Raw genomic sequence first — 54,119 nt, 5'->3', positions numbered from 1 at the left:
CCGTAGTCGCCATTGCCAGCATTGTTGTTGACGATGACCAGATCTTTGACACCCAATGCAATCAAGCCATCAATCAGTTCTGCGGGCTGTCCTGCTGTACCAAAACCACCGATCATGATGGTCATGCCATCTGTAATCTGGGACAATACCTCCTGCATGCTACGCTGGCTTTTGTCTATCATCTGTTGACCCTCTCTTAAAAAACGTTATTTTGATGTGCTTGATGTCTGTGCTGTGCTCAGCGTGTTGGGCTTTTGCAAGAGTAAATTGGCAATCATCCCGATGACGATGCCCCAAAATACAGAGCTGAGTCCGAGGAAGTGCATACCTGATGCGGTGGCTAAAAATGTGATGAGTGCAGCTTCACGCTGTGTATCTTCTCGCATCGCCATTGCCACATTGGTGCCAATGGCCCCGAGCAAGGCGAGTCCTGCGAGTGCCGCTACCATTTCTTTGGGAAGTAAACTAAACAGCATGACGATACTGCCAGCGAACAATCCGCCGAGGATATAAAATATGCCGTTGGCAATCCCTGCGATATAGCGCTTTTCTTTTAATTCGTGCGCATCTTTGCCTGTGCACAAAGCGGCTGTGATGGCAGCTAACACAATGGTAATCCCGCCGACACAAGCGACAGCCAGTGAAGCAATACTGGCAATCGAGACGATCGGCTTGGCTGGTGTGTCATAACCGCTCAGTTTTAAAATCGCCATCCCTGGTAAAAACTGCCCTGTTAAGCTGACCAGTATCAGTGGAATGGCAAGGTTAAATGCCGCATTCCACGTCCATTCAGGCATGATCAGTTGCGGTACTGCCAATTGAAAATTCATCTCGACAGGATTCATGCGACCCAAAATCAAACTGAGCGATACCCCGCAAAGTAGCACCCAAATCATGGTATAGCGTGGGGTAAGGCGCTTTGCGATGAGATAACACAACAACATAGCAAAGACGATCATCGGCATACGATCGGTCGCCACGAATAGCTCAATGCCAAACTGAAAAAGAATCCCTGCCATCATGCCAGCAGCAATACTCTGTGGAATCCATTTCAAAAACTTATCAAAGTAACCAGAGACACCCACGATTAAAATCACAATGGCGCTGATAATATAAGCCGCCACAGCTTCATTTAAACTGGTTTCGGGGAAAAGGGTCACCAAAAGTGCCGTGCCCGGTGCCGACCATGCGGTAATAATTGGCGTTTTGTAACGATAGGATAGATAAATGCCAGAGATGGCGGCACCGATGGACACGCCCCAAATCCAAGACGCCATCATGCTGTTCGAGACATTGGCTTGCTGAGCGGCTTGGAAAAAGATGATTAATGGACCAGCATAGGAAATTAAAACCGCCAAAAAGCCTGCAACGGTGGCAGAGATCGACCAGTCTTGTTTGAGTGTTTTGAGCACAGACATATTGCCTCCTTGCATGTCCAGCGGTGAGATCCTCGCAGTGAGATTACCAATGTGATCATCAATATCAGATCATCAATATGATCTAACCTTGGTCGCCACCTGCGACAGGTAAAATGCTACCGTTAATATATGAGGCTTCATCTGACGCCAAAAAGACGATGGCATTGACTTGTTCATCAATGGAACCATAGCGATGCATATGGGACCGATCTAAGGTTTGATCGACGACTTGCTGTACCCAAGTCTGCTCTTGTTCATTGAGCGAACGATTTGAGCCATCTCTCGGAATCTTTCGAGGCGGTGCTTCGGTGCCACCAGTCGCAACAGCATTGACACGAATGCCTTGTGTGGCATATTGAAAGGCGAGCGAGGCAGTCAATGCATTGACGCCACCTTTGGATGCAGAATACGGTGCACGATTGACACCACAAGTCGCAATGGACGAGACATTGACGATTGCACCTTGTTGCGCTTTGAGCATTTCTGGCAAGACTGCACGACAACACCATAGTGTTGGAAAAAGAGAACGGAATACTTCTTTTTCAATTTCTTCAGCAGAAAACGCTTCAAAGGGCTTCATCCAAATCGCACCGCCAACATTGTTAATTAATACATCGACTTTGCCAAAATGCTGTATTGCCTCAGCCACAACAGATTGTGCGCCTGCAAAGGTCTCAAGATCGGCATGTACAGCAATGGCGATTCCTGAAGATGCCTTGATCTCTGCCAAGACCTCATCCACGAGTGCTGATCGGTCGGCGAGAACGACAGTACCACCTTCGCTAGCGATTCGCAGCGCAACGCCACGACCGATACCTTGCGCTGCACCTGTGACGATAACGACTTTGTGATTAAATCTATTCTGAACATCCATTGCAAACTCCAAAAAACGGATTCATTTTGTTCATTGTTACTTTTGACAAAGTGTGAGCAAAAATTAATTGGCGGAGAACTTCTCAAATAAGAAACTGGATGGCTTAATGCCTTCTGCATCTAACCAGCCACGAACCGCCTCAACCATCGGCACTGGACCACAGAGGTAAATGTCGACATCGCCATCATTGAGCCATTCATTTTCAATATGTCCTGTGACATAGCCTTTGCGTTCATGTTGACTGTGTTCGCTGGCGACAACAGTGCGATAATCAAACCAAGGCAGTTTGTTCTTTAATTCATCGAGCTTCTCCAGCGCAACCAAATCAAAATCATTGGTCACACCAAAGACCAGACGCACAGGATGTTCAGCACCTTTTTCTTCCAAGACCTGTAGCATGGACATGAACGGCGCAATGCCTGTACCACCAGCCAGCATCAACACGGGACGCTTGACATCACGTAAATAAAAACTGCCATAAGGTCCTGTGAATGTCATCTTTTCGCCTGCTTGGGCGACTTTACTGAGGTAATCACTCATTTTGCCCTCGGGCACGTTGCGCACCACAAAGCCAGTCAAACGGTGACCAGGTTTTGAGCTAAATGAATAGGAGCGTGTTTCTTCGGTACCTGGAATACCGACATTGACATATTGACCAGCTAAGAAGTGAATATCGGGCTGATCTTGGTCGAGCTCAATGTCGAAGGTAATGGTTGAGTCAGAGAGATTTTCAACGCGTTTTAAGGTGCCTTGGAAGTTGTGAATTTCTGTTTTGCAGACATCAGAGGAGGCTTGGATTTGGAATACTGCATCAGAAGTAGGTCTGCATTGACAGGCGAGGATAAAACCTTCTTCTGCTTCTTCTGGTGTCAAAGCATCTTCGATATAGGTTTCTTCTGGCATGTCATATTGACCAGATTCACAAAATGCACGGCAAGTACCGCAGGCACCATCACGGCAATCCAAAGGAATATTAATTTTTTGACGATAGGCTGCGTCAGATAAAGTTTCGCCATCTGTAACACTGATAAAGCGTGTTACACCATCTTCAAACTGAAGGGCGACATTAAAATTTGACATGGCTATATCCTATATTGGGTTCAATCGTTGATGTGCTGAGCAAAACTCCTTTTGATCAGCAGGATATTTCATAGAAGTCAGGGGCTAATGGCAGACCAAAACTTATAGGTGATAAATATCAATCACTTGATTGATGTAATCGTTTTTCAGTACCACATATTTACTCAGTATCTTTGGCGACTCACCTGCGCAATCAATCACATAGCGAGACATGCCAAAGTAGCTATAGTTGGTCTTATAGCGAAAACTCAGGGTTTGCCAGTTGAAGCGTACCGTCACTTTGTCGCCGTCACGCTCGATGATTTCGACATTGGCAATATTGTGACAAGTCCGTGTATCAGGCATGGTTGCCGAGGAGCGCTCGGTTTTAATCCGAAATACTCGATCTTCTAAGCCTTGACGATCTGGGTAATAGATCAATGAAATTTCAGATTGTGGATCTTCGGTGAGTTTGTCGTCGTCATCCCACGCAGGCATCCAAAATGAGGCTTCAGGGGCATAGCAAGTCAGCCAGTCATCCCATTGTTCATCATCTAAAAAGCGGGCTTCTTGGTATAAAAACTGAGTGATGGCTTCTAATGAGCTACGTTCAGCAGTTGGATTTGAACTCATGCGCTTTCTCCCATATCTTCAACCTGTGCGGCAAGCACTTTTTCATCGGCAATGGCTTGTTTCATGCATTCCATCCAGTGCTGATGCTGAGCAAGATACAGCCCCTCATCTTCGGTTTTAATGCCGCTCAGTTTAGGTTTAAGACCAATCTCTTTGGCAGCATCATCTGGGCCATAGATCCAATGTTTCGAGCCACGGCACATATCGTTCCATTCCAGCTCGATACCTGCATAGCCCGCCTGACAGGCACGGAATTCTTCGAGATCATCAGGGGTTGCCATCCCAGAGGCATTAAAGAAATCTTCATATTGGCGGATACGACGGGTACGTCCAGCAGCAGATTCACCTTTTGGTGCGATGCAATAGATGGTGACTTCTGTTTTATTCACGCTGATCGGACGCAGTACACGGATTTGTGAGCCAAACTGATCCATGAGGTAGACATTCGGGTAGAGACAGAGGTTACGAGAGCGTTCGACGATCCACTTTGCCATCGCCTCACCGAACTGTTCGGTGTATTCTTCGTAGCGGTCATAGTTTGGACGGTCTTCAGGGTTTGCCCATTGTGTCCAGAGCAACATATGCCCATTTTCAAAACCATAACAACCACCACCTTGCTTGCCCCAACCGCCTGCACTCATGGCACGAATGTTGTCATTTGCTTGTTTCTCTTTGCGTTGCTGTGTGGTGGCGGCGTAGTTCCAGTGTACAGCGGAGACGTGATAGCCATCGGCACCATTTTCTGCGGTCAGCTTCCAGTTGCCTTCATAGGTATACGATGATGCACCACGGAGCACTTCCAAGCCTTCAGCAGATTGATCGACAATCATATCGATAATCTTTGCGGCTTCACCCAGATAGTCTTCAAGGGGTGGTACATCGGCATTTAAGCTACCAAACAAGAAACCTTTATAATTTTCAAAGCGAGCGACTTTCTTGAGATCATGCGAGCCATCTTTATTAAAACAATCAGAGTAGCCTGCATCCGCTGGATCTTTGACTTTGAGCAGTTTGCCTGAATTATTAAATGTCCAGCCGTGGAAAGGGCAGGTGTAGGTTGCTTTATTGCCACGCTTATAACGACAAAGCTGTGCGCCACGATGCGAACAGGCATTGATCATGGCATTGAGCTCACCTTGACGGTTACGTGCAATGATGATTGGCTGACGCCCCATATAGGTGGTGTAATAGTCGTTATTGTTTGGAATCTGGCTTTCATGTGCCAGATAGACCCAGTTGCCTTCAAAAATGTATTTCATTTCAAGGTCAAACAAGGTTTGATCGGTAAAGGCAGAGCGATGTAGTTTAAACTCTCCCGTTTCTACATTGTCCACAAGCAAATCATCGATATGATCTAGATGGCTAGTATTGATTACTGGAATACGTGGCATGTCTATTCTCCTACTTTCCTTAGTAAGGTATACAGCCTAAAGTGCGACGGACTTTAGTACTGAATGTGCGGCTGACGATCAACGGTCGTCGTCATAGATTGAAGATGGGTGGCGATTGAGTGGCATGATGTCGAGTGTCATATAAGGATACAAAGGCAAGCCTTGAAGCAAGTCATGTAAGGCTTGATTGCTCTCTACATCAAAAATACTGATGTTGGAATATTGACCTGTGATCCGCCAAATATGACGCCAGACTTTGTCTTGTTGCAATTTTTGAAAATATGCCTTTTCTTTGGCTTTGATCTCGTCGGCTTGCGCTGTAGGCATATCCTTCGGCAAGTGAACATTCATTCGTACATGAAATAACATCTGGCAAACTCCTTATCCTTTAGCGACGCAATTGGTCGATTTTGTTCTCATCAATGTCGATGCCTAATCCCGCCGTGAGCGGTAGGTGCAATTCAAAGTTTTCATAACGCAGTGGTGTCTTTAAGATCTCTTCGGTCAGCAGTAAAGGACCAAAAAGTTCGGTACCAAAGGCAAGATGATCAAAGGTGGCAAAGGCATGTGCAGATGCAATACTGCCCACAGGGCCTTCGAGCATGGTGCCACCATACAGATCAATTCCCGCCAAGCCTGCGATTTTGGCGACTTCACAGGCCTCAATCAGCCCGCCAGATTGCTCCACTTTGACCGCAAATACATCGGCGGCATGACTACATGCCAAACGAAATGCGCTACTTGGACCAGTCAAGGCTTCATCTGCCATGATCGCCACATCAAAGCGCTCGCTGAGACGTTTGAGGACGTCTGTTTGCTCAATGGCACAAGGCTGTTCGATCAAGTCAATGCCGCCATCTTGAAGCTGTTGAATGCCTCGCACGCACTGTAGTTCTGACCATGCACGATTGACATCGACACGAATACTGACTTCATCTCCAAGTGCTTTTTTGATGGCAATCACGTGTTCTACGTCGTGTTGTAGATCATTGGCACCGATTTTGAGTTTGAAGGTATTGTGACGTTTGAGCGCAATCATTTTTTGTGCTTCGGCGATATCTTTATCGGTGTCACCTGATGCCAACGTCCAAAGGACAGGCAAGCTATCACGTAAACGTCCGCCAAGTACCTCGCTCAGTGGCACACCAAGTTGTTTGGCTTGAATATCAAGTAGGGCGGTTTGAATGGCGCATTTGGCAAAACGGTTGCCGTTAATATTTTTGCCAATCAGCTTTAATGTTTGAGCAACATTGAGTCCTTTGACCGCAGTTAACAGTGGTGCAAAGTAGGTATCGATATTGGTTTTTACACTTTCAGGACTTTCATCCCCATAATTCAATCCACCAATCGTGGTCGCTTCGCCCCAACCAACGATGCCGTCAGTGGTGGTGATTTTGACCAAGACCAAGGTTTGAATCCGCATGGTGGTCACGGAGAGTTGGTGTGGACGAATGGTTGGAATATCCACAAGTATGGTTTCTAAAGATTGATACATGGTTATCCATAACTTCTTTGCTAAGTGCTTATGAATACCTTAAAAGAATGATTATCTTGTGTCTAAGACTATATTTGCATTTTTTTATACCTAAAAGGTATGTTGTTTTTATCCAGACAACATTTTCTCAAGCGTGTGTATTGGTCTGTCTGTTTGAATCCGTAGACTGCGGTGATGCTCATTCGATAGTTAAAATATTTAACGCATAACGAAGTGATATAGCATTGAAAATAAAAAATATTTTCTCATACATCGTGCATGATCTTTTTGCACGATTCGTGGCATGAAGAAAAAATATCAGCTGTGCAATCACGCCACTTTTGTCGCATGCGCAATCCGACGCAATAAAAAATGATTCGTCATCGATGTTGGGCTCGGCGAAATAAAGTGTGTTGACTACGGTCTGTAAAATCTCAACAGACCCTAGATGATGTGGAACGGTCAGTGAGTCTCATCTGCGTTGCAATCTGTGTTAATTGTTCGGTACAGGTCGAAATAGTGTGTTGTAAGGCAGTGGTTTGCAGCTGTAGATCGGTGAGTATTTTTTCACAGTTTAAGCGCAGATGATTCGCATGCTGTCGAAGGCTGGTCTCGATATGCTGTGAAAGTGCGGTAAACAGTCGATCATGTCCAATGCTGATGACGTCTTGATCATTTTCAGCATAGATCACGTCATAGTGAAGATATTCTGCAAGTTGTATTGAGGTGATCGGATCAGGTTGAAGTTGATAATCCGCAAGTTGTAGGTCAATCTGCGTAGATACCATGTGCTCCACCTGTGTGTTCAGTTCAGCACACAGTGCGTTTAGATTCTGCGTTTTGGCATGCTGTTCTAATTGTGCGGGTAGGTTCGGAATAATGGTTCGCCAAGATTGCTGGATAAGGTGTTCGATCTGTTGTGGCAAGGTCTCAGATTGTGCTTGGATGTGCTGTTGTAATCGCAGTAATTGCGACATGATGTCCGTTTGTAGTGGCAACACAATCTGTTCTTGTAAAGCGTGCAAATGCATTTCAGCAGGTTTGCGTTGCTTGTATTGCACAGCGGGTTGAATAAGGTGATCAAGCGCAGTAAAAAAATCATCAAAACCAGACTCGAGCAAGGCTTGCGCTGTAAAGCCCGTCGTTTTCAACATTTGTGCAGAAATGGACGTCGCCACTTGCAACTGGGTCGGTGATACGCCCATGTCGATGAGCTTTTCTGTAGCACGTGTGCCGACATCTTGCGCTTGGAGCGCTCGCTGCGCCGTAGTTTTATTGCATAGCACCTGACAAATTTCACCATCGACTTCATCTTCTTCAAAATAATCACTGCGGGTAATCACAGGAAGGAGTGGTTTGTGACGATGTAGCTCCTGTGCTAAGGCGTCCAACTCTTTGACTTGCCCTGGAGAAGATGAGCTGGTTAACCATAGCATGCCGTCGGCACTTTCAATAAAGCGTTGGGTCAGTTCGGCATTTTCAGCAGTTACAGAGTGCAAACCTGGGGTGTCGAGTAGCACCAATTTATTGCCCAAACAGACACCTTGCAATCGTGCAGTTGTTTCAGTTGCACCCTCTTTGAACGGTACATCATCAGTGCGAATCTGACCTGTATCGAGATAAAAATATTGTACGGGTTGCTTGATTTGGCGAAAACTATCTGCGATGACATTGCAGAGTGAGCTTTTTCCTGCATTAAATTTACCGAAAATGAGCAGGATGATTTTATCATCGAACTGATGTGCTAAATCCTGTGCAGGTTTTAACGCATCGCAATGGCTTTGCCAAGTTGCAATTTGATCATTGATGCTGTGATTAACTGTGTTGATTTGCTCGGCAAATTTGCTTTGTTGAGCAAAGGAATGATTTTGGATAAGTTGGTGCTGTAAAGCCTGTGTTAAATGGCGTTGCCAGTCTTGCATTTGCTCGAGATGGATTGTGACATCCTGTGGTATGCGATTAAAGGCTTCGAGTTGCTCTATCAGGCGTTGTAGTGCATAGGGTGTGCTCATGATATGACACCCTCCTTGTGCTGGGATAGATGTTCTAAGTCCTGTAATGCGATCTGAGCCTGTTGTATTGCCTCAAGTTGTTGTTCCAATTGTGCAATGTATGTCTTTAAATCTTGCCGATCTGAAGAAAGTTCAAAATAATGAGCAAAGGCTTGGCGCATACGGTTCAGACTGGATGCATCAAAAAACATTTGACGGAGTTCTTTGCGTAATTTCACCGAAACACCAAGTACTGCAATGATCACGCTATCAATGCTACGCACATTGGTTTTTTGTGCTTCAGGCAGTCCGACCACACCATAGCGAATGAGATGGCTATTGATGGCAATGCAGGCTTGGGAATATGCTACTTGGATGCGGTTGCGATCTCGCTTACCCGCAGTGATTTTGTACATATTGGCAAAAGAGTCTGGCTCTAGCGAGTGATCGACGTCACCGACTTCTAATACAGGCGCAAGATCTTCACAAACTTTGCGCAAAACTGTGTTGAGGTCTCGATCAAAATGTTCACGGTGCTGTTGTTGTAGGCTGGTTTGCTGTTCCAGTATGGTTTGAGCGGTGTGTTGTAGCGCATTGAGCTGTGCATTGAGTGACGAAAAAATCTGTTGCTTTTCATGTGTACGAATCTCAGGAACGTGTTTTAGTGTTTCATGGAGCGCTTGTTGTAACTCGGGGATACCACTGCGTTGTACCAGCAAGGGCTTTGATTTTTCCAATCCTTGTCGATGTCGTGTTGCAGAGACAGACAGCCCATTGCCATCAGGAATTTGTTCTTGAATGCAATGGACGATGCCCTGCAATACTTCTGGATCTGGTATTTGATCAACTTGTGTCAATACCAGTAGCGTTTGGCGCCCAGTTTGCTTTTTATCTTGTGAGAGCGACTGAAACAATGCGACCTCGTGCGGATCGAATTCGCCCTCTCGCAAAGAATGTACAAATAATCGAACATCTGCTTTGTGCCAAATGGCATCATCAGCATGCTGATCATCCCGTGTGGCGACAGCCGCATCCAGACCAGGTGCATCTAACCAGCGGATACCGTGCTGTATATGAGCCGTCTGTGCAGTGGTTTCACGCTTGTCAGCGACGGCAAAAAAATCTTCGCCCATTAATTCGTTGAGTAGCCGACTTTTACCATGGTTATATTTACCGATCACGGTGACAGTGGGATAATCGCCTGCGTCAATGATGGCGCGCAGACGTGCCAGTTGTGAGTGCGTCTGTGGTAGCAGTTCTAGAATCTGGTGTTGAGTAGCATCAAGCATTGTACGATCCATGGCATCCTCAGTCATTTCCATAAAAAAATCAGGCGAAACCTAAGGCTTGCCTGATTTTGAGTGTTCAAATGAGATGTTCCTAACGATTAGGCTTGTAAACGTGGACGATCAACCACTTGGTTATCGACGCCATCGACTAACGGGCTTAGGGTAATATCAAACACCATCTCAGCAAATGGGCCGTCGACGCCATGGGCTTTGATCGTTGCTTCATCGGTGTGTTCAATTGCATCGACCACGAGCCCTTCACGAGTTGCATACGCAAAATCATCATAAGTGTACGGGTCACCTGCGACATTAATTTGCGTGGTGAGTTTACGATGCCCATCGGCAGTGACGAAATAATGAATATGTGCAGGGCGATTACCATGACGACCCAGTTGATTTAATAATTGTTGGGTCGGTCCTTCAGGCGGGCAACCATAGCCTGATGGCAAAATAGTTTGTACACGGTATTGACCTTGATCATCAGTGAAAATCGTTCGACGCATGTTAAACGGTTGCTGTCTGCCTGTTGGATCAAAGTGCGAATAGAAGCCACGAGTATCTGCATGCCAAATTTCGACCTTCGCATTTGGCATCGGTTGCCCATCTGCACTATAAATTGTGCCATGTAGAATGAGTGTGTGACCATTTGGATCCGTGCCATCGTCCATACGAGCATAGCCTTTCGACTCAGGTGCACCTGCAACATAGAGCGGACCTTCGATGGTGCGTGGGGTTGGGTTGTCGATGCCAAGTGCTTCATCGGCTGCATCCATACGCATATCGAGGAAGTGGTCAAAACCGAGTCCAGGTGATAGCAGACCTGCTTCATGGTTGCTGCCAAGTTCGTTGAGATAAGCGACCGCCGCCCAGTATTCATCAGAAGTGATGTCTAAATCATCAATGGTTTTAAATAGATCAGAGACAATACGATGGATAATTTGTTTGGTACGTGGATTACCACCTTCTTGCTCGAGTCCACTGAGCAGGGTTAAAAAATTTTGCACGGCTTCCGTATCGAAAATTTTTAAGTTTTTGGCTAACATGGCTATCTCCTTAAAATTGCCAAAATTCTGATCGACGTTATGCTCCTAAGTCGTTTTACGCCGAATAGCATCATTCCTGATGTGCTTCAATATTAATCGCTTGTATATACCTTAAAAGAATGATTACACTGTGTCTAAGACTGAATTTGTATGTATTTATACCTTCAAGGTATTTTGTTGTGCCAACATAACCAAGTAGAGTAGTCTGTCTTGGCTAGATCATCAGGATAAATTTGTCATGGAACTCAGACATCTCAAGTATTTTGTCGCCGTGGTTGAGGAGCAAAGTTTTACCAAGGCTGCGGAAAAACTGTTCATTGCACAGCCTCCACTGAGTCGGCAGATTCAAAATCTCGAAAATGAGTTGGAAATTCAACTTTTTGAGCGAGGCTCAAGACCGCTCAAAACGACGGCGGCGGGTTTGTTCTTTTATCAACATGCGGTCAAATTATTATCCAATGCAGAAGAGATCAAATCCATGACCAAGCGCATGGGTGCTGTGGATCGTGTTATTACCATGGGATTTGTGGGTTCACTGCTATACGGACTCTTGCCACGCATTGTGTATTTATATCGCCAACAACATCCCCATCTGAAAGTGAAACTGGTGGAAATGAACACCATGGAGCAGATTCAGGCCTTAAAAGAAGGGCGTATTGATGTGGGTTTTGGACGTTTACGGATTAGTGATCCTGCGGTGCGTCGGGTCAAATTGCGAGATGAGCCTTTGGTCGTAGCAGCGCATTCAGCGCATCCGATCGTACAGCGTAAGTCAGGGGTATATATGGCGGATATTGCAGATCAGGATATGTTCTTATATCCCAACACGCCAGAGCCTAATTTTTCTACACAGGTCAAGTCTATTTTTTCTGAATGCGGACTCGAACCGAAAAATGTCAATTTGGTGCGTGAAATACAACTGGCATTAGGTTTGGTCGCCGCGGGAGAAGGGATTTGTGTGATTCCACGCAGTGCGGACACCATTCGCTTTCCGCATTTGCATTACATTCCGATTTTAGATCCAGATGCTGTGAGTCCAATCTTTTTAACCACTCGAAATCTAGATGCCAGTGAGGAAGTCTTAGCACTATTTGATAGCATTTATCAAGTATATGGGTTGGAGGGGATTCCATTCCAGCGACAGCTTTATGATCAAGTTAGGCAAGATGATGAAGCTGAATCTTGAACAGCTTCATCATCTTGAGATGTGCTATTTATAGGGTCTAAACAACAACCACAAGTTGATCAATAACAAGACGCTAAAGAAAATCAGCGACCAAAACGGCAAAGATTGCCCGAGGAATGTCCAGTCGATCACCGCACATTCACCTGAGCCAGACAGTACCTGTTGCAATACTGCTTTAAATGGCAAGGCTTCGACCAAATAGTCTAAACCAGGGCCACATGACGGCACTTGGTCTGCAGGTAAATGTTGTAACCAAACATGGCGTGCAGCCACACCGACTGACCAGCCGATCGCTACGGTTGAAAGTAAACTGTAGAATCGCTTTAGCCAATGATTTTTCGGATTGTGTAATAGCGCAATGAGGCTAAATATCCCCATTCCGATCAAACCAACCCGTTGGAACACGCACAGCGGGCATGGGTTTAATCCCTGAAAATGCTCCAAAAATAAAGCAAAGGCAATGCCGATCACACTGCCTAAAAATAAAATAGTATGACCTAAACGATAGCTGATACGCATGAATGTTGCTCCGTCAAGCGACGATAAGGTTTGAGATAATCTTGAAAGCTGATGTGTGTTTGCGCTTCAAGTTGTTGTTGTGCTTTTAATGATTCGGTCGCTGCCTGTTCAAACTGCTGCTGTGTGTCGGCAGAAAGCGTATGCGATTGATAATATTCCTGATATTGTGCAGCGAGATTTGCGCCAAATGCCCACGTTCCGCCAAGTTCCGTGGTCTGCTGCAACATTTGCGCTGACAATGTCTTAGATGAATCCAGACTACGGGCTTGCATTAATGCCCATGCAGATTGATACAGTGCTTCGGATGCAGATGTTTGTTGCCCCAGTGCTTGATCAAGGATACTGGCACAAGGTTGCATGGCATTCAGCTGTTGTTGTATCCAAGTTTGGAAATCAACCTGAGTGGTTGTATCGCCTGACGTTGGCTGTTCAATTTGAAGCTGTGGTTCACGCCCACGCTCGACCACCAGCAATTGATTGCGATCGAGCATGGCTTGTTCTGCTTCATCAATTTCAGGGCTGTCGCTCAGCAAGCAATATAGCGCCAAAGTCTCCAAAAAGCTGGCAGTATCGGCATTGATACCAATCGGGCTAAATGGATTGACATCGACTGCTCGCAGTTCCACGTAAGCAACACCACGTGCCTGTAAAGCATCGGAAGGCGATTCACCAGCTTGTGGCGTTTGCTTAGGGCGGATCACGCTGTAATATTCATTTTCAATTTGCAAGACATGATCATTAATTTGAATTGGATTGCCATCGGCATCGTCCAGCCCCAGCGCTGTAAATTCAGGATAACTACACTGCGTGGCTTCACGAATACCCGCCAAATAGCCTGATAAATTGTTGTAGTGAATGCCCAATTTGCGCTGTGCAGAATTTTGGTAGCCAAGTTTACCCATGCGCAGTGCCGTAGCATGCGGTAAATACATGGTGCCTTTGACCAATTCTTGCAAATTGTGCTCACGTCCAGTGACAAAGCAACGGCAAATACTTGGACTTGCGCCAAGCAGATAAATCACTAACGGAATTTGACGCAAGAAATTGCGAATCAAGCCAAAATAACGATGACTACGATAATCTTGTAAGCTGAGATTTTTTAAGGTCAAATCGCTTTCTTGTTGTTGCAAGGTGGCAAACAATTCATCAGGAAAAGACAGGTTGTAATGCACCCCAGAAATGGTCTGCATACGACGTCCATAACGCACCGCCAAACCTTTGCGGTATAAAGTTTTGAATTGTCCGAGATTCGATGTGCCATATTGAGCAATCGGAATATTTTCATCTTGGCTGTCAAGCATACAAGGCATCGACAGCGACCACAGACTTTCACCTTCTGGTAAATGCTGATAAGTAAAGCTGTGAATATCTTTTAAAATGCTTAAAGTGTCAGTAATGCTTTTGGTCGGCGGGGTGATGAATTCCAGCAACGCCTCAGAATAATCGGTGGTAATCGTTGGGTGCGTCAACGCTGCGCCAAGTGCCATCGGATGCGCCTGTTGTGACAAAAAACCATTGGCTTGCATGCGCAGGCTTTCACGTTCTATACCACGTTGCATGTCTTGAAAAAACGTGTAATCAATCTGATCAAGTATGTGCTTTATGTTATTCGATGGCGTGGTCATATAGACTCTCAACTGGCGTAACAGCAGCACATTATAGCGGAAATATAACGGTCTGATGCGACTGCTGGCAAAGGAAAAATAATGCATCCGTTTTTAACACAAACTCAAACGATAAAATAGGATAAATTTGTGATGATAATGGACTGATATTTTGTGCAAAAAGGACATAACACCATGCAAGCACAACAGGTTTTGGAGTTTTGGTTTGATGCGGATCATCAAGCATTTTGGTTTGCGCAATCCGATGATTTTGATCAGCGTATTCATGAGCAATTTGGGACGATCCACCAGCGTGCCAGACAAGGTGAATTGTGGGGGTGGCGGAGCACGGTAGAAGGACGACTCGCTGAAATTATTGTTTTAGATCAATTTTCAAGGAATTTATTTCGAGAGCATGCAGATGCCTTTGCGCAGGATGGCATGGCGCTAGCACTGGCGCAAGAGGCGATCAGCTTGAAGTTGGATCAGCAACTCAGCCCGATTTTGCGCAAGTTTATGTATATGCCGTTTATGCATAGCGAATCGGCATATGTGCATGAATTTGGCTATAAGCTGTTTCAGCGTTTGGGTGATGATGTGACCTTGGATTTTGAGAAACGGCATAAAGACATTATCGACCGTTTTGGGCGCTATCCACACCGTAATGTTGTGCTAGGGAGAACCTCTAGCACAGAAGAGCTTGCGTTCTTACAACAGCCCAATAGCCGATTTTAACATCAGCTATTGGTGTGTATTGCATGCTATAGAGTAATATCGATCAGTGGATATTTAATCCATCAGCGTCAAACTTAAGCATCGTAAAAATTAAGCACTGTAAAACTTAAGCGATCATCGCACGATCGACTTTCATGCCCCAACGATCATCCAAAATCAAAGGCTGATGCGCATAGCGTGGAATCAAGTGAATGTGTAGATGATCGATGCGTTGTTGGCTGATTTCACCGTCGCTAAAACCGATATGAAAACCATCAGGTTGATAGACCATTTTGACTTCGTTGCGTGCCAGCTCCAATAGCACCATAAATTCTTTACGATCTTCCTCAGAAGCATCAAAGAACGAGGTCAGATGCTGATGCGGAATGATCAAACAATGTCCTTTGGACACAGGGTTATCGTCATAGACAATTCGACCAAAATCATTTTGATAGATCAAATTGGCGTCTAAATCTTGGCAAAAAGGGCAGTCCTGTACAATATTCATAATTCTTCCTCGATTTCATTGCTTTCATTTGTTTATAAAATACGCAGGTCTAAATAGGAAATATTATTACTTAAAATTTGTAAGACAATGCTATGGCTGCCAATTGGTTGGCATTATTCTCAAAAAGCATTGTCTAGTTTTGGGTGGATTTTAACCAAATTATGTCATGGTTACTTTAAAACACGATCTAGTAACGCATATAACGCATCCATCGATTCCGCTTCTGCGAGCGCATCATAGCCAAGATCAACGCCATTTTTACGAGCATTTTCATCGGCGGCTGGATTGGTGAAACCGTGTTTTGCATTCGGGTAAATATCGACACGATGTTTGACTTTGGCATGTTGCATTTCTTGTTTAAAGGCGTCGACATCCTCAAGGCTGACCATGCTGTCTTCTTGTCCGTGCGCCACCACCACTTCCGCTTTAAAGGTTCCTTCTTGTGCTGGGGTTTGTGCACTGAGGTTGGCATGGAAGGTCGCCACTGCTTTTAAATCTGCGCCAGAACGTGCCAGATCAAGGGCAACCTTACCCCCATAACAAAAACCGATCGCAGCAATACGACTGGCATCGACTTCTGGTTGTGCCGTTAAAGTATTGAGCGCTGCTGTGGCACGGTCGACCACGATGTTTTCAGGGTCAAAGGTCGACATCATATATTCGTTGGCTTGGCTGGCATCTTCAGCAATTTTTTTGTCGCCATACATATCGATCGCAAAGGCAGCAAAACCATATTCTGCCAATTGACGGACACGATTTTCCACATAGTCATTGCGCCCCCACCATTCTGGGCAGACCAACACGGCAGCAAGATTGCTTTCACCTTCTGGAGAGGCAAAAAAACCGACAAGATTTTGCCCTTTGCTGTCTTGGTATTGGATTTCTCGAATGCTGATGTTTTTTTGCGTAGTGTTGTAGTCCGACATGGTGTTGATCCTATGATTTTGAATTTGTTGAAATTACGTGGTGCATGTAGAGCATGTTTCAGCGTGATAATGTGTCTTGATTCGCCTAAAAACGCACGGATAAACATCATGTTATAAAAACTCAGCACAAAAAAGGCAATCCGAAGATTGCCTTTTTATGTGTATAAATGTGATTTTATACATTTCATGCTGAAACGGTGCAGTATTTAAACTTTGCCTCGAGAAATAAAGCCCACGATAAACAAGATCACGGCAACGACGAGGAAAATCACTGCAAAGTCTTTAGACAGACCAGCGACACCACCGAATCCTAATACGCTTGCGATCAGAGCAACCACCGCAAAAATAATGGCCCAACGAAACATAAGTTTTCTCCCTGTAAGAATTTTTGTATTTCCATATTAAAGTGATTATGTCTTTGAATATGTTATGAAACTGTGCGAGAAGTTTTGCTTTTGTATAAAATATGTTCGATGCAAATCAGCTGAAATGACAGGAAAAATTTGCGATAAATGCTTGCATATTGCGGGTTATGAGCGAGGTGATCTGGATAAGTTCGTCATGTTTTGGCGTAAATTGCTGTTACAATAGGCAAAATTTAGTAAAACGTATTTAACAATGACCGAGCAACATGCACAAGATGACGCTGACCGCACCCCTGCGCTTCGACCAGAGTTTTGGCGCTTATATGCGCTCGAACAGCTCAATCGCACCGAATGGGAAGCACTCTGTGATGGTTGTGGTCAATGCTGTCTGATCAAACTCGAAGATGAAGACAGTGGCGAAGTAGTCTATACCAATGTCGCGTGTAAACTCTTGGATTGTAGTACGGGTGCATGCAGTGATTATCCCCATCGACAACAATTCGTACCCGACTGTATTCAACTCAGCCCTGCGTTATTAAGTCAAATCAAATGGTTGCCATCGACCTGTGGTTATCGTCGTGTGCATGAAGGCAAAGATTTGCCACGCTGGCATCATCTGATCAGTGGTGATCGAAGTAGCGTGATTCGTGCTAAAAAATCCGTCGCTAATCGCTGTGTCTCAGAAAATGCCGTTGCAGAAGAAGACATCGAAGCGCACGTGATTCGCTGGGTGCGTTAGATTAGTTAACCTCAGCTCGCAATTTTCACTTTATTTGGATTGGCTGTCCTGCACTGCGTGATCCAAGATGCGATTGAGGGCATGATTGATGGCAGGGAACATTGCTTCAAAATGGCTGGCATCGGCGATCACCTGTTGCGTGATCTGCATGTTTTTGATGTTTGATAATGTATTTGCAAAGCGAGCAATATCTGTATTTTTCTCGACTTGAGCCGACTGTGGCAGGTGTTCTTTAAGTTCTTCTTCACCAACGCTTAAATGCACAGTTATCGGTTGTTCCATACCTGAAGGTTTATACTTTTTTTGAAATAATTGTGCTTGCTTGATCAGGTAGTCATCATGCCACCAGATCGACGGACTGGCAGCATAGTAGTGCTGAAATGCGTCGGGATGATTGAGCATTGTAAATAAAGTGAATAATCCGCCATAAGAATGCCCAAAAAGGCTTTGTTGCTGTACATCGACAGGATAATGCTTGGCAATGAAGGGTTTCAGTTGCGTTTGAATAAACTGATAAAACTGTTCAGCACCGCCGATCGGATAGGGTGGGTTGGGACGATTTTCGGGGCTGATCAATTCACCTTGAATCGGTGGGGTATAGTCAAAGGTGCGTGCCTTAACATCAATGGTGCTATCAATGTCATAGCCGATCGCCACAATCAATGGTGGCGCCTGATGATGACGTGCATAACTGAACTCAATCGCTTGTGCCATTACAGAGGCATAGGGAAATGCAGCGTTGCCATCGAGCAGATAAATCACTGGAAATCCTGCTTTCGGTGCGGGTGTTTGGCTTTGATAAACTTGTATCAAATATTGACGTTGATTGGAGGGGTTGCTGAGTTTAAATTGCTGATTGCGTGTGCCACCTGCCAGTGTGATGCCTTTTTCAATCGCTATGCTTGGTGTTTGTAGCGTTGGCGTAAGCGTCATCTCAGTCGCATTAACCTTGCCCATCATCAGACACAGCCCACAGATTAAGTACATGCTTAACGATGTGATACGGGCAGATTTCAAAGAATTCATAAAAGCACAACGCATGATTTTCAAAACGATTTTAACCACAATTCAAAGGTTTGATTCGATCACAGTACAGCAGATCAAGAAAAATTTGTACTGTCATAAAAATGAATTATAATCAATCTCATTATTATTTAAATAAAAATTACGTCATGTTTGGGAAAAAAGTCACTGCTTCAGATGCTCAATCCGCATCATCTTTGGATAAATCAAAATCGGTTAAAGCCAGCCACTCGAGATGGTATCGCAGCAATTTGTGGATTCACCGCTGGATCAGTTTGATCGTGGTGATTCCTTTTGCGATCTTGTCGATCACTGGGGTGATCCTGATTTTCCATGAGGAGATTGATCATGCGCTCGGACATGAGCCGACCGCCTCGATCAGTGTCAATGGTGAGCATCGTCCATTTTCAGACTCGATCAAAGCTGCACAGCAGGCGTATCCCAATGAAAAAGTGATCATGACCTCAATCGATGAAGATCATCATCCTGGGGTGATGCTGATCGGGATGGTCGAAGAAGGCAAAGGGGTTCGTGATGCCCGTTGGCTCTATGCCGATGTGCCTGCAGCGAAACTGGTGGAAGCGCCAAACTCTCGGGAAACACTGACAGGATTTTTACTTGAGCTCCATGCGCAGTGGTTTATGGGCTTTATCGGTGAGCTGATCGGGGCGCTGATTGCTTTATTGGTCTTCCTATCTTTAGTTTCTGGCTTGGTGGTCTATGCACCTTATGTGAAGAAGTTTCTGTTCGGCATTATTCGACGACAAAAAGGCGCACGGATTTTCCAGCTGGATCTGCATAATTTAATCGGCTCTGCGGTACTGGGTTGGGCATTGGTGGTCACGATTACAGGTTTTTTACTCGGCATTGGTACGGTGGCGATCGGTGTCTGGCAGATGACCGAGTTGCAACGCTTACAGCAGACTTATGCAGCGGCAAAAACCATCAATCCAAATGTGCAGATTGATCAAGTTTATCAAGCGGCGGCGTCAGGTTCGCAAGGTTGGCATCCGACCTCGGTCTATTACCCAACCTCGGAATACTCGACGCAGGGGCACTATTTGGTCTTGCTCCAAGGCAGTGAGGGGATTCAGGAAAAACTCTTACGCATTGCTTTGGTCGATGCGGGTACGGGTGAGCTGACCACGGTGGAAGATATTCCTGTGTATTTGAAAGCGATATTCCTGTCGCAACCGCTCCATTTTGGCAACTATGGCGGGTTGGCTTTAAAGCTATTGTGGACACTGTGTACGTTGATGACCTTGTTTATCACGGTGAATGGGGCGTGGCTATGGTGGGCAAAACGCAAACAAAAAAAATCTCAAAGGAGATCGCAATGCAACTGTGGAATAATTTAAATACCTTGTGGTTGCTCTGCGTGGTGAGTATGGCAGGCATTATCGGGATGATTTTGGTCGATGGTGTGTGGGATGTTGTCTTGCTCATCGTTGCTGCATTGCCGATCATCATGGCGGTCTATCGAGCGAATAGACTTAAGAAAGGATAAGTGAACAAGGGCGAAATCTTGTCATCAGTTTTTGCCATTAACACAGCCTTAATATGCAGACTTTATAAAATCCCGTATGCTGATGATCACGTGTCAAATGAGATGGAGTGTGTCAGATGGATTTGAAGTTTTATCGTCAACCGTTTTCAGCATGGCGGTTGTCTGAATCGAAAGTGAATACGCTCAAGTACGCAGGGATGCTATTTGCGCTCAGCGGGACCTTGCTATTGAGTGCATGTTCCTCACCAAAATCCACAGCACAAACGGCATCAGCACAAGAACCAAGCAGTGATAACACTGCAAATGCCAGTCAAATCCAGCAAAAATATCAGGTTGAAGATATTGCAACATTTAATGAGCCGTGGGCGATCGCAAAACTGCCTGATGGCAGATTATTGATTACAGAGCGACAAGGCAAACTGAAACTTTTCGATCCAACATCTAAACAAACCCTTGATGTACAAGGTGTACCGAAAGTGGCTTATGGTGGACAAGGCGGACTTGGTGATGTCGTCGTGCACCCACATTTTGCCGATAATCACTGGGTCTATCTGAGCTATGCAGTACAGGGTCAGGGCGATTATGGTGCAGAAATTTCTCGGGCAAAACTCGACCTCAGCAACCCACAACAACCGAAACTCATCAATCTTGAAAAAATCTGGGAACAAGTGCCGAAAATGTCAGGACAAGGGCATTATGGACATCGCATGCTGTTTGATTATGAGGATAAACTCTGGGTGGCATCGGGTGAGCGTCAACACTTTGATCCTGCGCAGGATATGACGAGTAATTTGGGGAAAATTCTACGCTTGAATGAGGATGGGACACCTGCCGAGGGGAATCCCTTTGCAGGGCAAGCAGGCGTAGCTCAGCAGATTTGGTCGCTTGGACATCGTAATCCGCTGGGTATGGCGCTGGATTTACAAGGTCAACTTTGGATCGTCGAGATGGGACCTGAAGGTGGCGATGAACTGAACTTGATCAAAAAGGGTGCAAATTATGGTTATCCATTGGTCTCAGAAGGCAATCATTATGATGGTCGTCCGATTCCAGAACATCGCACACGCCCTGAGTTTCAAGCCCCAGCCATCAGTTGGACGCCTGTGATTTCACCGTCGAGTATGATTATTTACCAAGGCGATCAATTTCCACTTTGGCAAGGCAAAGCGGTCATTGGTGGTTTGTCTTCTCAGTCCATCGTGATTGTTGATCTGACGCAACCTGTCGCCAAAGAAGTACAGCGTTTAGACATGGGTGAGCGTATTCGTGGTGTGCTTGCCGCTAATGATGGAACGCTTTGGATTATCCAAGATGGTGCGCAAGGAAAACTGTTGAAAATGACACCTTAGTTTGATTGAGTTTAGTCATCAGCAACAAACCACAAAATGGGAAATATCCATAAGTAAAAAAGAGCCAAAACTGGCTCTTTTTGATGTGAAAGGGAAATGCTGAAAAGTTAATATTTACCTGAAAAGTTGGCACTGACCCGTTGTTGTAAATAATCTTTGGCACTAATCGCTGGATATTTTTGCAAAGGACTTTCGATCATAATGTCCTCATTGGCTTGGCAGAAAAATGCCAAACTATAACGTGCACCTTGATATTCATCTGGTGCAGGGTTTTTCACCCGATGAAAATTAGACGGTAAAATATCATCACTCCAACGGGTCAGCATGTCACCAATATTGCAGGTAATCACATCATTACGTGGCACAATACTAGTCCACGTCTGACTGTCCATGTCTTTGCCAGGACAAACTTGCAGTCCACCTTGACCTTCACGCTGAAACAGTAAGGTCAGACAATCAAAATCGGTATGCGCACCCGCTCGCCATAAGCCGAGTTGGTCTTGCAGTGCAGGGTCGACCGCATAGTAGTGCAACATGCGTAAGGTGCTTTGGTATTCGGCTTGGCTTGGATCATGCGCATGACGGAAGAAGTCTGTTTCAAAACCTAGCTTATAGGCAAAACACGATAATACCTGCATGCCCACCGTCCAGCATTGCTGTTCAAAATGCAGCATATCTGCTTGAAAATTTGCCAGCTCCGTCTCAGTAGGCCACAGCCCTTGCATGCGTGGACGGGTAATTTGATAAGACTCTTTTTGATCTGCGGTCTTGGTCGATGGGCGAATCTGGGCACGGCTTTCCCAGCCTGCATTACGATGTAACGGATATTGCGCTTTGACCGCATTGGGCAAGGCAAAAAATTGTTCGGTCATGGCAAAGGCATGGTCTATGTCTTGCTGAGGAATGCCGTGATTTTCCAATTGGAAAAAGCCAATTTCAATGGCAGCTTGCCAAAGTTGCTCGGCGATTTCATGTTTACGGGACTCAAAATTAGACAAATCAATAATGCGCACTTCACGTGCGGTTTCTGTACCAAAGCTCCCCATGCGGGACTCTTTATTGAGCTCATCAAGGCTGTAGTTGGATTGAGGTGTAGTCGGGTTAGTCTGATTCATGTGCGATTCCTGAGAAATAGTTTGGGAATAATCTGCACATTTCACGCAAGACAACACTTCATAAGTCATCGAAAGCGTTTCGTTGAGCGGTTCACTTGTGCAGATCCAATGTCAATCACGTGACTGCTGATCTCCTCTAGTTCAGGCAATCAACAGCAACGTATTGGAGCAATGACCCACAGCACGATGCTGAAAATTTCAAAAAAAATCTCATGCACGTGCGTTGACAGCTTCTACTCTCAATTAGTTATTTAGCAAATCTCATGCCAGCAAATTAAGTCATTTTCTGGAAAAGTTGCACTTATTTTGTGCGTGCGGTCTGACCAATCTGCATAGTATTGTGTTTAAATCATAAAATCTTTTTTAAAAACAAAATATTAAATTTAAATGCATGAATTGGCATGCTGTTTGCAGAATCAATATTGAGTATAAGCGGTTAGTGTGCGGTGCAAAGTTTGCACAATACATGGGACATTGCTCTGCAGCAAAAGCTGTTCCTCAATGGGGAATAGGGCGTATGCCTTGCAGAGAGTCTGTGGACTTCCCCATTGTAATCTAGACCTAATACTTTCGGGGGCACCGATGATTCACAGCACGTATCCAAAGCACCTTTCTTTTAAAATGGTAGTTTCAGCGGTATTGTTGAGTTCAACCATGCTGGTGGCTTGTTCAAAGTCTGAAACGCCGACCAGTAGCGCAGCAGATAACACTGCTGAGTCGAGCAAGCCATTAGATCACATCACATTGACGACCTCGTGGTATCCACAAGCGGAACACGGTGGCTATTATCAAGCCGCAGAAACGGACATTTATAAAAAATACGGATTGGATGTCACCATTAAACAAGGCGGCCCACAGATTAATGGCATGACCTTACTGATGTCAAAGAAGACCGATCTGATCGTCAATTATGATCTTCAGGTGCTCAAGGGGATTGAGCAAGGCTTGCCTGTTAAAGCGATTGCATCATCATTTCAATATGATCCGCAAGGCATTATTACCCACGGTGATGTGAAAAGTTTGGCGGATTTAAAAGACAAAACCATTTTGGTGGCGACTAGCGGTCAGACCAGCTGGTGGCCATGGCTGAAAGCGAAATATCAGCTGAGTGATGCTCAGGTGCGACCATATACATTCAATCTGCAACCGTTCCTTGCTGATGCCAATACTGCCCAACAAGCCTTTGCCACCTCCGAAGTCTTGCCAGCGAAAAAAGCCGATCCGAACAGTAAATTTTATCTCTTTGCCAAAGATGGTTATCCAACTTATGGCGGCATCATCGTGACCCGTGATGATATGGTGCAGAGCAAACCTGATGTGTTGAAGCGCTTTGTGGCAGCGACCGCAGAAGGTTGGAAAAGCTACATGGAAAATCCTGCACTAGCCAATGCAGTGATCAAAAAAGAAAATCCGCAGATGACCGATGAGCTTTTGGCATTTGCGCTGGATCAAATGAAAACGTTAAAACTGGTTGATGGTGGTGATGCTGCCACACAAGGCATTGGTGTGATGACCGCACCACGTTGGCAGGCGACACGAGACATGATGGTCGATACAGGGTTGTTGGATACCAAAACTGATTGGCAAAAAGCCTTTACTTTGGAATTTTTGCCTGAAGCAAATCAGCGAAAATAATGCGCACGATGAAGTACCACAATTCAGTACCAAGATTCAGTACATAGATTAAGCACATAGATTAAGCACATAGATGAAGCACCACGATCTTTGAGCCGATAAACGTCTGGTAGCAAATGAGTTCAGAAATGAAAAAGGGGAACCCGATGAATGCCGCAATTGATCTCGATCATGCAGATGAACCGAGCACAAGCACAGCCCGCCCGATGTTGATGGCATCGGGGGTCGAAAAAATCTATCCCAATGGCACACACGCATTACAGCGTTTAAACCTGAATATTGAACGGGGTGAAATCGTCTCTTTGCTCGGTCCTTCGGGTTGTGGCAAAAGCACCTTGCTGAAAATGTTTGCGGATTTAGAACAACCCTCTGCTGGGCAGATTCGCTGGAATGGCAAACGGGATATGCAGTCGCAGTGTCGGATGGCGATGGTTTTCCAAGAAGCCACTTTAATGCCTTGGGCGACGGTTGCGGATAATGTGCGTCTGCCACTGGATCTACGAGGTATTGTCAAAAAGCAATCGAGCGACAAAGTCAGTCAAGCCTTACAGTCTGTTGGCTTAGGTGGTTTTGAAAAGTCTTATCCAAGAGAGCTGTCAGGTGGGATGCAGATGCGTGTGTCTTTGGCACGGGCTTTGGTGACTGAGCCGAATTTATTATTGATGGATGAGCCGTTTGGTGCACTGGATGAATTCACTCGACATAAGCTCGATAGTGATATTCGTAGTCTGTGGGCAGAGCGGGATTTGACCGTAGTTTTTGTGACCCACAGCATTTACGAAGCGGTATTTTTGTCGTCACGGGTGATTGTGATGGAAGCCCGTCCGAGTCGTGTGGTGGCAGATGTGCAGATTGAGGCGCCAGAGCTTCGAGATGAAGCATTTCGTACTTCCGAGGGTTTTATCAAGCAATGCGCACAGCTTTCACAACTCTTAGAACAAGCCAGCGGACATGGAGCACATCATGACTAAACCTCTATTAAACCGCCCGAATGCGGTACGTGTATTTGCGCCCATTTTCTTTGGGGTTTGCCTGTTGGTGGTGTGGGAGATCGTCTTTCGGGTGATCGATGTGCCGATTTATTTGGTGCCAAAACCGAGTGATATTGCCATAGCGTTGTACAGCAATGCACACACCCTTTGGCAAAGTCTGTTGATGACCATGAAAATTACCTTGCTGGCATTTTTGATGGCGATTGCAATCGGTGTGTTGGTGTCGTTTCTGTTCGTACAAAGTCGGGTCATCGAAGCCTGTTTTATGCCCTATGCGATCTTGTTTCAAGTGACTCCTGTGGTGGCAATCGCACCGCTAATCATTATTTGGATTAGTAACACCACCTTGGCATTGGTGGTCTGTGCGATGTTGGTGGCGATTTTCCCGATTTTAACCAATACCACCTTGGGTCTGCGTAGTGTCAATCCAGGATTATTAAATTTGTTTCGAATCAATAAAGCCAGCCGTTGGCAGATCTTGATGAAACTGCGTGTACCCAATGCATTGCCGTATTTCTTTAGTGGTTTGCGGATTTCGTGTGGTTTGGCGTTGATTGGTGCGGTGGTGGCTGAGTTTGTCGCAGGCACAGGTGGCACCAGTGCGGGTCTGGCGTATCAGATTTTACAAGCAGGTTTTCAGCTCAATCTACCGCTGATGTTTGCGGCGTTGTTTTTGATCACTTGTGCGGGTTTGTTGCTGTACATTTTGATGTCGATGCTGAGCAATGCCTTCTTAAAAAAATGGCATGAAAGTGAAATGGTCTAAGGAATAAGCTGAATGAATACAACAACCACAGCACATGACATGCACGCAGATGAGATGCATGTAGAAAATGTGCTGATTAAAAACGCCAACAGCATTTTGACAGGGATGCACGGTGCACAAGCCAGACATCAGGCGTCTGATATTCGCATTTCTGCGGGGGTGATCACCGAGATCGGCGATGATCTTGAGGCATTGCCACATGAGCGTGTGATCAATGCCAGAGATTGTGTGGTCTATCCTGCGTGGGTAAATACCCATCATCATCTGTTTCAGTCTTTACTCAAAGGCGAACCGTGGGGCTTGAATCAATCGTTAACGCCGTGGTTGGCAGCGACACCGTATCGTTTCAGAGGTGCATTTGATGCGGATAATTTCCGTTTGGCGGCACGGATTGGCTTGATTGAACTGTTGCGTTCGGGCTGTGCCACAGTGGCAGATCATCATTATCTGTATTGGCCTGATATGCCGTTTGATGGGGCGGAGATTTTATTTGATGAAGCACAGCGTCTAGGGATGCGCTTTGTGCTGTGCCGTGGTGGTGCAACCCAAACGCGTGGCTTGGAAGCAGAGTTGCCCCAAGCCTTGAGAGCTGAAAAATTCGATGCCTATATGGCGGATATGCAACGCTTGGTGAAGCATTATCATCAAGATTCAGCCCATGCGTATCAGCGGGTAGTGATGGCACCGACCACAGCACTACATTCCACCTCACCCGCCGAGCTCAAAGAAAGTGCCAAAATCGCCCGTGAACTTGGCATTCGGATGCATACACATCTGTCGGAAACGGTGGATTATTTAGATTGTGCACAGGCGAAATTTGGCATGACACCAGTGCAGTTTTGTGCAGAACATGATTGGGTTGGGGAAGATGTGTGGATGGCACACTTAGTCAAATTATTGCCCGAAGAAATTCAACTGTTAGGTCAAACTCGGACAGGGATTGCGCATTGCCCGCAAAGCAATGGACGACTCGGCAGTGGCATTGCTGACATCGTCGCATTAGAGCGAGCAGGGGTGCAAATTTCCATTGGGGTGGATGGCGCAGCATCCAATGAAGCGGCAGATATGCAGTCGGAAACCCATGCCGCATGGTTGCTACAACGTGCCCGTAAAGGCATGTTGGCTACGCCACAATATGCAGGCGGGCAGTTTGAAGGTGGTGCAGATGCGGCGAGCATCGAAGATGTGATTCGTTGGGGTACGGCTGGCGGTGCAGGCATTTTGGGGCTTGATGATCTTGGTCAGATTGAAGTGGGTAAAGTCGCCGACATTGCCATCTATGCACTGGACGACCCACGTTATTTTGGGCTACATGATATGGCGATTGGTCCTGTGGCGTGTGCAGGGCGAGCGCATTTAAAAGCCTTATTGGTCGGTGGGCGAGTCGTGGTGGAAGATGATCAGATTCCGAATGTGGATTTAAAAGCCTTGGCATTTGAAGCTCAGCAGGCGGTGAAAACACTACAGCAACGGGTCTTGGTGGCATAAATCATCTACAGTAAGCTGACCATGCTTACGAATTTGTATATACGCATTTAGACGGCATCTACGCCCAAGCGCTGACTTGGGCGTTGTTTTAATTTTGCGAGATGTACCTGACACATAGTACACTGCACTATGCCTTTTTGTGTTGTGACCTATTATGTCGACTCATCAAATTCCCCTGCCTGAACGGATTCGCCCACGGAGCTTAGACGAGATCATCGGACAAGATCATCTCTTGGGTGAAGGTGCGCCTCTACGTCAGATGATCGATCAAGGGCATCTACCCTCGATCATCTTTTGGGGACCGCCAGGTGTGGGAAAAACCACCATTGCCTTATTGCTTGCACAAGCGGTGGATCGTCCTTTTGTCAGTTTATCGGCGCTGAATACTGGCGTGAAAGAACTGCGTGAAGTGATCGCTGAAAGTGGTGATTTACTCACGCCAGTGGTGTTTATTGATGAAATTCATCGCTTTAATAAATCACAACAAGATGCGCTACTCGGCGCTGTGGAAAAAGGCAAAATTACCTTAATTGGTGCAACGACTGAAAATCCCTCTTTTGAAGTCAATAGTGCGCTCTTGTCCCGTTGTCAGGTGTATACCTTAAATGCCTTAGATCATGAGGCGATTCAGCAACTGATCCGACAGGCATTAACGCAGGACAAATTTTTAGCCAGTCGTCAGCTTCGCATCGATGAATGGGATGCGCTGATTCAATTCGCCGCTGGTGATGCACGTAAAGCCTTAAATTTAATTGATTTGGTCGCCAGTACTTTGCCATCTGCGGACGATTTAGAGCCGAGTCAGGACAATGCGGTGAATGATGCGCTGGTGGTCAAAGTCGCTCAGCAAAATATCGCCCGCTATGATAAATCTGGCGAACAACATTACGATCTGATTTCTGCTTTTATCAAATCCATTCGAGGTAGTGATCCTGATGCGACGCTGTACTGGATGGCACGCATGCTTAAAGGTGGTGAAGATCCTGTGTTTATTGCACGGCGTATGTTGATTGCTGCATCGGAAGACATTGGCAACTCCAATCCAAATGCGCTGCTCATGGCAGGTGAATGTTTCCGTTCGGTACAAGCCATCGGCATGCCTGAGGCACGCATTGTGCTTGGGCAATGTGCGGTGTATTTGGCGACCAGTGCCAAGAGTAACAGCACCTATATGGCGATCAATCGGGCGCTGGCTTTGGCAGAAAAAACAGCGGAATTGCCAGTGCCATTACATCTTCGTAATGCCCCAACCAAACTGATGAAACAGCAAGGCTATGGGGTGGATTATCTTTATCCGCATGATTATCCTGAGCATTTTGTCATGCAGGAGTATTTGCCACCAGAGCTCAAAGGCACGGTGCTGTATCAACGTGCGTTGAATAAACGAGAAGTGGAGTCGGAACGTTTACAACAACGCCGTTGGCAACAACAATCTCAACAGTAAATCAGTCATTCCACAGTTTAATTTCATGGATGTTTAAAAAGGAAAAAATATGCTGACCCTACATCATTTACAATTTTCACGTTCGATTCGGATTCTTTGGGCGCTTGAAGAGTTGGGCATCGATTACGACATGCAGTATTACCAACGCTTGCCAAATATGTCTGCGCCACCTGAACTGAAAAAAGTCCATCCACTCGGTAAAGCGCCTGTGATTAGTGATGATGGTTTGGTTGTTGCAGAATCAGGAGTGATTTTGGATCATCTGCAAGCAAAATATGATACGGACAATCAATTTAAACCGCAGTCGGCAGAAGGTATCAATCAATACAATTATTGGATGCACTATGCCGAAGGTTCATTGATGCCATTGTTGGTGTTCACTTTGGTGGTGGGGCAGTTGAGTAGTAAAAAAGTCCCATTCCTTGCTCGTCCGATCACGGGTGCCATCGGCGAGCAATTGCAAAAGCAATTTTCAAAACCCCGTTTAAAAGAGCATGTTGCCTTTCTCGAACAGCATTTGGCACAGCATGAATACTTTGCAGGGGATCAATTTAGCTTTGCCGATATTCAGATGATTTTCCCGTTAGAAGGCTTGTGTTCACGTCAAAGCGACTTGGCACTACCGAATGTGGAAAAATATCTCGCCCGCATCAATCAACGACCAGCCTTGCAACGTGCCAAAGCCAAAAGCCCAGATGGCGGAAAAATGATTTAACAGTGCAGACAGCCCTATGAAAGTATGCATTAATCGATTAAAAATTATGCTTTAGTCTAGCATTTCACGGTTTTTCTTCCCGTGCTGGTATGGAATGTGCTACTCACTTAACATAAATGGTTAATTGATGTGAGGTTAGCATGTCGGATCACGGTTTGGATCAAGTTACGGCGACAGCAGGTTCGGATGAGTATTTTGCCAAGCGACAGCTCAAGCAAGGTGCAGTCGGTTGGGTGCTTTTGGTCGGACTCGGCGTTGCCTATGTGATTTCGGGTGACTTTGCTGGCTGGAACTTTGGTTTGGCGCAAGGTGGCTGGGGCGGGATGTTTATTGCGACCGTCGTGGTTGCCTTCATGTATCTATGTATGTGTCTGTCCATGTCGGAAATGGCGACCATGTTGCCTACCGCAGGCGGTGGCTATAGCTTCGCCCGTGCTGCTTTTGGCCCACTTGGTGGTTATCTGACGGGGACGGCGATCTTGATCGAATATGCGATTGCGCCTGCTGCGATTGCGGTGTTCATCGGAGCATATTGCGAGTCCTTGTTTGGGATAGGTGGTTGGATCATTTATTTGGTCTGCTATCTGGTGTTTATGGGAATTCACCTCAAGGGCGCAGGTGAAGCACTCAAGATCATGTTTATCATCACGGCGATTGCCAGTGTGGCATTGGCGGTATTTATCTTCTCCATGGTGCCTCATTTTGATGCAAAAAATCTATTTGACATCACGCCAACACAAAATGCAGGTGCGAGCGAGTTTTTACCTTTTGGATATGTCGGTATTTGGGCGGCAGTGCCCTATGCGATTTGGTTCTTCTTGGCAGTTGAAGGCGTACCTCTCGCTGCCGAAGAAGCCAAAGATCCTCAAAAATCATTACCTCGTGGCTTGATCGGTGCAATGCTGATTCTGGCTGCCTTTGCCCTATTGATTTTATTCTTGGGCGCAGGCGCTGCGGGTGCAGATACCTTAAAAGACTCTGGTGCACCGCTGGTGGATGCCTTGGTTGCAGTCTATGGTGAGCATACATGGTTGGCTGGATTCGTGAATTTTGTTGGCTTGGCGGGCTTGGTAGCCAGTTTCTTCTCGATCATTTATGCCTATTCTCGACAAATTTTTGCCTTATCTCGTGCGGGTTATTTACCGAATAAATTGTCTTTAACCAATGCCAATAAAGCGCCTTATCTCGCCATTATTATTCCAGGGATTATTGGCTTTTGCTTGTCGTTGACGGGTGAAGGGGATTTATTGATTTTGATGGCGGTATTTGGTGCCACCATTTCTTATGTGCTGATGATGCTGTCTCATATCAAATTGCGCTTGTCTCGTGCCGATCTACACCGTCCGTATAAAACCCCAGGTGGTATTGTCACCTCAGGTATTGCGTTGGTCTTGGCTGCGATTGCGGTGGTGGCAGGGCTGATGGTTGATCCAAAAGTCTGGTTTATGGCGGCTGGGATTTATGTCATCTTTATTTTGTACTTCGTGTTCTATAGCCGTCATCATTTGATCAGTGGTACACCTGAAGAAGAGTTTGCGCAGATCAAAGCGGCAGAAGAAAACTTGAATTAATCCCAAGTGAGGAGTGCAGTGTAAAGGAGAATCATCATGGCATATTTTCATGACGTGGCGCAGACCCGTTATCATTTCCAAGACTTAAAAACCTTGATGGCAAAGGCAAGCCCACTGCGCTCAGGTGATGAATTGGCGGGTATTGCGGCGAGCGATGCCACAGAGCGTGTGGCGGCGCAGATGGCTTTGGCGGATTTGCCACTGACGACGTTTTTAAATGAAATGGTGGTGCCTTATGAAACGGATGAAGTGACTCGGCTGATCGTCGAGCAACATGATCATCAGGCATTTCAGCAGATTGCCCATTTTACCGTGGGTGATCTTCGTAATTGGTTGCTTGGCGAGGAAGCGACCACGGAGAAACTGCAAGCATTACAATTCGCCTTTACCCCAGAAATGGTGGCAGCGGTCAGTAAAATCATGCGGGTGCAGGACTTGATTTTGGTCGCCAGCAAATGCCGTGTGGTGACCAAATTTCGCAATACCATTGGTTTGGCGGGTTGTCTATCGACACGTTTGCAACCCAATCATCCGACAGACGATTTACTTGGTATCTCGGCAAGCATTGTCGATGGACTGATGTATGGCAATGGTGATGCGGTGATCGGCATCAACCCTGCCACCGACAATCTGCAAAACTTATCGGATTTACTCAAGTTATTAGATCAAATCATCCATGAGTATCAGATTCCAACACAGTCGTGTGTGCTGACGCATATTAGTTCGGCGATCCAGTTGGTCGAGAAAAATGTGCCTGTGGATCTGATGTTTCAATCGATCGCAGGTACGGAGAAAGCCAATGATAGCTTTGGGATCAATCTTGCGATGCTCAAAGAAGGCTATGAGGCGGGGCTGAGTCTAAATCGAGGCACGGTCGGTCAAAATGTCATGTATTTTGAAACGGGACAGGGCAGTGCGCTGTCGAGCAATAGTCATTTTGATGTCGACCAGCAAACCATTGAAACCCGTGCCTATGCGGTGGCAAGAGAGTTTAAACCACTCTTGGTGAATACCGTGGTGGGCTTTATCGGCCCTGAATATCTCTACAACGGCAAGCAGATTATTCGAGCAGGTTTGGAAGATCATTTCTGCGGAAAACTGCTGGGTGTGCCGATGGGCTGTGATATTTGCTATACCAATCATGCCGATGCAGATCAGGATGATATGGATATGTTGCTCACTATGCTGGCGAGCGCAGGCATTAATTTTATTATGGGGATTCCCGGTTCTGATGATGTAATGTTGAATTATCAAACCACGTCATTTCACGATGCGCTCTACGTCAGACAGTTGCTCGGTCTTAGCCCCGCACCTGAGTTTTCGACGTGGTTGGCAGAGCAAGGTATTTTTGCACAGCAACAACGTCATATCGAATGGGCAAAGCAATTACCACCGAGTTTTGCACGTATTTTGGCATCATCAGGGAGTTGATCATGAAAGCGGATATTCATCACGATCCAGACCAAAAGCGCTCAAGTCCTGTGCATCAGGATATTTGGCAAAAACTCAAACAGCATACCGATGCCAGAATCGCCTTGGGGCGTGCGGGTTGTAGTGTACCAACCAAGCCTTTGTTGAGCTTTCAATATGACCATGCGCAGGCAAAAGATGCGGTGTTGCACGAGCTGAATGTGCATGACTTACAGCAGGCATTTTCTGCGATGCACTTGGACATGATCGTGGTGCACAGTCAGGCAACGGACAAAGCAATTTATCTAAAACGTCCTGATCTGGGGCGTATTTTGGACGATGAATATGCCTTGAATCTCAGTCAACTTGGCGAGGGCAAAAGTTATGACGTGGCAATTGTCATCGGCGATGGTTTATCCGCTCGTGCTATTGAAGAAAATGCAGTGAAATTGGTGGCTGAGCTACAGCGCTTGTTTCAAGCTGAGCAATGGTCGCTAGCACCGATCGTGGTGGCAAAAGGCAGTCGAGTGGCTTTGGGAGATCAGGTAGCAGAGCGATTGCATGCGAAGATGTTGGTGATGCTGATTGGTGAGCGCCCAGGATTGAGTTCTCCAGACAGTTTGGGGATTTACTACACTTGGCAAGCTAAGTCGGGCTGTCATGATGCGATGCGCAACTGTATTTCGAATGTGCGTCCTGCGGGTTTGCCGATACCTATTGCTGCACAGCGACTGATGACCTTGATGAAAAAATCACAACAACTGGGGCTATCTGGCGTACATCTCAAAGATGAACATGAAGTCGAAACCATTGCCAGCGATGGCGCACAGCAGTCTTTATTTCTATTGCCTGAGCGGGACGCATAGCAGTCTATATTCCGTTTACTTGGCAAAACGCCTGAAAACAGTTTGCGGATAAAAGAATTACTACACAGTCTCGGACTTTCTGCCCACTTTTGCGGTAAGATCACGACTGGATCATAGATTGATAATATTGGAAGTTTTATGGCGGGCATTATTCAGTCCTTACTTGACACCGATCTGTATAAATTCACCATGTTACAAGTGGTGCTACATCAATTCCCGCAAGCAGATAGTGTCTACCTGTTCCGCTGTCGCAATAGCAAAGAAGCCGCCTATCCATTACGTGAGTTAAAGGCAGAATTAGACCGAGAGCTGGACGATCTGTGCAGGTTAAAATTCAGTGCCGAAGAATTACAGTTTTTGCGCAAGTGGCGCTTTATTAAAAGTGACTTTGTTGATTATTTAGAATTATTCCAACTCAAGCGCCGTTTTATCGAAACCACAGTCGATGACAATGGTGAATTGGTGATTCGCATCGAAGGTCCCATGGTACAAGCCATGTGCTTTGAGATTTATGTCTTAGCGATTGTCAATGAATTGTACTATCGCCGCTTGGATGTGGACGCTGCACAGATTGAAGGTGAAAAACGCCTACAGGTCAAAGCAGAGCTTTTAAAAAGCTATGCGGATCAACAAGTAAACGGTGAGCCACCATTCTTGGTCTCAGACTTTGGCACACGTCGTCGCTATAGCTATGCGTGGCAAAAGCATGTGGTGGAAACCTTAAAAGCTGCTGCACCGAATGTGCTTCGTGGTACCAGTAATGTCTATCTGGCGATGCAACTGGGTATCACGCCGATCGGGACGATGGCGCATGAGTTCCTACAGGCATTTCAAGCCTTGGACGTGCGTTTGCGAGATTTCCAAAAGGCGGCATTGGAAGCATGGGTGCAAGAATATCGTGGTGATCTCGGCATTGCCTTGACTGATGTGGTCGGTATGGATGCTTTCTTGCGAGATTTTGATCTGTATTTTGCCAAGTTGTTTGATGGTTTGCGGCATGACAGTGGCGACCCGTATGAGTGGGGCGATAAAGCCTATGCACATTATAAAAAGTTGAAAATCGACAGTCGCACCAAGATGCTTACCTTTAGCGATGGTTTGGATTTAGAAAAGGCGTGGGATTTGCATCACTATTTTAAAGATCGCTTCCAAGTCAGCTTTGGTATCGGCACCAATTTGACCAATGATATGGGACAAAAGGCATTAAACATTGTCTTAAAATTGGTGGAGTGTAATGGTCAGTCGGTGGCAAAAATCTCGGATAGCCCAGGCAAAACCATGACGGATAATGACACGTTCCTAGCTTATCTCCGCCAAGTCTTTGAGATATCCGATGATCAAGGTTGATTTTACGATGGATGTTGATTCGCAGAAAAAGGACTAAGCATAGACTGATTTTGCGCAATTGATGATAAGTGACTATGTTATGATTTTGGGGTTTTAGGGGCGAAGCCCCTAAGTCATCATCCGCTCGCTCGTTGCCAAAGGCAACGAGCGAGCGTAAAAGAGATGATGTGTGTCTAAAACATTTTTTCTATTGCAAAAAATCTTTGGTCAAAATGGTCGTATTAAAAGGTTGGAACTATGAATGCAGTTGTGCCGTTTGGCTTATTGGTTGAGCCAGAACAGTTTGCACCGTTTTTAGATGATCCGAAATTTCGGATTGTAGACTTGAGTCGTGAGTCGGTGTTTGAACAATTGCATTTGCCCAATGCCATCTCGGTGCGTCCAAATGAATTGGTGCGTCATCATGAGTTTGCATCAGGTCTATTGCCTGAAAGTGACAAACTACAAGCCTTATTCGATCGACTTGGCATTACCGAAAATCATCATGTCATCGTCTATGATGACGAAGGCGGTGCTTGGGCAGGACGCTTGATTTGGAATTTGCACTGTGCAGGATTTTATCAAACCAGTTTACTCAATGGTGGCATTCACGCTTGGCTTGCCGCTGGCTTACCAACGTCGATTGATCAACATCAAGTAGAACAAACAGAAAATATTTTCCAAGTGGATTTAAGCGCAAAACAAGACTATCAAGTTGAATATGATGAACTCGCACAAATCGTTACAGCACAAGCCGTTACAGCGCAAAGCATACAACTTTGGGATTGCCGAACTGAAGATGAATATACAGGGGTGCGCTTGGCTGCACGACGTGGCGGTCACATCACAGGGGCAAAATGGTACGAATGGAGCACTGCCATTCATCGCCAAGATCATTTAAAATTACATCCATTGACACGTATTCAACAACAATTGCAACACCGTGGATTTGACCTCTCTCAACCTGTGATTGTCTACTGTCAGTCTCATCATCGTTCAGGCTTAGCCTATATTATTGGGCGATTGCTGAACTGGAATATTCGTGCCTATGATGGTGCATGGAGTGAGTGGGGCAATCGTATGGACAGTGCTGTCGTTAAAGGAGAATCTCCTGTTGAATAAGCCGAATACGAAAAGATTCAAATCCAAGCGCAAACCGCAAAGCCAAACGCAATCCGAAATTCAAGCCAAACCGAAAAAGTCTAAAGCCATGATCGATCAAGCATTTATTCGTCTACAAAAAATCATCCCACAACATGCGCTAAGCCGTCTTGTGGGTAAAGTCGCAGCCAGTGAGCAACCACTGCTCAAGACTGCGGTGATTTATGCCTTTAAACAAAAATATGGTATCGACCTCACGATCGCCGAAGCTGAAGAAATTAGCCGTTATCCATCCTTTAATGCCTTCTTTACCCGTGCGCTCAAAGACGGTCAACGTCCGATTGATCACAATCCAAAGCATGTAGTTAGCCCTGCAGATGGTGCAATCTCGCAACTCGGCAAGATCGAACAAGGCAAAATTTTCCAAGCCAAAGGGCAAAGCTATACCGTCGAGCAACTGATCGCTGATCCAAGTTTGGCTGAACCATTCCAAGATGGCGAATTTATTACTGTATATCTTTCACCAAAAGACTATCACCGTGTGCATATGCCATATGGTGGAAAGCTCACCGAAACGCTGTATGTGCCAGGTGAATTGTTCTCGGTGAATCAGGTCACTGCGGAAAATATCCCAGAGTTATTTGCACGTAATGAGCGCATGGTGTGTTTGTTTGATACCGAGCTTGGGCGTATGGCGGTGGTTTTGGTTGGGGCGATGATCGTGGCAGGCATCGAAACGGTCGCAACAGGACAAGTTAAACCAAATGGTCGTATTGAGTTACAAGAACATGACATGACTTTAGAAAAAGGCGATGAATTGGGTCGATTCTATCTCGGCTCGACAGCGATCGTATTATTTGAAAAAGATAAAGTGAATTGGGATGGTCATTTCAAAGCCAATAGTGCGGTGCAAATGGGTCGTCCACTTGGGAAGACGAAGGGTTAATGTCTGGACTCATATTATTATTGATTGGGCTATTTGTTGGCTATTGCTTTGGACGTTACAACGCACCTAAATCAGAGCCAGCAAAGTCGTATCAACGACCGAAAGCCTACACTTATGAACAGCGTCAGCGTATGAAAGTGATGTATCACTCGGATGCTGAGCGGATTCGTGAATTAAATACCTTGTCTTCGAATGATAGTATTTTTCTTCGCATATTGAAGCAAGAGTTTCGACCAAAAGAGATTGTGATCAAGCAAAAGCGATTTTTTGTCGTGGATGCAGATCATTTTCCGATTGCTATTTTTGAATATCGAGATGGTACACAAATCTTTAGAAATAAAGATATTGAAGATGGCTTACCAGTATTCATGTATAAAGGATTGCTATCAAGTGATGCGATCAAAGAAGATGCGCAAGAAATACAGCAGTATCTTCAGAAGAAACCAAAAGGGTTTTTAAATAAAAGCAATCAAGTTGAAACTTGAGGCAATACTTTTACTAATGAATTTTTGGAAAAGAAGAAGGTGGCATCAAAACATCAGTATCGCCTATTCCTGATCAGCAAACTTTATAAAGTGAACGCAGAGATGCGACTCTTAAATTCCATATTGTCACCCGTCACCATGATTTAAGTTGCAGGTCTAACCGAGTTCACGTAACATGGCGAGTTGGTTCAGAACGGTCAAAATTTAATTCCTGCTTTATACAGGGTGAATTGTTCTATATAATAAGTCGCGAAATTTACGACGAGTACAAAAATGTCGAATGATAAATCGCAAGACGCCGCTGGCGCTGCGCCGATTCCACAACGTAGTAACAATCCTGCCGAGTTGGTGAAAAACGGTTCACCCTTTGATGTGGTGCTGTGGATTGTTGCTTTGGCGCTATTGATCGGAGCAAGTCTTGCCAATCAATATTTGCCACAATACTGGGCGCCTGCAAGTAATATTTGGGTGCGCATCGGTGTGATTGCTGCTTGTATTATAGTCGCAATCGGTATATTATACGCCACCCACCAAGGCAAGGGTTTTGTTCGTCTATTAAAAGACTCACGTATTGAGCTTCGACGTGTGACTTGGCCAACAAAACAAGAAACCATCACCACCTCTTGGCAGGTGTTGGTTGTCGTCATCGTCACTTCAATTGTATTGTGGTGCTTTGACTATGGTCTGGGTTGGTTAATTAAGCTCATTATTGGTTAAGTTAATTATCGGATAAGTTGCTATGAAACGTTGGTATATCGTTCATGCCTATTCTGGCTATGAAAAACAAGTCTTGCGTTCATTGAAAGATCGTATTGCACGTAGCACAGTTGTCGATAGTTTTGGTGAAGTCCTTGTGCCTACCGAAGAAGTGGTAGAAATGAAGGACGGCAAAAAACGTAAGTCTGAGCGTAAATTTTTCCCAGGCTACGTTTTGGTCGAAATGGAAATGAATGACGATACTTGGCATATCGTCAAAGAATGTCCAAAAGTTTTAGGTTTTATTGGTGGTACACCTGAGAAGCCAGCGCCGATCACGCAAAAAGAAGCGGATGCGATCTTGGCTCGTATTAATAATACAGGTGAAGCGCCACGTCCGAAAACCATGTTTGAACCAGGTGAAGAGCTGTTGGTTACTGATGGTCCATTCACAGACTTCAAAGGTGTGGTTGAGGAAATTCATTACGAAAAATCTCGCTTGACCTTGACGATTAATGTCTTTAATCGTCCAACGCAAGTTGAGCTAGAGTTTCGTCAAGTAGAAAAAGCCAACTAACTTTTTCTACGCTATCGTTGCCCGATAAGTTCTTTGGAATGATGCGGGCTTTGTTATTTTGTATTGATCGTGATGTTTGCGATGAATACATCGAGTTTGGGGAGCCTAACGGCGTTTGTACCCAAGAGGTAATTGAACATGGCTAAGAAGATTGACGGCTATATCAAGCTGCAAGTTCCAGCTGGTAAAGCGAATCCATCTCCACCGATCGGTCCTGCACTCGGTCAACGTGGTGTTAACATCATGGCATTCTGTAAAGAATTCAATGCAGCGACACAAAAAGTTGAACCAGGTCTTCCGATTCCTGTCGTGATCACTGTGTACAACGATAAGTCGTTCACATTCATCATGAAAACTCCACCAGCATCTATTCTTTTGAAGAAAGCTGCGGGTATCCAAAAGGGTTCATCTGTACCAAACAAAACTAAAGTTGGTAAGTTGACTCGTGCTCAGTTAGAAGAGATCGCTACGACTAAAGAGCCAGATTTAACTGGTGCTGATTTAGACGCGCGTGTGCGTACCATCGCTGGTTCTGCACGTTCTATGGGCTTGGAAACGGAGCTATAAGACATGGCAAAATTAACTAAACGTCAAAAAGCCATTGCTGCTGCTGTTGAAGCAAACAAAGTCTACACTTTGGAAGAAGCAGTTAAAGTCCTTAATGGTCTTCCTGCGGCAAAATTCAAAGAATCTTTGGATGTTGCGGTAAACCTTGGTGTTGATCCACGTAAATCGGATCAAGTGGTTCGTGGTGCGACAACACTTCCTGCAGGTACTGGTAAAACTGTACGTGTTGCAGTGTTTGCACAAGGTGCTGCTGCTGAAGCTGCAAAAGCTGAAGGCGCTGACATCGTTGGTTTTGATGATCTTGCAGAATCAATCCAAGCGGGCAACCTTGACTTTGATGTGGTGATTGCTGCACCTGACGCAATGCGTGTTGTTGGTAAGTTGGGTACGATCTTGGGTCCACGTGGTTTAATGCCAAACCCGAAAGTCGGTACTGTAACTCCTGACGTTGCTGGTGCTGTGAAAAATGCTAAAGCTGGTCAAGCACGTTACCGTGTAGACAAAGCAGGTATTATCCACGCTGCGATTGGTCAAGTTGGTTTCGAAGAAACTGCTGTACGCCAAAACCTTGAAGCATTGGTTGCTGACTTGAAGAAAGCAAAACCTGCCACTTCTAAAGGCGTATACATCAAAAAGATCACTTTGAGCTCAACAATGGGTCCAGGTTTGATCATTGATGTAAACAACGTATCTAACTAAGTTTTAAGCTAAGTTTCAAGCTAAGTTGGTTTAGATAAAGAATTTTAAAGCCCTGAGCTCCCTCTCCTTTGAGGGGAGGGTTGGGGTGAGGTGCTAAAACCCTCATCCCAACCTTCTCCCAGCGGGAGAAGGCGTATGCAGGCAAACTTTGAATTGATGGGTGTAAGCCTGTCAGCGTCAAAGACCTCAGGCGAGGTGAAGTGTTCGCACTTTGCTTCTTAATCTTCCAGCCAGAGTAGACGCGGTGGTGTGATTGATGTCCTCCTCCGCGTGTAGGTCGCAAGGCTTACAAATTGGGAGTGCACTTGTTGAAGTGCATAAGTCACCTTAGGAGGTTTTACAATGGCTCTTCTTATCGAAGGCAAAAAACAGATCGTTGCAGAAGTAAATGAAGTTGCTTCTAAAGCGTTCTCTGCCGTTGTTGCAGACTATCAAGGTTTGAGCGTAGAGCAATTGACACAATTACGTGTTGAAGCTCGTAAGTTGGGTGTTACAACACGTATCGTGCGTAATACTTTGGCGAAGCGTTCATTCGAAGGTACGCCATTCGATATCTTGAATGACAACCTAGTTGGTCCAACAATTCTTGGTTTTTCAACTTCTGAAGACGACATGGGTGCTGCGGCACGTTTGTTCGAAGAATTTGCGAAAACAAACAAGGCATTTGAACTCAAAGCTGCTGCATTTGATGGCAAGGTTTATCAAGGTGCTGAAGTAAGCGTAATCGCGAATCTTCCGAACCAAGAGAAAGCGCTTACTATGCTTGCAAACGTTCTTCAAGCTCCAATTTCGAAATTGGGTCGCCTCATGACGGCGCTCAAAGAGAAAAACGAGCAAGAAGCTGCATAAGCTTAAATTTAATCAATCATTTACACCATTTAATATCCATTTGGAGTTATTCTCATGGCTTTAACAAACGAAGAAATCTTGAATGCAGTTGCTGAAAAAACTGTACTTGAACTTGTTGACTTGATCTCTGCTTTCGAAGAGAAATTCAACGTATCTGCTGCTGCTGTTGCAGTTGCTGCTGCTCCAGGTGCTGGCGCTGCTGCTGCTGAAGAGCAAACTGAATTCACCGTTGAATTGGCGAGCTTTGGCGCGAACAAAGTTGCTGTAATTAAAGCAGTTCGTGAAGCAACTGGTCTTGGTCTTAAAGAAGCGAAAGATCTTGTTGAAGGCGCTCCTTCTGCAGTTAAAGAAGGCGTTTCTAAAGAAGAAGCTGAAGAACTTAAGAAGAAACTTGAAGAAGCTGGTGCTGAAGTTAAACTTAAGTAATGGCTTAGGGAGTTGGTTTTTTTTAAATCAACTCCAAAAATCGGCTGATGACTCTTGGGTCATCAGCCTTTTTGCGTTACAATAATCGGCTCGCTTTTTGATGAAGTCTCATTTTTGTGCCGATAATGTGATGAAATAGAATGTTTAGTAATGTTTTTCTATATGTTTTACAACATTTTAGACGATATTGCTAAACATTTTATTGTCGCTTTTGGTGTTTTGCAGCTTTGAAAAGCGACGGTCAGCCCTTGACCTGATGATAACTACTGCTTCATCTCGTACTGCAGACGAGATGGGTTTAATGTCCGAGGAATCCAAATGGCATACTCTTATACCGAAAAGAAACGGATCCGCAAAAACTTTGGTAATTTGCCAAACATCATGGATGTTCCATACTTGCTCGCCATCCAAGTCGACTCGTATCGTACATTCTTGCAAGATGGCAAAACGCCGAAGAACCGTGAAGATATTGGCTTGCAAGCCGCATTTCGTTCCGTATTCCCAATTGAAAGCTATTCTGGGAATGCAGCTTTAGAGTTTGTCGAATATAGTTTGGGTAAGCCTGAGTTTGACGTGCGTGAATGTATTTTGCGTGGTTCGACTTATGCTGCACCTATGCGTGTCAAAATTCGTTTGATTTTACGTGATCGTGATACCAAAGCGATCAAAGATGTGCGTGAGCAAGAAGTCTACATGGGTGAAATGCCACTCATGACAGATAACGGTACCTTTGTGATCAATGGTACAGAGCGTGTCATCGTATCGCAATTGCATCGTTCACCAGGTGTGTTCTTTGACCATGACAAGGGTAAAACCCATTCAAGTGGTAAAGTGCTTTATTCGGCACGTATTATTCCTTACCGTGGTTCGTGGTTGGACTTTGAGTTTGATGCCAAAGATTTAGTCTATGTGCGTATCGACCGTCGCCGTAAATTGTTGGCGTCTGTGATTTTACGTGCCTTGGAATATACCACTGAGCAAATCCTCGGCTTGTTCTTTGAAAAAGTACCTGTCTATGTGGACATGGGTAGTTATCAGATTGACCTCGTTCCAGATCGTCTACGTGGTGAAATGGCGCAGTTTGATATTGCTGGCGAAGATGGCAAAGTCATCGTTGAGCAAGGGAAGCGTATCAATGCACGTCATGTGCGTCAGATGGAAGCGGCGAATCTTAGCAAATTGCCAGTCCCTGATGAATACTTGTACGAGCGCATTACTGCGGAAGACATTAGCTTAAAAGATGGTGAAATTCTTCCTGCAAACACGGTGATTTCACATGACATCTTGGTGAAAATCGCTGAAGCGGGCATTAAGCAATTCAATATTCTATTCACCAACGATATCGATCGTGGTTCATACATTGCCGATACATTGCGTGCTGACATTACACGTGATCGTGATGAAGCCTTGGTCGAAATCTATAAAGTGATGCGTCCAGGTGAGCCGCCGACCAAAGAAGCGGCTGAAAACCTATTTGGGAACTTGTTCTTTAGCCCAGAACGCTATGACTTGTCACCAGTTGGTCGTATGAAGTTTAACCGTCGTTTGGGTCGTCCTTATGACGTCGGTACAGATCACAAATCACGTCAAGTCGAAGGTGTGTTGTCTAATGATGACATCATCGATGTGATGCGTACATTGGTTGAGATCCGTAACGGTAAAGGTGAAGTCGATGATATCGATCACTTGGGTAACCGTCGTGTCCGTTCTGTCGGTGAAATGACAGAAAACCAATTCCGTGTTGGTCTAGTACGTGTTGAACGTGCGGTGAAAGAGCGTCTTTCTCAAGCTGAAACCGATAACTTGTCACCACAAGATTTGATCAATGCCAAGCCTGTGGCTGCGGCGATTAAAGAATTCTTTGGTTCAAGCCAATTGTCACAATTTATGGATCAAAACAATCCATTGTCTGAGATCACGCACAAACGTCGTGTATCAGCACTTGGGCCAGGTGGTTTGACCCGTGAACGTGCAGGCTTTGAAGTACGTGACGTACATCAAACCCATTATGGTCGTGTCTGTCCGATTGAAACGCCTGAAGGTCCAAACATTGGCTTGATCAACTCGTTGTCTGTCTATGCTAAAACCAACGATTTCGGTTTCTTAGAAACCCCTTATCGTAAAGTGGTTGATGGTGCAGTCACTGATGAGATTGAATACCTCTCTGCGATTGAAGAAGTGGGCACTGTGATTGCGCAAGCAGACTCTGCGGTAGATGCCAAAGGCGCATTTACGGATGAAGTGGTGTCTGTACGTCATCAAGGTGAATTCGTGCGTATGCCGCCTGAAAAAGTGACGCATATGGATGTTTCACCACAGCAGGTGGTTTCTGTTGCAGCGTCATTGATTCCATTCCTTGAACACGATGATGCCAACCGTGCATTGATGGGTTCAAACATGCAACGTCAGGCTGTGCCGACACTCCGTGCGGATAAGCCACTTGTTGGTACAGGCATGGAACGTCACGTCGCACGTGACTCAGGTGTCTGTGTCATCGCAAATCGTGGCGGTAAGATCGACTACGTGGATGCTTCTCGTATCGTGATCCGTGTTCACGAAGATGAAATGGTCGCTGGTGAAGCAGGTGTAGATATCTACAACTTGATCAAATACACCCGTTCGAACCAAAACACCTGTATCAACCAAAACATTATTGTCAATCAAGGCGATGAAGTTGCACGTGGCGATATCTTGGCGGATGGTCCATCAACGGATATGGGTGAATTGGCACTCGGTCAAAACATGCGCGTCGCATTCATGACGTGGAATGGTTATAACTTCGAGGACTCGATCTTATTATCAGAACGTGTGGTGCAAGAAGATCGTTTGACGTCGATTCACATCCAAGAATTGTCATGTGTTGCACGTGATACCAAATTGGGCTCAGAAGAAATTACTGCCGATATTCCAAACGTGGGTGAAGCAGCACTGTCTAAACTCGATGAGTCAGGTATTGTCTACATCGGTGCAGAAGTGACTGCAGGTGATATCCTCGTCGGTAAAGTGACACCAAAAGGTGAAACACAACTGACTCCTGAAGAAAAATTGCTTCGTGCAATCTTCGGTGAAAAAGCGGCAGACGTGAAAGATTCTTCTTTACGTGTACCGTCAGGCACTAAGGGTACCATTATCGATGTACAAGTCTTTACCCGTGATGGCGTGGAAAAAGACGAACGTGCCTTGGCAATCGAAAAAGCACAGCTGGATGCCTATCGCAAAGACTTGAAAGAAGAATTCAAAATCTTCGAAGAAGCTGCACGTGAACGTATGATCCGCCTACTGGATGGTCAAACTTCAAACGGTGGCGGTACCACCAAACGTGGCGATAAGTTGACTGCGGACTTCTTATCTGGTCTTGAGTTGGTTGAATTAAAAGAAGTTCAAGCCAATGATGAAGAAGTTGCTGAGCGTATGAATCAAATCTTGGCATTCTTACAAGAGAAGAGCCAAGAGATTGATGAGAAATTCGCTGAGAAAAAACGCAAAATCGCACAAGGTGATGAGCTTACTCACGGTGTACTCAAAGTCGTTAAAGTCTACTTGGCTGTGAAACGTCGTATCCAACCGGGTGATAAGATGGCGGGTCGTCATGGTAACAAAGGTGTTGTATCTAACATCTTGCCAGTTGAAGACATGCCACACGATGCCAATGGCGTGCCTGTAGATGTGGTGTTAAACCCACTCGGTGTACCATCACGTATGAACGTGGGTCAGATTCTTGAAACGCATTTGGGTCTAGCGGCTAAAGGCTTGGGCGAACAAATCGACAAGATGATCAAGCAACAACGTGCGATGGCAGATCTACGTGACTTCTTAGACAAGATCTACAACAAAGTTGGCGGTGCACAAGAAAATCTGGATAGCTTGACTGATGAAGAAGTGCTAAAACTTGCAGGCAACTTGCGTGGTGGTGTCCCACTAGCAACCCCTGTATTTGACGGTGCAGAAGAAGGTCAGATCAAAGAGTTACTAGAACTTGCAAGCTACTCACGTACAGGTCAAGTTGAGTTGTTCGATGGTCGTACAGGTGATAAGTTTGATCGTCCTGTGACTGTGGGTTATATGTACATGCTCAAACTCAACCACTTGGTGGATGACAAGATGCATGCACGTTCGACTGGTTCTTACTCATTAGTGACGCAACAACCGCTTGGTGGTAAAGCACAATTCGGTGGTCAGCGTTTCGGTGAGATGGAAGTCTGGGCACTTGAGGCTTATGGCGCTGCGTATACCCTTCAAGAGATGTTGACAGTCAAGTCAGATGACGTCGAAGGTCGTACCCGTATCTATAAGAACATCGTTGATGGTAACCATTATATGGATCCAGGTATGCCTGAGTCATTCAACGTATTGACCAAAGAGATCCGTTCTTTAGGTATCAACATTGAACTGAAAAATGGTGACTAAGACATCTCCCCCAGCCCCTCTTTATTAAAGAGGGGAGCAAGTCCCCCTTTACAAAGGGGGATTTAGGGGGATTAGAGATTCCCAATTTCAGTTAAGAAACAATATTTGTGACCCAGTTGTGAAGTGTAAATCTCCACAACACACGGAGAAAAAAATTGAAAGACTTGCTCGATATCATGCGCAAAAAAACGGATAACGATGGTCAAACACCATTTGAGTTTGATCGTATCCGTATTGGCTTAGCATCACCTGAAGTGATTAAATCATGGTCTCATGGCGAAGTGAAAAAGCCTGAAACCATCAACTACCGTACGTTTAAGCCTGAACGTGACGGTTTGTTCTGTGCCAAAATCTTTGGACCAGTCAAAGATTACGAATGCTTGTGTGGTAAATACAAGCGGATGAAATATAAAGGCGTCATTTGTGAAAAATGTGGCGTTGAAGTTACCACTGCAAAAGTACGTCGTGAGCGTATGGGGCACATCGACCTTGCGTCACCAGTTGCACATATTTGGTTCTTAAAATCATTACCGTCCCGTATCGGTCTATTACTTGATATGACACTACGTGATATCGAACGTGTATTGTATTTCGAATCTTATGTCGTGACTGATCCGGGCATGACCACGCTTGAGAAGTACCAATTATTAACTGACGAAGATTATTACAATGCTTTAGAAGAGTATGGTGATGAATTCGCAGCGAAAATGGGTGCTGAAGCGGTTCAAGACTTGCTGAAAGATATCGATCTTGAAGCTGAAATTTCTCGTTTACGTGAAGAAATTCCACAGACATCTTCTGAAACTAAACTCAAGAAAATGTCTAAACGTTTGAAATTGATGGAAGCGTTCAAAGATTCAAACAACAAACCTGAGTGGATGGTAATGAATGTATTGCCAGTACTTCCACCAGATTTGCGTCCGTTGGTTCCACTTGAAGGTGGTCGTTTTGCGACTTCGGACTTGAACGATCTTTATCGTCGTGTGATCAACCGTAACAACCGTTTGAAACGTCTTCTTGATTTGTCTGCACCAGACATCATCGTGCGTAACGAAAAACGGATGCTGCAAGAATCTGTTGATGCCTTGCTCGACAACGGTCGTCGTGGTCGTGCAATCACGGGTTCGAACAAACGTCCACTCAAATCTTTGGCAGATATGATCAAAGGTAAGCAAGGTCGTTTCCGTCAGAACTTGCTCGGTAAGCGTGTCGATTACTCTGGTCGTTCGGTGATTACCGTAGGTCCTACACTACGTTTGCACCAGTGTGGTCTACCGAAGAAAATGGCACTTGAGCTATTCAAACCATTTATCTTTGCCAAACTACAATCGACTGGTCAAGCAACAACCATTAAAGCTGCGAAGAAAATGGTTGAGCGTGAAACCCCAGAAGTTTGGGACGTACTTGCACACGTGATTCGTCAGCATCCTGTGATGTTGAACCGTGCGCCAACACTTCACCGTTTGGGTCTACAAGCATTCGAGCCTGTATTGATCGAAGGTAAAGCGATTCGTCTGCATCCGCTGGTCTGTACCGCATTTAACGCCGACTTTGACGGTGACCAAATGGCGGTACACGTACCACTGACACTTGAAGCACAGCTTGAAGCACGTGCCTTGATGATGTCGACCAACAACATCTTGTCACCTGCCAATGGTGAGCCGATCATCGTGCCTTCTCAAGATGTGGTCTTGGGTCTGTACTACATCACTCGTGATGCGGTGAATGCCAAAGGCGAAGGTATGGTGTTTGCGGATACTCACGAAGTCAACCGTGCACTCGCAACTGGTCAAGTGGCAATGCACGCTCGTGTGAAGGCACGTGTGCATCAGACAGTGATCAGCGAATCAGGTGAGCGTCATCAAGAAACTTTGGTTGTCGATACCACACCAGGTCGTTGCTTGCTTTGGGAAGTCGTACCTGCGGGTCTCAGCTTTGCTGAAATCAACGTGGAAATGACCAAGAAAAACTTATCCAAGTTGATCAACTCTTGCTACCGTAAACTCGGTTTGAAAGATACCGTGATTTTTGCCGATCAATTGATGTATTTGGGCTTCCGTCAAGCGACTCGCTCAGGTGTATCTGTTGGTATGGAAGACATGGTGATTCCACCGACTAAAGACCAAATCATTGACAAAGCAGAAGCTGAAGTCCGTGAAATCGAACAACAGTTCGAACAAGGTTTTGTGACTGCGGGTGAGCGTTATAACAAAGTGGTCGATATTTGGGCACGTACCAACGACCAAGTTGCCAAAGCGATGATGGATAACTTGTCATTTACCACTGTGAAAAACAAACAGGGTGAAGACGAGAAGCAAAAATCATTTAACTCGATCTACATGATGTCTGATTCAGGTGCCCGTGGTAGTGCGGCGCAGATTCGTCAGCTTGCAGGTATGCGTGGTTTGATGGCGAAACCAGATGGTTCGATCATTGAAACGCCGATTAAAGCGAACTTCCGTGAAGGTTTGACGGTACTTCAGTACTTCATCTCAACTCACGGTGCACGTAAAGGTTTGGCGGATACCGCACTGAAAACTGCGAACTCAGGTTACTTGACTCGTCGTTTGGTTGACGTAGCGCAAGACTTGGTAATCACTGAGCCAGATTGTGGCACTTTAGACGGTCTAGTGATGACGCCGCTGATTCAAGGTGGTGACGTGATCGAGCCATTACGTGACCGTGTACTTGGTCGTGTGATTGCAGAAGACGTGATCATTGATGGCGAAGTGAAATTCCCACGTAACACATTCATTGATGAGCAAATGGCAGCACGCTTAGAAGAAGCGGGTGTCGATGAAATGAAAGTACGTTCAGTGATTGCCTGTGAAGCAGACTTCGGTGTTTGTGCGAAATGTTATGGTCGTGATCTTGCACGTGGTCATATCGTCAATCCAGGTGAGTCTGTCGGTGTTATGGCAGCGCAGTCGATTGGTGAGCCAGGTACACAGTTGACAATGCGTACATTCCACGTTGGTGGTGCAGCGAGCCGAACTTCGGCAGCGAACAGCGTACAAGTGCGTAACAAAGGTACGGTACGTTTCCACAACATCAAGACGGTACAACATGCCAAAGGTCACTTGGTGACGACTTCTCGTTCTGGTGAGATTGGTATTGCTGATGAGATCGGTCGTGAGCGTGAGCGTTATAAAGTGCCTTATGGTGCGTCGATCTTGATCAAAGATGGTGAAGCAGTCGAAGCTGGCGGTATCGTGGCAACATGGGATCCGCATACGCATCCACTCGTGACCGAAGTTGCGGGTAAAGCACGTTTCAGCCAAATCGCTGATGGCGTGACTGCAACATCGAAGACCGATGAAGCAACAGGTATGAGCACAGTAGAGATTCTACCTGTGACTTCACGTCCTGCATCTGGTAAAGACTTACGTCCTGCAGTGGTCTTGGATACTGTAGATGGCGAAGAGCAATTTTACTTCTTGCCACAAAATACCATCTTGACCGTACGTGATGGCGAAACCATCGGTGTCGGTGATGTAATTGGTCGTGTACCACAAGAATCGTCACGTACACGTGATATTACCGGTGGTCTACCACGTGTTGCCGACTTGTTCGAAGCACGTAAGCCAAAAGAGCATGCAATCCTTGCAGAAATCTCTGGTGTGGTGAGCTTTGGTAAAGAAACCAAAGGTAAAAACCGTTTGGTGATCACGCCTGATGATGGTTCTGAGATCTATGAAGAATTGATTCCAAAATGGCGTCAAATTAACATGTTCGAAGGTGAGCGTGTAGAGCGTGGTGAAGTAGTGTCTGATGGTCCACAAAACCCACATGACATCTTGCGTCTGAAAGGTGAAGTGGCATTGACCAACTACATCGTCAATGAAGTGCAAGACGTTTACCGCTTACAAGGTGTAAAAATCAACGATAAGCACATCGAAGTGATCGTACGTCAGATGCTCCGTAAAGTAGAAATTACCGATGGTGGTGATTCGAGCTTTATCAAAGGCGAACAAGTCGATTACATCCGTGTGGTGGGTGAAAACCAAGCACTATTGGCGCAAAACAAATTCCCTGCGAAATTTGAACGTCAATTGATGGGTATCACCAAAGCATCATTGTCGACTGACTCGTTCATCTCTGCGGCATCGTTCCAAGAAACCACACGTGTCTTGACTGAAGCTGCGGTAACGGGCAAAGAAGATGATCTACGTGGTCTGAAAGAGAATGTCGTGGTGGGTCGTTTGATTCCATCTGGTACAGGTCTTGCGCATCACTTGGAGCGTCGTCGTCAAGAAGCTGAAGACGCTGAACAAGAGCTCGTAAATGACTTCTCTGAAGTGGATCAAGCCTTAAGCCAAGCGTTCAATGAAGAGCAGTTTTAAGCGCTATACATTGGAATAAAGCATTGAAATAAAAAGAGTCCTTCGGGGCTCTTTTTTGTTGTAGGATAGGTAAGGAAAATAAAATAAGGCTCGGAAGAACCATGACATTATCAGTAAAAGAACTATCAGAGGAAATTGAAAGATGCATAGAGAAAAATCCGAACTATGAATTGACCACTAAGCAATTAGAGAGCATCCATCAATTATCTGCGCAACATCAAGCAGTAGTATGGTTATTATTGGGATTACTGTATGAGAATGTGGGGAATAACAAGGATGCTGAACAAGCCTATAAGAATGTAAAGCAAGAAGATGATAAGGAAAAGTACGGCAAAGCTCAATTATATTTAGGGATGTTATATAAAGAACAAGGTAAGTCACATGAAGCAGAACAAGCCTATCAACAGGTAAAGCGAGAAGATAATAAAGAAGCTTATGCCAAATCCCAATTTAGTTTAGGGTTATTATATCAAGAAAATGGAAAGTTAGCAGAAGCAGAGCAAGCCTATCAACAGGTAAAACGAGAAGATAATAAAGAAGCTTATGCCAAATCCCAATTTAGTTTAGGGTTATTATATCAAGAAAATGGAAAGTTAGCAGAAGCAGAGCAAGCCTATCAACAGGTAAAACGAGAAGATAATAAAGAAGCTTATGTTAAAGCCCACTTAAATTTGGGGGTATTATATAAACAGCAAGGAAAATTAGATGAAGCAGAGCAAGCCTATAAAACTATAAAACGAGAAGATCGTAAAGAAAGCTATGCTAAAGCCCAAATGAATTTGGGAATATTATATAAACAGCAAGGAAAATTAGATGAAGCAGAGCAAGCCTATAAAACTATAAAACGAGAAGATTCTGCTAAACACTATGCATATGCGCAATGGAATTTGGCATTTTTACACTTTGCGCAAACGAGTAAAGTCAATTGTGGGTATTTACGTCGAATATTGCTGTCTGATGATGCAAAAACCTACGCAGAAGCACAGTATGAATTAGCAAAATATTATAAATCAATTGGTAAAATTTCGCAGGTTATTGAACATTGGGAAAATATTAAAGCTATTCATTCAAGAAAAACTTACGAAAAAGTGATTTATCCGCTATATATTTATAGAAAAATCCAACAACATAGAACACATAAAAGATGGTTGGAAATATTTGATAAAGTTGACGAAATTAAAAAATTACTTTTGATTGATCCAATCCATGAAGGTGAGATTGCGCATTATACGCTTCCAGACATTGCTAAAATTTTACTTGCAAATGAAACCTGTGGCTTTGGTCAGGTTAGTCCGATGCGCTTATCTACGATTGACTTGATGAACGATCCGACAGAAGGTGCTTTGCTCAATCGTTTTCTAGGTTTAGATACTCGCTATGTGCGTACAGAGGATAAAGCATTTATTAGCTGTTTTACCTTTCATCATGACTCACTCAATCAGTTCAGACTTTATGGAAAAAATGAGCAAAAAGAGGCAACTGGCGTAAGTCTAGTTTTAAATCATGAATATTTCTCATCAGATAGCATCACCAATAATATTCGAACGACAAATATTTCAGAAAAAATAGAAAATGATGCACTGAAAGATAGCAAAAGTATGATCAGTGAGATTTCTACAAAAGATGAAATAGCCGTCAAAGAAAATGATGAACCTTTAGACAATATTAAAGAAATTGCAAAACCAAAATGCCTTGAGATGAAGTTGCCACTATATCGCTGTATTTATTTTGATTCGGACTCAGAACTCATCAAAGTTGCGCATCGAGAAGAATGGACATTCTGCCGAAAAGAAGGGCGTGCGCAGAGTAAAAATTGGGCAGAATACGAGCAGTACATTAAACAGGTCGAAAAAGACTGTAGTGTAAAGCTCGAAGAGCTAAAGCAGTTGGTCAGCCAAGTCTATAAATCCATTAAAAAAGATGTTGAAGGTCAACAAGATCAAGCGGAATTGTTGGCGGAAATTTTATTACCGATTCGATATTTGATGAAACATATGGCGTTTAAGGAAGAACAAGAATGTCGCATTGTCTATGTGACACAGTGGAATGATGATGTGATTCAGTACGATGCTGAGCATAGCAAACGCTTTTATATAAATTATGGTCAAGATATGGTGAAACATTTGCAGAAAATCTATCTTGCACCGTATGCACAACAAGAACGGAATATGTTTGAGTACATCGTTGCACATGCACAACAAAATGGTCGAACTGAGCAGGACATTAAAGTCCGACTGTCACACAATCCATTCCGGCAGTACAGTTGAGCCCGAGCAATAGCAATCAATCCCCTCGATAGACTGTACGAAATCCAACATGCGTCGCCGCCAGATCAAACTCTTGCGGATAACGACTACTGCTACGAAAACGTGCACAAAAATTATTGGCACATAAAAATGATCCACCTTTGATCACATAAGGCGTCACTTGCGTTTTCAGTTGACGTAGAGATTGATAATCCCCCATGTGCTGATCATGCGCACCATGATACGGCGAGCTAGTCCACTCCCAGACATTGCCAATCATGTCATATAGCCCAAAGGCGTTGGCTGGAAAACAACCAACAGGCGCAACACCTTCAAAGTGATCAAGCTTGCTGTTTTGATAAGGAAACTCACCTTGCCAGTAATTCGCTTGAGGCTGTTCATGATGGTTTTTCGGTTCTTGGTGCATTGGCGTGTCTTGGCGATCGCCTGCTTTGGCAGCATATTCCCACTCCAACTCAGTGGGTAAGTCATGCCCAAGCCAGACAGCATAGTGTTCTGCATCATTTTTGCTGATGTAACGCACAGCTTCACTTGGCTTTGGCGCTTTGCCATTTAACCCATTTGGGGTTTTCCATGTATAACCTGATCTGAGTTGCCACCATTGCGATGTCGGTTGTGATGGTTGTGTGGATTGATTCGGTTGCACTGCGCTTTCAGTAGATTGTGGTGCAAAAACCGCTGCTTGCTGTTGCTTTTCGGCATCGGTGACATAGCCTGTAGCCTCGATAAAACTACGAAATTGTGCAACCGTCACTTCGGTTTGATCGATCCAATAGCCACCACTGTGCCGTGTCTTTTCGCCAAAATTCAGTTCATCTTGATAGGCAAGGTCAGAGCCGAGTTGAAATTCTCCCTTGGGAATCCATCGCATGCCTGCGATTTTCTGCTTTTGCCATTGCGCAGGCAGTCCTGAATATTGCTGGCAACTGCTCAGCGAACCGAGTTTTAACGCTGTTGATTGTACGTTGGTGTGCTGTTGTTGAGCACCACAGCCTGCATAAAGCAAGCTGAGTGATAGCGCAGAAATGGTAAAAAAGCGAGTGTTCATTATTGCACGTATTCCTGTACACCATTGTCCTCAGTGTATTTTTGATAAATATTGAGGAGTTCTTGCACTTTGTTCGGATATATTTCGGCTAGGTTTTGCGTTTCGCCACGATCTGCTTTGAGATTGTAGAGTTCCCATGCGCCTGTACCGAGCTTGCTATTGGCTTGATAGGCAATTTTCCAGTCGCCTTGTTTGGCATATTTAAAGCCGTGCAGTTCATCAGCAACGCTAAAATTGTCAGGGCGAATCGTGGTTGCTCGATTTTCCAAAACATTACGCCATGAGTAACCACTTGGATTATTGATCACACGACCATTGTATTGGTCTTTTGGCAGGTCAATATCGGCATAGTCCAATACGGTTGGTAGTACATCGAGTACCGAAGCAAAGCCATGGTGTGCGGTTTCGGCGGATTGTTGCTTGGGAAGTTTGACGATGGCAGGTGCGGTCGTGCCGCCTTCGCCTGCGGTGCCTTTCCAAAGGTGAAAGGGTGCTGCACTGACTTCGCCCCAACGTGGTCCGATGGTGTAATAGGATTGATCTGTACCTAGATTGGCATAGCTATTGTCAAAAGCGCCAGCAGGTAATGCACGATGATTGCCTTCTGCACCATTATCGGAAACAAAGAAAATCAAAGTATTGTCGTATTGACCTGTTTCTTTGAGATAATGAATCAAACGCCCGATATTGTGGTCGAGATTTTCCACCATGCCTGCGTAGATCTCCATGCGACGTGCTTCATCAGTTTTTTGCGCAGTCGTCAGTTCA

Annotated in this window: 48 protein-coding genes (1 of these 48 only partly in view); 28 read left to right on the top strand and 20 right to left on the bottom strand. The window is 45.1% G+C overall.

What is annotated here, in order from left to right; all coding sequences use genetic code 11:
- From BLQ60_RS10530 to catA, 11 genes are all read right to left on the bottom strand, one after another.
- Positions 1-182: CoA-transferase (locus BLQ60_RS10530; RefSeq protein ID WP_280137878.1), on the bottom strand; the 182-nt coding region annotated here is incomplete at its 3' end.
- A gap of 24 nt (positions 183-206) precedes the next feature.
- On the bottom strand, positions 207-1,418 hold the full coding sequence (gene benE / locus BLQ60_RS10525) for a benzoate/H(+) symporter BenE (protein WP_092620005.1): 1,212 nt from the start codon (positions 1,416-1,418) through the stop codon (positions 207-209).
- An 82-nt stretch (positions 1,419-1,500) separates the two neighbouring features.
- Positions 1,501-2,292 carry a benzoate diol dehydrogenase BenD gene (gene benD, locus BLQ60_RS10520; RefSeq protein WP_092620002.1) on the bottom strand — a complete coding sequence of 264 codons (792 nt, stop codon included), beginning with the start codon at positions 2,290-2,292 and terminating at the stop codon, positions 1,501-1,503.
- Between the two features lie 63 nt (positions 2,293-2,355).
- Positions 2,356-3,372 (bottom strand): benzoate 1,2-dioxygenase electron transfer component BenC, encoded by a 1,017-nt coding sequence (gene benC / locus BLQ60_RS10515; protein WP_092619999.1) that lies wholly within the window; start codon positions 3,370-3,372, stop codon positions 2,356-2,358.
- A 102-nt stretch (positions 3,373-3,474) separates the two neighbouring features.
- Positions 3,475-3,984 (bottom strand): benzoate 1,2-dioxygenase small subunit, encoded by a 510-nt coding sequence (benB, locus tag BLQ60_RS10510; RefSeq protein WP_092619996.1) that lies wholly within the window; start codon positions 3,982-3,984, stop codon positions 3,475-3,477.
- On the bottom strand, positions 3,981-5,375 hold the full coding sequence (gene benA, locus BLQ60_RS10505; protein WP_092619993.1) for a benzoate 1,2-dioxygenase large subunit: 1,395 nt from the start codon (positions 5,373-5,375) through the stop codon (positions 3,981-3,983). The genes benB and benA overlap by 4 nt, the downstream gene beginning before the upstream one ends.
- A 78-nt stretch (positions 5,376-5,453) precedes the next feature.
- Positions 5,454-5,744 (bottom strand): muconolactone Delta-isomerase, encoded by a 291-nt coding sequence (gene catC, locus BLQ60_RS10500; RefSeq protein ID WP_092619990.1) that lies wholly within the window; start codon positions 5,742-5,744, stop codon positions 5,454-5,456.
- A gap of 19 nt (positions 5,745-5,763) precedes the next feature.
- The gene (locus BLQ60_RS10495) at positions 5,764-6,870 is read right to left on the bottom strand and encodes a muconate/chloromuconate family cycloisomerase (RefSeq protein ID WP_092619987.1); all 1,107 of its coding nucleotides are present in this window, start codon (positions 6,868-6,870) and stop codon (positions 5,764-5,766) included.
- Between the two features lie 413 nt (positions 6,871-7,283).
- Complete coding sequence (locus BLQ60_RS10490) at positions 7,284-8,861, bottom strand: dynamin family protein (RefSeq protein WP_092619984.1); 1,578 nt, start codon at positions 8,859-8,861, stop codon at positions 7,284-7,286.
- On the bottom strand, positions 8,858-10,141 hold the full coding sequence (locus BLQ60_RS10485; RefSeq protein WP_092620048.1) for a GTPase: 1,284 nt from the start codon (positions 10,139-10,141) through the stop codon (positions 8,858-8,860). The genes BLQ60_RS10490 and BLQ60_RS10485 overlap by 4 nt, the downstream gene beginning before the upstream one ends.
- Positions 10,142-10,227: 86 nt before the next feature.
- Positions 10,228-11,172 carry a catechol 1,2-dioxygenase gene (gene catA / locus BLQ60_RS10480; RefSeq protein ID WP_092619981.1) on the bottom strand — a complete coding sequence of 315 codons (945 nt, stop codon included), beginning with the start codon at positions 11,170-11,172 and terminating at the stop codon, positions 10,228-10,230.
- Between the two features lie 238 nt (positions 11,173-11,410).
- Between catA and BLQ60_RS10475 the strand changes: the two genes are divergently transcribed.
- The gene (locus tag BLQ60_RS10475; RefSeq protein WP_092619978.1) at positions 11,411-12,358 is read left to right on the top strand and encodes a LysR family transcriptional regulator; all 948 of its coding nucleotides are present in this window, start codon (positions 11,411-11,413) and stop codon (positions 12,356-12,358) included.
- Between the two features lie 24 nt (positions 12,359-12,382).
- On the opposite strand, the gene BLQ60_RS10470 is transcribed toward BLQ60_RS10475, so the two are convergent.
- Positions 12,383-12,877 (bottom strand): disulfide bond formation protein B, encoded by a 495-nt coding sequence (locus BLQ60_RS10470; protein WP_092619975.1) that lies wholly within the window; start codon positions 12,875-12,877, stop codon positions 12,383-12,385.
- Entirely contained in the window at positions 12,856-14,502 is a 1,647-nt protein-coding gene (gshA, locus tag BLQ60_RS10465) for a glutamate--cysteine ligase (RefSeq protein ID WP_092619972.1), read from the bottom strand. Before gshA ends, BLQ60_RS10470 begins: the two co-directional genes overlap by 22 nt.
- A 174-nt stretch (positions 14,503-14,676) precedes the next feature.
- On the opposite strand from gshA, the gene BLQ60_RS10460 reads away from it, so the two are divergent.
- Positions 14,677-15,216, top strand: coding sequence for a DUF924 family protein (locus tag BLQ60_RS10460; RefSeq protein ID WP_092619969.1), 540 nt, complete (start codon positions 14,677-14,679; stop codon positions 15,214-15,216).
- Positions 15,217-15,322: 106 nt separating this feature from the next.
- Here the strand turns inward: BLQ60_RS10460 and BLQ60_RS10455 are convergent, their stop codons facing one another.
- From BLQ60_RS10455 to BLQ60_RS10445, 3 genes are all read right to left on the bottom strand, one after another.
- On the bottom strand, positions 15,323-15,703 hold the full coding sequence (locus BLQ60_RS10455; protein WP_092619966.1) for an HIT family protein: 381 nt from the start codon (positions 15,701-15,703) through the stop codon (positions 15,323-15,325).
- A gap of 170 nt (positions 15,704-15,873) precedes the next feature.
- A complete protein-coding gene (locus BLQ60_RS10450; RefSeq protein WP_092619963.1) occupies positions 15,874-16,629 on the bottom strand; it encodes a dienelactone hydrolase family protein in 756 nt (251 codons plus the stop codon).
- 206 nt (positions 16,630-16,835) lie between these two features.
- Positions 16,836-16,994: a DUF1328 domain-containing protein gene (locus BLQ60_RS10445; RefSeq protein ID WP_092619960.1), complete on the bottom strand. Its 159-nt coding sequence runs from the start codon at positions 16,992-16,994 to the stop codon at positions 16,836-16,838.
- A gap of 253 nt (positions 16,995-17,247) precedes the next feature.
- Between BLQ60_RS10445 and BLQ60_RS10440 the strand changes: the two genes are divergently transcribed.
- Entirely contained in the window at positions 17,248-17,733 is a 486-nt protein-coding gene (locus tag BLQ60_RS10440) for a YcgN family cysteine cluster protein (RefSeq protein WP_092619957.1), read from the top strand.
- A gap of 30 nt (positions 17,734-17,763) precedes the next feature.
- On the opposite strand, the gene BLQ60_RS10435 is transcribed toward BLQ60_RS10440, so the two are convergent.
- Entirely contained in the window at positions 17,764-18,759 is a 996-nt protein-coding gene (locus BLQ60_RS10435) for an alpha/beta hydrolase (protein ID WP_171259098.1), read from the bottom strand.
- A gap of 101 nt (positions 18,760-18,860) precedes the next feature.
- Here BLQ60_RS10435 and BLQ60_RS10430 point away from each other — a divergent pair, with 101 nt between their 5' ends.
- From BLQ60_RS10430 to BLQ60_RS10425, 3 genes are all read left to right on the top strand, one after another.
- Positions 18,861-20,114 carry a PepSY-associated TM helix domain-containing protein gene (locus BLQ60_RS10430; protein WP_244516026.1) on the top strand — a complete coding sequence of 418 codons (1,254 nt, stop codon included), beginning with the start codon at positions 18,861-18,863 and terminating at the stop codon, positions 20,112-20,114.
- Positions 20,093-20,263, top strand: a complete 171-nt coding sequence (locus BLQ60_RS14080; protein ID WP_171259097.1) for a hypothetical protein — start codon at positions 20,093-20,095, stop codon at positions 20,261-20,263. The genes BLQ60_RS10430 and BLQ60_RS14080 overlap by 22 nt, the downstream gene beginning before the upstream one ends.
- Before the next feature lie 197 nt (positions 20,264-20,460).
- The gene (locus BLQ60_RS10425) at positions 20,461-21,612 is read left to right on the top strand and encodes a PQQ-dependent sugar dehydrogenase (protein WP_092620045.1); all 1,152 of its coding nucleotides are present in this window, start codon (positions 20,461-20,463) and stop codon (positions 21,610-21,612) included.
- A 107-nt stretch (positions 21,613-21,719) separates the two neighbouring features.
- On the opposite strand, the gene BLQ60_RS10420 is transcribed toward BLQ60_RS10425, so the two are convergent.
- Positions 21,720-22,727: an isopenicillin N synthase family dioxygenase gene (locus BLQ60_RS10420; protein WP_092619951.1), complete on the bottom strand. Its 1,008-nt coding sequence runs from the start codon at positions 22,725-22,727 to the stop codon at positions 21,720-21,722.
- 654 nt (positions 22,728-23,381) lie between these two features.
- Here BLQ60_RS10420 and BLQ60_RS10415 point away from each other — a divergent pair.
- The 22 genes from BLQ60_RS10415 to BLQ60_RS10310 all read left to right on the top strand — a co-directional run bounded on the left by BLQ60_RS10415 (position 23,382) and on the right by BLQ60_RS10310 (position 52,303).
- Entirely contained in the window at positions 23,382-24,362 is a 981-nt protein-coding gene (locus BLQ60_RS10415) for an ABC transporter substrate-binding protein (protein WP_213030475.1), read from the top strand.
- A gap of 146 nt (positions 24,363-24,508) precedes the next feature.
- Positions 24,509-25,333, top strand: coding sequence for an ABC transporter ATP-binding protein (locus BLQ60_RS10410; RefSeq protein WP_171259099.1), 825 nt, complete (start codon positions 24,509-24,511; stop codon positions 25,331-25,333).
- On the top strand, positions 25,326-26,120 hold the full coding sequence (locus BLQ60_RS10405) for an ABC transporter permease (protein WP_092619942.1): 795 nt from the start codon (positions 25,326-25,328) through the stop codon (positions 26,118-26,120). The genes BLQ60_RS10410 and BLQ60_RS10405 overlap by 8 nt, the downstream gene beginning before the upstream one ends.
- Positions 26,121-26,174: 54 nt before the next feature.
- Positions 26,175-27,608 carry an amidohydrolase family protein gene (locus BLQ60_RS10400; RefSeq protein ID WP_378235180.1) on the top strand — a complete coding sequence of 478 codons (1,434 nt, stop codon included), beginning with the start codon at positions 26,175-26,177 and terminating at the stop codon, positions 27,606-27,608.
- Positions 27,609-27,762: 154 nt separating this feature from the next.
- A complete protein-coding gene (locus BLQ60_RS10395; protein ID WP_092619939.1) occupies positions 27,763-29,052 on the top strand; it encodes a replication-associated recombination protein A in 1,290 nt (429 codons plus the stop codon).
- A 49-nt stretch (positions 29,053-29,101) separates the two neighbouring features.
- A complete protein-coding gene (locus BLQ60_RS10390) occupies positions 29,102-29,767 on the top strand; it encodes a glutathione S-transferase family protein (protein ID WP_092619936.1) in 666 nt (221 codons plus the stop codon).
- A gap of 140 nt (positions 29,768-29,907) precedes the next feature.
- Positions 29,908-31,338, top strand: a complete 1,431-nt coding sequence (gene eat / locus BLQ60_RS10385; RefSeq protein ID WP_092619933.1) for an ethanolamine permease — start codon at positions 29,908-29,910, stop codon at positions 31,336-31,338.
- A 36-nt stretch (positions 31,339-31,374) separates the two neighbouring features.
- Positions 31,375-32,769 (top strand): ethanolamine ammonia-lyase subunit EutB, encoded by a 1,395-nt coding sequence (locus BLQ60_RS10380; protein WP_092619930.1) that lies wholly within the window; start codon positions 31,375-31,377, stop codon positions 32,767-32,769.
- Between the two features lie 14 nt (positions 32,770-32,783).
- Entirely contained in the window at positions 32,784-33,614 is an 831-nt protein-coding gene (gene eutC / locus BLQ60_RS10375) for an ethanolamine ammonia-lyase subunit EutC (protein WP_378235181.1), read from the top strand.
- Between the two features lie 138 nt (positions 33,615-33,752).
- Positions 33,753-34,961: a nicotinate phosphoribosyltransferase gene (pncB, locus tag BLQ60_RS10370; protein WP_092619924.1), complete on the top strand. Its 1,209-nt coding sequence runs from the start codon at positions 33,753-33,755 to the stop codon at positions 34,959-34,961.
- 237 nt (positions 34,962-35,198) lie between these two features.
- Positions 35,199-36,062 carry a sulfurtransferase gene (locus tag BLQ60_RS10365; protein ID WP_092619921.1) on the top strand — a complete coding sequence of 288 codons (864 nt, stop codon included), beginning with the start codon at positions 35,199-35,201 and terminating at the stop codon, positions 36,060-36,062.
- An 88-nt stretch (positions 36,063-36,150) separates the two neighbouring features.
- A complete protein-coding gene (gene asd / locus BLQ60_RS10360) occupies positions 36,151-36,987 on the top strand; it encodes an archaetidylserine decarboxylase (protein ID WP_092620039.1) in 837 nt (278 codons plus the stop codon).
- The gene (locus BLQ60_RS10355; protein WP_244516024.1) at positions 36,987-37,472 is read left to right on the top strand and encodes a hypothetical protein; all 486 of its coding nucleotides are present in this window, start codon (positions 36,987-36,989) and stop codon (positions 37,470-37,472) included. The genes asd and BLQ60_RS10355 overlap by 1 nt, the downstream gene beginning before the upstream one ends.
- Before the next feature lie 273 nt (positions 37,473-37,745).
- A complete protein-coding gene (gene secE, locus BLQ60_RS10350) occupies positions 37,746-38,189 on the top strand; it encodes a preprotein translocase subunit SecE (protein ID WP_092619918.1) in 444 nt (147 codons plus the stop codon).
- Positions 38,190-38,211: 22 nt separating this feature from the next.
- The gene (nusG, locus tag BLQ60_RS10345) at positions 38,212-38,745 is read left to right on the top strand and encodes a transcription termination/antitermination protein NusG (protein WP_092619915.1); all 534 of its coding nucleotides are present in this window, start codon (positions 38,212-38,214) and stop codon (positions 38,743-38,745) included.
- A gap of 138 nt (positions 38,746-38,883) precedes the next feature.
- A complete protein-coding gene (gene rplK / locus BLQ60_RS10340) occupies positions 38,884-39,312 on the top strand; it encodes a 50S ribosomal protein L11 (protein WP_092619912.1) in 429 nt (142 codons plus the stop codon).
- A gap of 3 nt (positions 39,313-39,315) precedes the next feature.
- Positions 39,316-40,011: a 50S ribosomal protein L1 gene (rplA, locus tag BLQ60_RS10335; RefSeq protein ID WP_092619909.1), complete on the top strand. Its 696-nt coding sequence runs from the start codon at positions 39,316-39,318 to the stop codon at positions 40,009-40,011.
- Between the two features lie 342 nt (positions 40,012-40,353).
- Positions 40,354-40,860, top strand: coding sequence for a 50S ribosomal protein L10 (gene rplJ / locus BLQ60_RS10330; protein ID WP_092619906.1), 507 nt, complete (start codon positions 40,354-40,356; stop codon positions 40,858-40,860).
- Positions 40,861-40,914: 54 nt separating this feature from the next.
- Complete coding sequence (gene rplL / locus BLQ60_RS10325) at positions 40,915-41,286, top strand: 50S ribosomal protein L7/L12 (protein WP_092619903.1); 372 nt, start codon at positions 40,915-40,917, stop codon at positions 41,284-41,286.
- Between the two features lie 318 nt (positions 41,287-41,604).
- On the top strand, positions 41,605-45,693 hold the full coding sequence (gene rpoB / locus BLQ60_RS10320; RefSeq protein WP_092619900.1) for a DNA-directed RNA polymerase subunit beta: 4,089 nt from the start codon (positions 41,605-41,607) through the stop codon (positions 45,691-45,693).
- 155 nt (positions 45,694-45,848) lie between these two features.
- Entirely contained in the window at positions 45,849-50,036 is a 4,188-nt protein-coding gene (rpoC, locus tag BLQ60_RS10315; protein WP_092619897.1) for a DNA-directed RNA polymerase subunit beta', read from the top strand.
- Between the two features lie 101 nt (positions 50,037-50,137).
- Complete coding sequence (locus BLQ60_RS10310) at positions 50,138-52,303, top strand: tetratricopeptide repeat protein (RefSeq protein WP_092619894.1); 2,166 nt, start codon at positions 50,138-50,140, stop codon at positions 52,301-52,303.
- 16 nt (positions 52,304-52,319) lie between these two features.
- Here BLQ60_RS10310 and BLQ60_RS10305 read toward each other — a convergent pair whose 3' ends face one another.
- Together BLQ60_RS10305 and BLQ60_RS10300 are read right to left on the bottom strand one after the other, a co-directional pair.
- A complete protein-coding gene (locus BLQ60_RS10305; RefSeq protein WP_092619892.1) occupies positions 52,320-53,351 on the bottom strand; it encodes a formylglycine-generating enzyme family protein in 1,032 nt (343 codons plus the stop codon).
- On the bottom strand, positions 53,351-54,119 hold the 3' portion of the coding sequence (locus BLQ60_RS10300; protein WP_092619889.1) for an arylsulfatase. The gene runs 905 nt beyond the window's last position; 769 of the gene's 1,674 nt are visible here — the last part of the coding sequence; its start codon lies off the right edge, out of view; it ends in the stop codon at positions 53,351-53,353. Before BLQ60_RS10300 ends, BLQ60_RS10305 begins: the two co-directional genes overlap by 1 nt.

The sequence above is a fragment of the Acinetobacter marinus genome, assembly GCF_900096915.1.
Classification (GTDB): domain Bacteria; phylum Pseudomonadota; class Gammaproteobacteria; order Pseudomonadales; family Moraxellaceae; genus Acinetobacter; species Acinetobacter marinus.
Note: the sequence above shows the minus strand (reverse complement) of the source record. Positions and strands in the feature narration are given on the sequence as shown.

Bases quoted from the DNA above. Each gene is read 5' to 3' on its own strand.
- benE (WP_092620005.1), bottom strand. From the start codon at position 1,418: ATGTCTGTGCTCAAAACACTCAAACAAGACTGGTCGATCTCTGCCACC.
- benD (WP_092620002.1), bottom strand. From the start codon at position 2,292: ATGGATGTTCAGAATAGATTTAATCACAAAGTCGTTATCGTCACAGGT.
- benC (WP_092619999.1), bottom strand. From the start codon at position 3,372: ATGTCAAATTTTAATGTCGCCCTTCAGTTTGAAGATGGTGTAACACGC.
- benB (WP_092619996.1), bottom strand. From the start codon at position 3,984: ATGAGTTCAAATCCAACTGCTGAACGTAGCTCATTAGAAGCCATCACT.
- benA (WP_092619993.1), bottom strand. From the start codon at position 5,375: ATGCCACGTATTCCAGTAATCAATACTAGCCATCTAGATCATATCGAT.
- catC (WP_092619990.1), bottom strand. From the start codon at position 5,744: ATGTTATTTCATGTACGAATGAATGTTCACTTGCCGAAGGATATGCCT.
- BLQ60_RS10495 (WP_092619987.1), bottom strand. From the start codon at position 6,870: ATGTATCAATCTTTAGAAACCATACTTGTGGATATTCCAACCATTCGT.
- BLQ60_RS10490 (WP_092619984.1), bottom strand. From the start codon at position 8,861: ATGAGCACACCCTATGCACTACAACGCCTGATAGAGCAACTCGAAGCC.
- BLQ60_RS10485 (WP_092620048.1), bottom strand. From the start codon at position 10,141: ATGGATCGTACAATGCTTGATGCTACTCAACACCAGATTCTAGAACTG.
- catA (WP_092619981.1), bottom strand. From the start codon at position 11,172: ATGTTAGCCAAAAACTTAAAAATTTTCGATACGGAAGCCGTGCAAAAT.
- BLQ60_RS10475 (WP_092619978.1), top strand. From the start codon at position 11,411: ATGGAACTCAGACATCTCAAGTATTTTGTCGCCGTGGTTGAGGAGCAA.
- BLQ60_RS10470 (WP_092619975.1), bottom strand. From the start codon at position 12,877: ATGCGTATCAGCTATCGTTTAGGTCATACTATTTTATTTTTAGGCAGT.
- gshA (WP_092619972.1), bottom strand. From the start codon at position 14,502: ATGACCACGCCATCGAATAACATAAAGCACATACTTGATCAGATTGAT.
- BLQ60_RS10460 (WP_092619969.1), top strand. From the start codon at position 14,677: ATGCAAGCACAACAGGTTTTGGAGTTTTGGTTTGATGCGGATCATCAA.
- BLQ60_RS10455 (WP_092619966.1), bottom strand. From the start codon at position 15,703: ATGAATATTGTACAGGACTGCCCTTTTTGCCAAGATTTAGACGCCAAT.
- BLQ60_RS10450 (WP_092619963.1), bottom strand. From the start codon at position 16,629: ATGTCGGACTACAACACTACGCAAAAAAACATCAGCATTCGAGAAATC.
- BLQ60_RS10445 (WP_092619960.1), bottom strand. From the start codon at position 16,994: ATGTTTCGTTGGGCCATTATTTTTGCGGTGGTTGCTCTGATCGCAAGC.
- BLQ60_RS10440 (WP_092619957.1), top strand. From the start codon at position 17,248: ATGACCGAGCAACATGCACAAGATGACGCTGACCGCACCCCTGCGCTT.
- BLQ60_RS10435 (WP_171259098.1), bottom strand. From the start codon at position 18,759: ATGAATTCTTTGAAATCTGCCCGTATCACATCGTTAAGCATGTACTTA.
- BLQ60_RS10430 (WP_244516026.1), top strand. From the start codon at position 18,861: ATGAATTATAATCAATCTCATTATTATTTAAATAAAAATTACGTCATG.
- BLQ60_RS14080 (WP_171259097.1), top strand. From the start codon at position 20,093: ATGCAACTGTGGAATAATTTAAATACCTTGTGGTTGCTCTGCGTGGTG.
- BLQ60_RS10425 (WP_092620045.1), top strand. From the start codon at position 20,461: ATGCTATTTGCGCTCAGCGGGACCTTGCTATTGAGTGCATGTTCCTCA.
- BLQ60_RS10420 (WP_092619951.1), bottom strand. From the start codon at position 22,727: ATGAATCAGACTAACCCGACTACACCTCAATCCAACTACAGCCTTGAT.
- BLQ60_RS10415 (WP_213030475.1), top strand. From the start codon at position 23,382: ATGCTGGTGGCTTGTTCAAAGTCTGAAACGCCGACCAGTAGCGCAGCA.
- BLQ60_RS10410 (WP_171259099.1), top strand. From the start codon at position 24,509: ATGAATGCCGCAATTGATCTCGATCATGCAGATGAACCGAGCACAAGC.
- BLQ60_RS10405 (WP_092619942.1), top strand. From the start codon at position 25,326: ATGACTAAACCTCTATTAAACCGCCCGAATGCGGTACGTGTATTTGCG.
- BLQ60_RS10400 (WP_378235180.1), top strand. From the start codon at position 26,175: ATGCATGTAGAAAATGTGCTGATTAAAAACGCCAACAGCATTTTGACA.
- BLQ60_RS10395 (WP_092619939.1), top strand. From the start codon at position 27,763: ATGTCGACTCATCAAATTCCCCTGCCTGAACGGATTCGCCCACGGAGC.
- BLQ60_RS10390 (WP_092619936.1), top strand. From the start codon at position 29,102: ATGCTGACCCTACATCATTTACAATTTTCACGTTCGATTCGGATTCTT.
- eat (WP_092619933.1), top strand. From the start codon at position 29,908: ATGTCGGATCACGGTTTGGATCAAGTTACGGCGACAGCAGGTTCGGAT.
- BLQ60_RS10380 (WP_092619930.1), top strand. From the start codon at position 31,375: ATGGCATATTTTCATGACGTGGCGCAGACCCGTTATCATTTCCAAGAC.
- pncB (WP_092619924.1), top strand. From the start codon at position 33,753: ATGGCGGGCATTATTCAGTCCTTACTTGACACCGATCTGTATAAATTC.
- BLQ60_RS10365 (WP_092619921.1), top strand. From the start codon at position 35,199: ATGAATGCAGTTGTGCCGTTTGGCTTATTGGTTGAGCCAGAACAGTTT.
- asd (WP_092620039.1), top strand. From the start codon at position 36,151: ATGATCGATCAAGCATTTATTCGTCTACAAAAAATCATCCCACAACAT.
- BLQ60_RS10355 (WP_244516024.1), top strand. From the start codon at position 36,987: ATGTCTGGACTCATATTATTATTGATTGGGCTATTTGTTGGCTATTGC.
- secE (WP_092619918.1), top strand. From the start codon at position 37,746: ATGTCGAATGATAAATCGCAAGACGCCGCTGGCGCTGCGCCGATTCCA.
- nusG (WP_092619915.1), top strand. From the start codon at position 38,212: ATGAAACGTTGGTATATCGTTCATGCCTATTCTGGCTATGAAAAACAA.
- rplK (WP_092619912.1), top strand. From the start codon at position 38,884: ATGGCTAAGAAGATTGACGGCTATATCAAGCTGCAAGTTCCAGCTGGT.
- rplA (WP_092619909.1), top strand. From the start codon at position 39,316: ATGGCAAAATTAACTAAACGTCAAAAAGCCATTGCTGCTGCTGTTGAA.
- rplJ (WP_092619906.1), top strand. From the start codon at position 40,354: ATGGCTCTTCTTATCGAAGGCAAAAAACAGATCGTTGCAGAAGTAAAT.
- rplL (WP_092619903.1), top strand. From the start codon at position 40,915: ATGGCTTTAACAAACGAAGAAATCTTGAATGCAGTTGCTGAAAAAACT.
- rpoB (WP_092619900.1), top strand. From the start codon at position 41,605: ATGGCATACTCTTATACCGAAAAGAAACGGATCCGCAAAAACTTTGGT.
- BLQ60_RS10310 (WP_092619894.1), top strand. From the start codon at position 50,138: ATGACATTATCAGTAAAAGAACTATCAGAGGAAATTGAAAGATGCATA.
- BLQ60_RS10305 (WP_092619892.1), bottom strand. From the start codon at position 53,351: ATGAACACTCGCTTTTTTACCATTTCTGCGCTATCACTCAGCTTGCTT.